Genomic DNA, 46,959 nt, shown 5'->3' with positions numbered 1-46,959 from the left:
GGGGCGGGCCCAGCCGCCGCCCCCCCGGCGGGGGGGGGGCGCCCGCCGCTCGGCTTGTCCGGGTCAGCTGTTCTCGGTGCCCTCCTGCGACGCGTCGTCGGTCTTCGACTCGCCCTGCGCACGCTCCTGCATCTTGCGTACGAGGTCCTGCTTGAGCTCCTCGGCCGTCTTGCGGTCGTTCGCGCGCGAGGTCGCGGATCCGGCGTCGTTCCTACGGGACAGCTTCTTGCGCTGCCCGCCCACGCCGAGCAGGTTGTTCCGGCTCTTGGCCACGGGTGATTCCCATCAGGTGAGAGAGATGAAGGTTTTCGGGGGACGGGCTCGTGCCCGCCTGATCTCACTCGTAGATCGGGAGGTGAAAGTACATGGGGGCGACGGTACCGGAGGGCGAGTGGCGGTTGCACCGGAATTGCCGGGTGACTGACAGATGACAGCTGACAGATGTTGAAATCTGTCAGCCGGTGGGTCATGCTGGTCACAGCACCGCCCGAGGCGTCCGGCGCCCGCGGCGCACGACATCCGAAGGAGCCCCCTCATGCGCACCACCACTCTCGGCACCACCGGTCCCCGGACCTCCGCCCTCGGCCTCGGCTGCATGGGAATGTCCGCCCTGTACGGGGACGCCGACCGCGCCGAGTCCCTGGCCACGATCCACGCCGCGCTCGAAGCGGGCGTCACGCTGCTCGACACCGGCGACTTCTACGGCATGGGCCACAACGAACTGCTGATCGACGAGGCACTGCGCACCGCACCCGCCGCCCACCGCGAACAGGCGCTCACCAGCGTCAAGTTCGGTGCCCTGCGTACCGTCGAGGGCGGTTTCACCGGATACGACGGCCGTCCGAACGCGGTCAAGAACTTCGCCGCGTACTCGCTCCAGCGCCTGGGCACCGACCACATCGACATCTACCGGATCGCCCGCGTCGACCCCGACGTGCCGATCGAGGAGACGGTCGGCGCGATCGCCGAGCTGGTCGAGGCCGGGCACGTACGGCATATCGGCCTCTCCGAGGTCGGCGCCGAGACCCTGCGCCGGGCGGCGGCCGTCGCGCCGATCTCCGACCTGCAGATCGAGTACTCCCTCATCTCCCGCGGCATCGAGGCGGACATCCTGCCGACGGCCCGCGAGCTGGGCATCGGCATCACCGCGTACGGAGTCCTGTCCCGCGGTCTGATCTCCGGCCACTTCACGCGCGACCGCACACTCGCCGCGAACGACTTCCGCGGGATGAGCCCCCGTTTCCAGGGCGAGAACCTGGACCGCAACCTCGATCTGGTCGACGCCCTGCGCAAGATCGCCGAACAGAAGGGCGTCACGGTCGCGCAGACCGCGATCGCCTGGGTCTCGGCCCAGGGCGAGGACATCGTCCCGCTCGTCGGCGCCCGCACCCGCGCCCGTCTCCAGGAGTCCCTCGGCTCGCTCGGCATCACCCTGGACGCCGCCGATCTCGCGGCGATCGAGCAGGCCGTCCCGGCCGACGCGGCCGCGGGCGAGCGCTACCCGGCCAACCAGATGGCACACCTCGACAGCGAGCGCTGACGGATCCCCGGGTACGGTTTGCGACCATGGCCACCGAAGCACTGACCGCCGAGCGCATCCTCGCCGCGACCGAGGACGTGCTGCGCCTGTACGGACCCGCCAAGGCGACCGTGGTCGACGTGGCCCGCGCGCTCGGCGTCAGCCACGGCAGCGTGTACCGCCATTTCCGTACGAAGGCGGCGCTGCGCGAGGCGGTGACGAAGCGGTGGCTCGACCGGACCACACAGGAGCTGAGCCGGATCGTCGCCGACAGCTCGCGCGGCGCCGAGGACCGGCTGGCGTTGTGGAACGTGGCGCTGTTCACCGCCAAGCGGAAGAAGGCGGGGGCCGACCCGCAGCTGTTCGCCACGTACGAGGTGCTGCTGCGCGAGAACAGCGGGGTGGTGGACGAGCACATCACCGAACTGGTCGGCCAGTTGGTGCAGATCGTCCAGGACGGCGTGGCCGCGGGCGAGTTCACGGCGGTCGAGGAGAACGTCGAGGCCACGGCCCGCGCGGTGTTCGACGCGACGATCCGCTTCCACGACCCCGTATACGCGGATGAGTGGTCGAAGCCCGGGATCGAGGCCGAGATGGATGCCGTCCTGGACCTCCTTGCGAACGGCCTCAAGCGCCGCCCATAGGCGGACCCGCGCACCTCGACGGGCGGTACGCGACGGTGCCGTGGACCGCTCCCGCACCGGCCGGACTCCAAGAGGGGACCGACGCCGTGCACGGCCACGGCAACGTGCAGGGCGCCGCGGTCTTCCCGCACAACGTCGGCCTGGGCGCCACCCGCGACCCGCGCCTGGTGGAGCGGGTCAACCGCGCGACCGCCGAGGAGGTACGGGCCACCGGCATCCCTTGGAACTTCGCCCCGTGCCTGTGCGTCTCGCGCGACGCGCGCTGGGGCCGCGCTTACGAGAGCTGCGGAGCTCATCGCCGGCGCCGAGCAGGCCCGTCTCGCCGGCGACGCGTCAAAGGCGCGGAACCTGCTCGCGAAGGTCGCGCGCTGACGTTCCGGTCCGTATGCGGGTGTGCAACGCGCTGACGTTCCGGTCCGTACGGGTGCGGGCGGGGCGGTCAAGCCTGGCCGCCCCGCCCGTAAAGCCGCGGACCTCAGCTGTCCGAGGGGCCCACCGTCGCCTGATGCTCCTCGGCCAGGTGCTCCTCGGCCTTGAGCCAGGGCAGGAACTGGGCGCTGCGACGCCAGCCGCAGGTGCCGCACACGAGGACGCGCTGCACCCCCGACTTGCTGACCTGGACGGTGTGTTCACGGCCGTGCTGGTCCCAGCGGCTGACCTTGCTGGTGGTCATGGACGGCATCCGTGCCTCCTGGCACATCCGGCACTGAGGGCATGAGCGCGCCCAGTGTGCAGCATCCACAACATCAACAGGGCCTGCCGCGAGGGATGTTCACCAGTCGTTGCCTACCGGCCCAGCGGGAGTGCCAGGTCGACGACCTGCCGGGAGCCCGGCAGACTTCCCAGTGAACTCGCCTGTCCCGTCAGCAGGTTGACGCGGAACACCTGGTTCCGGGTGACGGCGTACCCGGCGTTGGGTCCCGAGCCCCGCGAGCCGAGGATGTCGAAGCCCGAGACCGCGGCCGCGTCCGTGCCGAGCTTGCCGGTCGGCGCCAGGCTGCCGTTGTTGGCCGGGGACTGGATCGCGATCTGGTCGGCGGTGGTGTCCAGACCGAAGAGGGTCGTCCCGGTCGCCGCGTCCAGGTCGTTGTTGGTGTACGCCGCCGCGGTCACCCCAAGTGCCGTGCCACCGGGCGGAGTCGGGTTGGTGAGCGTCCCGTCGACGGCGGTGGTCCCGGCGGCGGGCGCGCCGGCCGGGTCGTCGAGGTTGTGCCGCAGGTTCTGGCCGGTGTCGCTGATGACCCGGAGCCGGTTGGCGGCCGGGTTGAAGTCGACGCCGAAGTTCTCACCTTGCAGCGCGACGGTGAGCCGGGAGACCTTCTGGGCCTTCGCGCCGATCTCGCGCAGGGTGTAGATCCCGCCGCGGTCACCGACGCCGTAGAGCTTCTTGTCCTGGACGCGGTAGTCGATGCCGATCAGGGCCGTGTCGCCCTCGAGCCCGTCGAGCTTCCCGAGCGGGACGGCCTTGCCGGGCCGGTCCGTACGGAAGGTGACCAGGCGCTGGTCGGCGGTGAGCCCGACGGCCCGCGGGCCCGCGGAGCCGAAGGCCTGGACGGCGCTCTGCTTGCCGACGGCCGCACCGTCCGACGAGGACGGTGAGCCTCCGACCGCGCCCGCCCCGACCGCTCCGACGGTTCCGAGCGCGAGCCCGATGGTCATGATCCCGATGATGGTCCGCTTGCGCATGTACGCCCCCGTGGTCGAAGTACCCGATGCCACGGACCGCGCCCTGCGGTCCGCATACGGGTGCTTCGGAGCCGTACTCCCAAGGGATTGGCGTCAGTTGGGCCCGGAGACACGGATACCCCCGGCCTCCTCGAAAGGGCGCCGGGGGTATCCGTATACGAGCGAAAGGGTCAGCAGCCGACCAGACGCTGGGCCAGGTAGCCCTCGATCTGGTCGAGCGAGACGCGCTCCTGCTTCATCGAGTCGCGCTCGCGCACGGTGACCGCGTTGTCGTCGAGGGTGTCGAAGTCGACGGTGACGCAGTACGGCGTGCCGATCTCGTCCTGACGGCGGTAGCGGCGGCCGATGGCGCCGGCGTCGTCGAAGTCGATGTTCCAGTTGGCGCGCAGCGCCTGGGCCAGGCCCTTGGCCTTGGGCGAGAGCTCCGGGTTGCGGGACAGCGGGAGCACCGCGACCTTCACCGGGGCGAGGCGGTGGTCGAAGCGCATGACCGTGCGCTTCTCCATCTTGCCCTTGGCGTTGGGCGCCTCGTCCTCGAAGTACGAGTCGAGCATGAAGGCGAGCATGGTGCGGCCGACACCGGCCGCGGGCTCGATGACGTACGGGGTGTACTTCTCGCCGGCCTCCTGGTCGAAGTAGACCAGGTCCTGGCCGGAGGCCTTGGAGTGCGCCGAGAGGTCGAAGTCGGTGCGGTTGGCGACACCCTCGAGCTCGCCCCACTCGGAGCCGCCGAACTGGAAGCGGTACTCGATGTCAGCGGTGCGCTTGGAGTAGTGGGAGAGCTTCTCCTGCGGGTGCTCGTACCACCGCATGTTCTCCTCGCGCAGGCCGAGACCGGTGTACCAGTTCCAGCGCTGCTCCATCCAGTACTCCTGCCACTTCTCGTCCTCGCCCGGCTTGACGAAGAACTCCATCTCCATCTGCTCGAACTCGCGGGTGCGGAAGATGAAGTTGCCGGGCGTGATCTCGTTGCGGAAGGACTTGCCCTGCTGCGCGATACCGAACGGCGGCTTCTTGCGCGCGGTCGTCTGCACCTGGGCGAAGTTGGTGAAGATGCCCTGGGCGGTCTCGGGACGCAGGTACGCGATGGAGCCGCTGTCCTGGGTCGGGCCGAGGTGCGTGGAGAGCAGACCCGAGAACTGCTTGGGCTCGGTGAACTGGCCCTTGGTGCCGCAGTTGGGGCAGTTGATGTCCGCGAGACCGTTCTCGGGCGCGCGGCCCTTCTTCTCCTCGTACGCCTCTTCGAGGTGGTCCGCGCGGTAGCGCTTGTGGCAGGAGGTGCATTCGGTGAGCGGGTCGGAGAAGGTGGCGACGTGACCGGAGGCCTCCCAGACCTCGCTCGCCAGGATCACCGAGGAGTCGATACCGACCACGTCCTCGCGGGAGGTGACCATGTAGCGCCACCACTGGCGCTTGATGTTCTCCTTGAGCTCGACGCCCAGGTGCCCGTAGTCCCAGGCGGCCCGCTGACCGCCGTAGATCTCACTGCAGGGGAAAACGAAGCCACGGCGCTTGCTCAGGCTGACGATGGTGTCGATCTTGTCGGCGGCCACGGTGCTCTCTTCAGTACGACGGCGAAGAGCGCGCTGGATACGCGCTCCGGGAGCGAATGCCTCAGGTTACCGGCGGCGCCCACCCCCGGATCAAATCGGTTCGGGGGGGCATTTCCGCACGCAAGGGACCTTCGGCTTGTTGACAATCGTTTCCAATTTTGTTGAAAATGAGTGTCATGAACGTACGACGCCCCCGTAGCCGCAACCGCCGTCTGATATCCACCGCCGTGATCGCCGGTGCCACCAGCGCCGCTCTGCTCGCGCTCTCCGCGTGCGGCAGCTCGAACGCGGCCGACGGCAAGAGCGACGGAAAGCTCGACGTGGTGGCGTCGTTCTACCCGATGCAGTACCTCGCCGAGCAGATCGGCGGCGAGCACGTGAACGTGGACACCCTGACCAAGCCGGGCGTCGAGCCGCACGACCTCGAGCTCAGCCCGAAGCAGACCGTCGAGCTCGGCAACGCCGACATGATCCTCTACCTGAAGGATCTGCAGCCCGCCGTCGACAAGGCCATCGGCCAGTCCGGCGTGAAGACGGTCGTCGACGCCGCCACCCTCACCAAGCTGGAGAAGCACGGCTCCTCCGAGGACCACGAGGGCCACGACCACGGCAGCGAAGAGGGCCACGAGGGCGAGGAAGCCCACGCGGAAGAGGGCCACTCGCACGAGACCGAGGCCGGCAAGGACCCGCACATCTGGCTCGACCCGGTGAAGTACGCCGAGGTCGCCGACGGCGTCGGCGACGCGCTCGCGAAGGCCGACCCGGACCACGCGGCCGACTACAAGAAGAACACCGAAGAGCTGGTCGGCAAGCTCGAAGCCCTGAACAAGGACTTCGCGGACGGTCTGCGGAACACCGGGACCAAGACCTTCATCACCACACACGCCGCCTTCGGCTACCTCGCCGAGCGCTACGGCCTGGACCAGGAGGCCATCTCCGGTCTGAGCCCCGAGGCCGAGCCCAGCCCGGCGCGGATCAAGGAGCTGCAGGAGACCGCCGAGCACGACAAGGTGTCGACGATCTTCTTCGAGACGCTCGCCAGCGACAAGACGGCGAAGACCCTCGCGAAGGACACCGGTCTGAAGACCGACGTCCTCGACCCGCTCGAGGGAATTACCGACAAGTCCAAGGGCGCTGACTACCTCGAGGTCATGCAGTCCAACCTCGCCGCGCTGAAGAAGGCGCTCGGCGCCAAGTAGGCCGGAGAACCAGTGACCACCCGCAGTACCGCAGCATCGGAGGCGCGAGCAGCCATGGATCCCGTCATATCCCTGCGCGAGGCCCGGGCCACGCTCGGCTCGCGCCCCGTGCTGCGCGGGATCGACCTCACCGTGCACCGCGGTGAGGTCGTCGCGCTGCTCGGTGCCAACGGTTCGGGCAAGTCCACGGCCGTACGCTCCGTCATCGGCCAGGTGCCGTTGACGGGCGGCTCGGTCGAACTGTTCGGCAAACCGCTCAAGCGCTTCAAGGACTGGGGCCGGGTCGGCTACGTGCCGCAGCGCACCACCGCCTCTTCGGGCGTGCCGGCCACGGTGCGCGAGGTCGTGGCGTCGGGCCGTCTCTCCCGTACGAAGTTCCGGCCGGCCTCGAAGGCGGACCGGGCCGCGGTCGACGGGGCCATCGAGCTCGTCGGGCTCGCCGACCGCGCCAGGGACTCGGTGAACGCGCTCTCCGGCGGCCAGCACCAGCGCGTCCTGATCGCCCGGGCGCTCGCCGCCGACCCCGAGCTGCTGATCATGGACGAGCCGATGGCCGGGGTGGACATCGCCAGCCAGGAGATCCTCGCGACGACCCTGCGCGCGCAGGTCGAGCGCGGTGCGACCGTACTGCTCGTCCTGCATGAACTCGGCCCCCTGGAGCCGCTGATCGACCGCGCGGTGGTGCTGCGCGACGGCTGCTGCGTCCACGACGGGCCGCCCCCGAAGGCCGTCGGCCAGCATGCGCTGCCCGGCCATGACCACGTACATCCGCACTCGGCGAACGAGCCGATCCGCACGGGACTGCTGACCTGATGATGGAACTCCTCCAGAACCCCTTCATGCAGCGCGCGCTGATCGCCGCGGTGCTCGTCGGCATCACCGCGCCCGCGATCGGCATCTACCTGGTGCAGCGCCGTCAGGCCCTGATGGGCGACGGCATCGGCCATGTCGCGATGACCGGCGTCGGTCTCGGCTTCCTGCTCTCCACCAACCCGATCTGGATGGCGACGCTGGTCTCCATCGTCGGCGCCGTCGTCATGGAGCTCATCCGCTGGTACGGCAAGACGCGCGGCGACATCGCCCTGGCCATGCTGTTCTACGGCGGTATGGCGGGCGGTGTGATGCTGATCAACCTGTCCGACGCGGGCTCCAACGCGAACCTCACGTCATTCCTCTTCGGCTCGCTCTCCTCCGTGTCGGACGCGGATGTGACAGCGATCGTGCTGCTCGCCGCGTTCGTCGTCCTGGTGACGGTCGGTCTGCGGCGGCAGCTGTTCGCGATCAGCCAGGACGAGGAGTTCGCCCGGGTCACGGGTCTTCCCGTACGCGTCCTGAACCTGCTGATCGCGGTGACCGCGGCGGTGACCGTGACGGTCGCGATGCGCGTCGTCGGGCTGCTCCTGGTGAGCGCCCTGATGGTGGTGCCGGTCGCGGCGGCGCAGCAGATCACCCGCTCGTTCAAGGTGACCTTCGTGCTTGCGGTGGCCATCGGTACGGCCGTGACGCTCTCCGGCACCGTCACGTCCTACTACCAGGACGTACCGCCGGGCGCGACGATCGTTCTGATGGCGATCGGTGTCTTCGTCGTCCTGACGGCGCTCGCGACACCGCTCGCGCGGCGCCGGGCCCGTGCGCTGCAGGCCGCGGAGGAGGCGGAGGCCGCGTGCACGCTGCGGGTGCCCGAGGCCCGTGCGGGCGCCGAGGTGAAGGTCTGAAACGGGCCGTGCGCCGCCCCCCGCCCCCTAAGGCTTGCCTTAGGTGACGGCACAACCTGGCACAATGGCCCGGAGCATTCTGAGGAGGCCTCTGTGACAGCGCCCGTACGCGGCCGGTCGACCCGGCAGCGCGCCGCCGTGGCGGCGGCTCTCGACGAGGTGGACGAGTTCCGCAGCGCGCAGGACCCCCACGACATGCTGAAGCATCGTGGTGAGCCCGGGGGCCTGACCACGGCCTATCGCCCGCTGCAGTCCCCCGCCGACGCCGGCGAGGTGGACGTCCTGCGCACCGGCGACGGCGAGTCCGTCTACCGCCGCTGCTCGACCGGCGACCACCACCACCACTTGGTCTGCCGCGTCTGCGGCAAGGCGGTCGAGGTCGAGGGCCCCGCGGTCGAGAAGTGGGCCGAGGCGATCGCCTCGGAGCACGGCTTCGTGAACGTGGCCCACACGGTGGAGATCTTCGGCACATGCGCGGAGTGCGCGGCGTCGGCCAAGGGCTGACGCCCGGCGCCGGTTCGGGTGGGCTCCGGTTACACGCGGGTGCTGTGCCGGTCGAGCAGCGCGCGCAGGGTGTCCGTATCGCCGGGTGCTTGGACGGCACGCTTGGGCAGCACAACCAAGCACGTCGCGTTCAGGTCGCCGCTGAGCAGGACGAACACATCGCGGCTCTCGGCGAAACGCGGGGTGGCTCGCCAAGTGGTGTGGCCGGAGGCGACGTCGTGGGTGATGGTGCAGCCGGTGGCGTCGACCGCCACGCGGTACTCGCCGTGCTGAGCGGCCAGTTTGTGGGACTGCCGACCCAGCACCACCGGGAAGCCGTACGCCATGAAGCCCAGGACGCAGGCGATGCCCAGCATGCCGAGGTCGAGCCCTTCGCCTCGGACCAGGTCCGCCACGAAAACGACGGCGGCCAGCGCCAAGAACGCCGGCGCCAACTTGCGCAACCAGCGCTCCACGGACACCTTCGCGCGTTCCTTGAACGCCTGCGTCAGGTCGTCACGCGTCGGCGTATACACCAGCTCTACGCGCTCCCCCACCGGCGTCTCCACCTGCTCTTCCATGGATCCCTCCCCAGGACCTCGGCCATGATCGAGGAGAGGGTATCCGAGCGCGGAAGCTCAGGTCGGCGCGGCTAGTTACCCTCCAGCGACAGCAGGACCTCGTTGGGGGTCGCGCCGCCGAAGCGGCGGTCGCGGGAGGCGTATTCGACGCAGGCGCGCCACAGGTCGCGGCGGTCGAAGTCGGGCCACAGGACGTCCTGGAAGACCATCTCCGCGTACGCGGACTGCCAGAGCAGGTAGTTGGACGTGCGCTGCTCGCCGCTCGGGCGCAGGAAGAGGTCCACGTCCGGCATGTCCGGGTAGTAGAGGTACTTCGCGAAGGTCTTCTCGTTGACCTTCGACGGGTCGAGGCGGCCCGAGCGGATGTCCTCGGCCAGCGCCTGCGCCGCGTCCGCGATCTCCGCGCGGCCGCCGTAGTTCATGCAGAAGTAGAGCGTCAGCTTGTCGTTGTCGACCGTCTGCTCCTGGGAGATCTCCAGCTCCCTGGCGACCGACTTCCACAGCTTGGGCATCCGGCCGACCCACCGCACCCGTACGCCCAACTCGTCGAGCTGGTCGCGGGTCTTGCGGATGAAGTCGCGGTTGAAGTTCATCAGGAAGCGGACCTCGTCGGGCGAGCGCTTCCAGTTCTCGGTCGAGAAGGCGTACAGGGAGATGCTGCCGACACCCACTTCGATCGCGCCCTGGAGCACGTCCAGCACACGCTCCGCACCGACCTTGTGGCCCTCGGTGCGCGGCAGCCCGCGCTCCTTGGCCCAGCGGCCGTTGCCGTCCATGACGATCGCCACATGGTTCGGGACCAGCTCACCGGGGAGCTTCGGCGGCCGCGCGCCCGACGGGTGCGGCTCGGGCTTGACGTACTCGCGGCGGTTACGGCCCAGGATCCCGCGTCGTGCCATGTGCTTCTCGCTCCCCTAGCTCTTCTCTACGTAACGCAGCGAGCGCAGCCCGCGCTCCATGTGCCAGTGCAGATAGGCCGACACCAGGCCGCTGCCCTCCCTGACATGCCTCGCCTCGCTGGCCTCCGCTGCCTCCCAGTCTGCGGTGAGCAGCGCGCCGAGCAGGGCGTTGCCCTCCGCAGACGGTACGACCCTTCCCGGTACGCGGCACTCCGCGCAGACGACTCCGCCGGCGCCGACGGAGAAGAAGCGGTTGGGTCCCGGCATGCCGCACTTCGCGCAGCTGTCGAAGCTCGGCGCATAGCCGTTGACGGCGAGGGAGCGGAGCAGGAACGCGTCGAGGATCAGGTTCGGCGCGTGCTCGCCCGCCGCGAGCGTGCGCAGCCCGCCGACCAGGAGCAGATACTGCTGGACGGCCGGTTCGCCCTCGTGGTCCGTGAACCGTTCCGCCGTCTCCAGCATCGCGGTGCCCGCGGTGTAGCGGGCGTAGTCGGTGACGATTCCGCCACCGTACGGAGCGATGGTCTCACTCTGTGTGCACAACGGCAGTCCGCGGCCGATGAGTTCGCTGCCGCGCGCGAAGAACTGCACGTCGACATGCGAGAACGGTTCGAGCCGGGCGCCGAACTTGGACTTGGTGCGGCGGACTCCGCGGGCCACGGCCCGTACGCGTCCGTGCCCGCGGGTGAGCAGCGTGATGATGCGGTCGGCCTCACCCAGCTTCTGGGTGCGCAGCACGACGCCGTCATCACGGAACAGACTCATGGGTCCATTGTCGCCTACGAGCCCGGCGCTCAGGGTGCCACCTGGTCAGATGGAGCGCTCCACGTGTACGGAACCCGCCTCGTGGTCGAGTACGACGTGCAGCCGCGTCCCGTCCGCCGCGATCCGGGTGCGGGCCTGCACCCCCGGAGCCAGGCCGGGCAGCACCGGCTCCACACCCGCCTCCGTACGGATGCGGTCGAGGAGCGAGCCCAGTGTCGCCGCGTCCGGGGTCGTCGCCAGGTACCACGCCGCGCCCGAGCCGTACGCGTGGCGGGTCACGGCGGGCCGGCCGTCCGTGAAGGTCTCGACGGCCTGGGCTCCTTCCAGGATCACGTCCTCCGACCACAACTCGCCGGTGCCCGTGGACAGTTCGGCCCGCTCGCCCTCCGCGAGCGGGTCGAACTCGTCCACGCGCAGGCCGAGGACCTCCCGCAACGGGGCCGGGTAGCCGCCGAGATACACGCGGTCGTGCTCGTCGGTGATGCCCGAGAAGTACGTGACGACGGCCGTGCCTCCGCCCCGTACGAAGGAGGTGATCCGGTCGGCGGTCTCGGCCGACAGGGAGTACAGGTGCGGGACGAGCAGCAGCTTGTACGGGGAGAAGTCGCCGTCCGCCGGGACCACGTCGCAGGCCACCGAGGCGTCGTAGAGGGGTTTGTGCAGGGCTCGGGCGCCCTCCAGGAGGCGGACGTCCGCGCTCGGGTGCGCCTCCTGTTCCAGGGCCCACCAGTTCGGCCAGTCGAAGAGGAGGGCGGCATGGGCGCGTTCCGGTCGGGAGCCCAACAGGGAAGGGTGCTCGGCCAGTTCGGCGCCCAGCGCGCCGACCTCGCGGAAGATCCGGGTGTCGCGCCCGCCGTGCGGCACCATCGCCGAGTGGAACTTCTCGGCGCCGCCGCGCGAGGCGCGCCACTGGAAGAAGAGGACGGAATCCGCGCCGTGCGCGACCGCCTGCCAGGAGTCCAGGCGCATCCGGCCGGCCTGCTTGCGGCCGTTGCGGCGGCGCCAGTTGACCGCCGAGGGGGCCTGCTCCATGAGCAGCCAGGGGTCGCCGTTCTTCAGGCCGCGCATCACGTCGTAGTTGAAGGCCGTCTCGTGGGCGGCGTCCGCCTCGTGCGGGTCCGGATACGAGTCGTACGAGACCACGTCCATCTCGCGGGCCCAGCGGAAGAGGTCGAGGGCGGGCGCGAGGGGGACGAAGTTGGTGGTGACGGGGACGTCCGGGGTGAGGCGGTCGAGGACGCCCTTCTCGGCGAGGTAGCAGGCGAGCAGCTCGTCACTGGAGAAGCGGCGGTAGTCGAGCTGCTGTGCCGGGTTGCGGAAGGAAGGGGCGGTGCGCGGGGTGTGGATCTCGTCGAAGGATGAGTAGCGCTGGGACCAGAAGGTCGTGGACCAGGCCTCGTTGAGCGCGTCCACGGTCCGGTAGCGCTCGCGCAGCCACGTACGGAAGGCGGCCGTGGAGACCTCGCAGTGGCAGTGGCGGGAGATGTGGCAGCCGTATTCGTTGCCGATGTGCCACAGGGCGAGGGCCGGGTGGTGCGCGTACCGCTTGGCGAGCTGTTCGACCAGGCGGACCGCGTACGTGCGGAAGACCGGGCTCGACGGGCACCAGTGCTGGCGGGAGCCGGGGTACAGACGCGTGCCGTCCTCGATGACGGGGAGGGTCTCCGGGTGCAGGCGGGCAAGCCAGGGCGGCGGGGACGCGGTCATCGTGGCGAGGCAGACGGCGACGCCGTCCTCGGCCAGCCGGTCGAGATGGCCGTCGAGCCAGTCGAAGTCGTAGTGGCCTGGCTCGGGTTCGACCCGGGCCCAGGAGAAGATCCCGACGGTCGCGAGGTTCACCCCGGCCTCGCGCATCAACTCGCTGTCCTCGGCGTGCACTTCGGGGCCCCACTGCTCGGGGTTGTAGTCGCCTCCGTACGCGAGCGAGCCGAGCTTGCCGTGGAAGTGGGATATGCGGTCCGCGCCGGTTGCGCGGTCCATGTCGGCCATGCGGTCCGTCACCAGGACTCCAAGTCTTCGATGTGCGGCATTACTTGACCCCGAGCGTCCCCTGCCACGCCCGCGCCTCGATCCCGCGGAAGTGGTCCGCCATTGCGCGCTGGGCGTGGGTCACGTCCCGTGCCCGCAGCGCCGTGAGGATCTCGCGGTGGCGGCGGGCCGTGACGGCGGGTGCGGGGTCGCGGGCCCAGCCGCGCACGCGTGCGACGCGGTGGAAGACGTTCCAGAAGGCGGCGAGCAGCTGGGGCACCAGCTCGTTGCCGAGGGAGATGTAGAGCGCTTCGTGGAACTCGCGGTCGATCTCGGGAAAGGCCTCGCCCGCACGGCCCTTCTCCTCCATCCGCACGATGATCGCTTCGAGGCTGTCGAGTTCGGCGTCGCTGAGGGTCTCCGCGACACGGCGGATGAGGCCCTCCTCGAGCACCTCCCTGACCTGGAGGATCTCCCCCAGCGCATGGGTGTCGTCATCGATCTGCGCGAGCGTGCGGAAGGTGAGGCCGTCGACGAGCGGGGTCAGCGAGGCCTGGCCGACATAGGTGCCGTAGCCGTGCCTGATCTCCACGATGTCCAGGGCCTGCAGCGCCTTGAGCGCCTCGCGTACGGAGTTGCGGCTCACGCCGAGCGAATCCATCAGCTCGGACTCGGTCGGCAGCGGCGACCCCGGGCGCAGCCGGCGGTCGAGTATCAACTGCATGATCTCGCGCCGGATCTGGCCCCCGACATGGCGGCGGCCCACAAGGTCCTCGGACATGGCGGACAGGTTAGACCCGTAAGACATCCCACGTCCCACCTCAAGCGCGAACTTTCTTGAGAATCAATGAAATTGCAGGTCAGAGGCCATGCACCCCCCATCGGTACATGTCTAGACCTCTGAACAATGCCGGAATCATCCCGGCGATCCGGCCGATCTGTGCGCGAGCACTTGACCGCCCCGTACGGCGCTCCTATGGTCACGCCAGTCCGATGACGTAGGACGTCCGATCTCCCCTCTCCTTCCATCGAGTTCGACTCGATCTCCCGACCCCGCCGGAGGAACCGTGAGCGACGTGACCCAGGGATCGGCCTTGCAGCGCCGCTCCTTCCTGAAGTACACCGGCGCCCTTGGCCTGGCCGCCACCATCACCACGACCCTCTCCGCCTGCTCCGGCGGCCCGAAGTCCACCAACGAGACGGGCGGCGGCGGCAAGGGCGGCGACACCACGCTCACCGCGGTCATCGGCTACGGCAACGACGGCAGTTGGGACCCGACGCAGACCGCGTCCGCGTTCGCGATGGCGGGCAACCACCACGTGTACGAGGGTCTGCTCGACACCGACCCGATCACCCGCGAGCCGTACGCGGCGCTCGCCACCGAGGTGCCGGCCGATCTGAACGCCACCACCTGGAAGTTCACGCTGCGCGAGGGCGCCAAGTGGCATGACGGCAAACCCGTCACCGCCGACGACGTGGTCTTCGTCTTCGACCGCATCCTCGACCCGGACACCGCGACGCTGGCCAAGGGCTTCTTCGCGAGCTGGCTGAAGGAGGTCAGGAAGGTCGACGAGAAGAGCGTCGAACTGCACCTCAAGTTCCCCTTCCCGGACGGCGCCGCGCGGCTCACGCTCGCGAAGATCATGCCGAAGCACGTGTTCGGCGAGGCGGGCGCCTGGGACGAGGCGATGAAGGGCACGAAGGTCGTCGGCTCGGGTCCGTACAGGATGACCTCGCACCAGCCGAAGACGAACACCACCTTCGAGGCGTTCGCCGACTACAACGGTCCGCGCAAGGCCGCCTTCAAGAAGATGAACTGGCTGACCATCGTGGACGCCGCCGCCCGCGTCGCCAAGATCTCGGGTGCGAGCGCCGGAGCGCAGATCGCCGACAACATCCCGTACGCCAACATCGACCAGCTCGGCAAGGGCGGGCTCACCGTCGAGGGCGGGGCGGGGATGAACAACCTGTTCCTGATGTTCAACACCAAGCACAAGCCCTTCGACGACGTACGGGTGCGCCAGGCGCTGCACTACGCGATCGACAAGGAGAAGATGGTCGAGGTCGCGCTGCGCGGACACGGCAAGCCGGCCACGTCCTTCCTCAACGAGGACAACCCCTCGCACCGCCCGGCCAAGACGGTCTACGCGTACGACCCGGAGAAGGCCAAGAAGCTCCTGAAGGACGCGGGCGTCTCGGGTCTCAAGATCGACCTGATGGCGGTCAACGTCAGCTGGCTCGTGGACTGTCTGCCCACCATCAAGGAGGGCTGGGACGCGATCGGTGTCGAGACCACACTCGAACCGCAGGAGACCACCGCGGTCTTCACCAAGCTGGACCAGAAGCGGGACTTCCAGGTGGTCGCTGCCGCGTCCAACCCCAACCAGTTCGGGCTCGACGCCGACCTGATCATGCATTACAACTACGGGCCGCAGAACCTGTGGTCCACCACGTACTCGAAGTGGGCGTCCAGCTCCGAGGCCAAGAACCTCTTCAAGCTGATGGACCGGGCCACCGAGGAAGCGGATCCCGCGAAGAAGAAGCAGATGACGCAGGACTACATCGACATCGTGGCCGAGAACGCGGTCCTGTACCCGGTCGTGCACACCGAGCTGATGACGGCCTGGGATCCGAAGAAGCTGACGGGCGTCGTCGCGCAGCCGTATCCGGGGATCAATCTGCTCAAGGCCAAGTGGGCCAGCTGACCGGCCGGTGAAAGCAACTCTTCGGAAAGCAACTTGAGGAGCAATACGTGGCCGCGATCGCCAGGGTTCTGGCCCGCCGCATCACCCTGCTCGTGCCCCTGCTGCTCGGCGTGATCCTGTTCGTCTTCCTGGTCATGCAGTTCTCGGACGCCGATCCGGCCTCCGCGTTCTTCCAGGGCGCGAACCCCACGCAGGAGCAACTGGCGCAGTTCCGCGAGGAGAACGGGCTGCTCGATCCGCTCCCGGTGCGCTACATGGCGTTCGTCGGGGATCTGCTGCAGGGCGACATGGGCACCAGCGCCCTGCGGCAGACCCCGGTGCTCGACGAGATCGGCACCGCGCTGCCGCTGACCCTGCAGCTGACCTTCATGGGTCTGGCGATCGCGATCGTCGTGGGCCTGGTCCTCGGCGTCACCGCCGCGATCTACCGCGACCGCATGCCCGACCAGGCGATCCGCGTGATCTCCCTGGTCGGGGTCGCGGCTCCCGGGTTCTGGCTGGCGCTCTTGATGATCCAGTACCTGGCCAACGGGTTCGGCTGGTTCCCGTCCGGCGGCTATGTGAATCCGGCGGACTCCTTCAGCGGCTGGCTCAAGACCATGGTCCTGCCCGCCTTCTCCCTCTCCCTGCCGATCGCCGCGCAGCTCACCCGTATCGTCCGTACGGCCGTGGTCGAGGAACTCGACAAGGACTACGTCCGTACGGCGATCGGCAGCGGACTGCCCCCGGTCGTCGTGGTCGGGCGCAACGTGCTGCGCAACGCGCTGATCAATCCGCTGACCGTGCTCGGTCTGCGCGTCGGGTATCTGCTCGGCGGCGCGGTGGTCACCGAGCAGATCTTCCAGCTGCCCGGCATGGGCACCTTGATGATCGACGCGGTCAAGAACGGTGATCCGGCCGTCGTGCAGGGAGCCGTCCTCACCGCCGCGATCGGATTCCTGGTGATCAACCTCGTGATCGACATCCTCTATCTCCTGGTGAACCCCCGCCTGAGGAGCGCCGCCTGATGCCGACCACTCAGCAAGCCCCGCACGGCGACGCCCCGCACGGGGAGAAGAGCCCGCTCGGTCCGACCCGGCGCAAGAGCCTGGCAACTGCCCTGTCGCGGCCGGGAATCCGGCTGCGCGGCTTCCGGCGGATGCCGCTCAGGTCACGGATCGCGATCGGCATCCTGGCCGCGGTCGTCCTGATGGCGGTGTTCGCGCCGCTGCTCGCCCCGCACGACCCGCTCGACCAGGCACCACGGGTCGGCGGTGACGGCGCACCGTCCGGTGAGCACTGGCTCGGCCAGGACCATCTCGGCCGCGACATCCTCAGCCGGCTGATGTACGGCGCGCGGATGTCGCTGCTGATCGGGCTCGGGGCCACCTTGCTCGGCCTGATCGCGGGCGCCGTGATCGGGGCCATCGCGGCGACCTCCCGCAAGGCGGTCGACGAGTTCCTGATGCGCTGCCTCGACGTGGTGATGGCCTTCCCCGGCATCGCGCTCGCGGCCGTGCTCATCGCGGTCTTCGAGGGCGGTGTGCCGGTCCTCATCTGCACGATCGCGTTCCTCTACACCCCGCCGATCGCCCGGGTCGTGCGCGCCAATGTGATGGACCAGTACGGCGAGGACTACGTCACCGCCGAACGCGTCATCGGCGCCCGCACCTGGCATATCGTCGCCAAGCACGTGGCCGTCAACTGTGCCGCACCGGTCCTGGTGTTCTGCACGGTGCAGGTCGCGGACGCGATGGTCTTCGAGGCGTCCCTGTCCTTCATCGGGGCGGGCGTCCGGCCCCCGGACCCCTCGTGGGGCAACGTCATCGCGGACGGCAAGGCCCTGGTCCTGATCGACGGCTGGTGGGCGACCTGGTTCCCCGGCCTCCTGATGGTGATCACCGTCCTGGCCCTGAACATCCTGTCCGAGGGCGTCTCCGACGCCTGGGCGGCTCCGGTGGCCCGTGACGTATCGGCCAAGAAGGCGCTGGCAGAGGACAAGCTGGAGGCTCCTGAGCCCGGCACCGGCGAGGTGCTCGAACTCCCCGGTCTGGCGGAGGCCGCGGCGCGGCTCCGCGAACGCGCCCGGCCGCTGCCGGCCGGCGAACCCGTCCTGTCCGTAAGGGACTTGGCGATCGGCTTCGAGCAGCGGCACAGCGGCATCGACATCGTCGACGGGATCAGCTTCGAGGTGCGCCCCGGTGAAGTCCTAGGGCTCGTCGGCGAGTCGGGCTGCGGCAAGTCCCTGACCGCGCTGACCGTGATGGGTCTCGAGCCCAAGGGCGCGCGGATCCGCGGCTCGGTGAGCTTCGACGGGCAGGAGCTGATCGGGCTCCCGATGCGGTCGCGCCGGCGGCTGCTCGGGCACGACATGGCGATGATCTACCAGGACGCGCTGTCCTCCCTGAATCCGGCCATGACGATCCGCGCCCAGCTCAAGCAGGTCGTACGGCGAGGAGGAGCCCGTACGTCGGAGGAACTCCTCGAGCTGGCGGGCCTCGACCCGGAGCGCACCCTGCGCAGTTACCCGCACGAGCTCTCCGGCGGTCAGCGCCAGCGCGTCCTGATCGCGATGGCCCTGTCCCGCAACCCGAAGCTGATCGTCGCCGACGAGCCGACCACCGCGCTCGACGTCACCGTGCAGGCGCAGGTCATCCAGCTCCTCCTGCGGCTGCGCGAGGAGCTGGGCTTCGCCCTCATCCTCGTCTCGCACGACCTGGCGCTCGTCGCCGATGTCACGGACCGGGTGGTGGTGATGTACGGCGGGCAGATCGTGGAGTCCGGAATCACCGCCGATCTCGTCGAGCAGCCCTCGCACCATTACACGCGCGGACTGCTCGGGTCGGTGCTCTCGCTCGAAGCCTCGGCCATCGGGGTCTCTCCTGGTGGAGCGGAGTCGGGAGCTCGGGGAAGGCTCACCCAGATCAAGGGCGTGGTGCCCTCACCCGCCGACTTCCCGGCCGGCTGCCGCTTCGCGGACCGCTGCCCGCTCGCGAGCGAGATCTGCCGTACGACCGCGCCCGCGCTCACCGGTGCGAGCCGGGCGCACGAAGCCGCCTGCCACCATCCGGCGGTGCCGCTCACCGTGCCGGTCCCCCGCAGCAGCGAAGAGAGCGAGGCCGTCAAGTGACCGGCTCCACCGACCAGTTGAGCCAGACGGCGACATCGCTGATCTCGCTGACCGACGCCCACGTCGTCCACAAGGCACGCTCCGGCGGTCTCTTCTCGCGCGATCGCGTGTACGCCCTGACCGGCGCCGACCTCGCCATCGCACCCGGCGAGACGGTGGGCGTCGTGGGCGAGTCGGGCTGCGGCAAGTCCACCCTGGCGAAGGTGCTCGTCGGCGTGCAGCAGCCGACCTCGGGCACGGTCGCCTTCCGGGACAAGGACCTGTGGACGATGAAGCCGGCCGAGCGCAGAGCCGCGATCGGTACGCATACGGGGATGATCTTCCAGGATCCGTCCACGGCCCTGAACCGCCGCCTCACCATCCGCCAGATCCTGCGCGACCCGCTGGACGTCCACCGCCGCGGCACACCGGCCCAACGCGAGGAGCGCGTACGGGAGTTGATGGCCCTGGTCGGCCTGCCCAAGATCCTCGCGGACGGGCTGCCCGGACAGCTCTCCGGCGGCCAGCGCCAGCGCGTGGCCATCGCCCGCGCCCTGGCGCTCGAGCCGGACCTGGTGGTCGCGGACGAACCGACCAGCGCGCTCGACGTCTCGGTCCGCGCCCAGATCCTCAACCTGCTCCTCGATCTGAAGGAACGCCTGGGCCTGGCCCTGGTGTTCGTCTCGCACGACATCCAGACCGTGCGCAGGATGAGCGACCGCGTGATCACCATGTATCTCGGCCGGATCGTGGAGGAGTCCCCGGCCGACGAGGTGCTCGACGCCGCCCGCCATCCGTACACCCGGGCCCTGTTCTCGGCCACGCCCGGCCTGCTCGCGCCGATCGACCCGATCCCGCTGGTGGGCCCGGTGCCCTCGGCCACCCGTCCGCCGTCCGGCTGCCCGTTCCGTACGCGCTGCTGGAAGGCCGACGACCGGTGCGCCGAGACCATGCCGGAGGTCACCGAGTCCACGGCCACCGGGCATCGCTTCCGCTGCCACCACCCCGTGGACGGCTCCCAGTCGACCCACGACCTCGTACACCAGGCCGCCGCCACGGCCGCACTCGACCCGGCCGCCGCCACGGCCGTGAAGGAGACCCGATGACGCTCCCCGCCCCGCTGACCGGTGTCGTACCGCCCGTCTGCACTCCCCTGACACCGGACAACGAGGTGGACACGGCCTCGCTCACCCGTCTCGTGGACCATCTGGTGTCGGCCGGCGTCGACGCCCTGTTCGTGCTCGGCTCGTCCTCCGAAGCCGCGTATCTCCCCGACCGCCACCGCCGTCTCGTCGTCGACACGGTCGTCCGCCATGTCGCGGGCCAACTGCCGGTCCTCGCGGGCGCGATCGACATGACGACCCTGCGCGTCCACGACCATGTGGACGCGGTCACGGCGGCGGGCGCGGACGCGGTCGTGGTGACGGCGCCGTTCTACACCCGTACGCATCCGGTCGAGATCTCCCGCCACTTCCGCGCGGTCGCGGCCCACTCCCCCGTGCCGGTCTTCGCCTACGACCAGCCCGTCTCCGTGCCGTTGAAGCTCGGCACCGACCTGGTGGCCGAGCTGGCGTCGGACGGGGTGATCGCGGGCCTCAAGGATTCCAGCGGCGACGAGGGCGCGTTCCGCGCCTCCCTGATCGCCACGCGGGGGATCCCCGGCTTCAGCGTCCTGACCGGCTCGGAGCTGACCGTCGACTCCGCCCTCGCGATGGGCGCGCACGGCGTGGTCCCTGGCCTGGGCAATGTGGATCCCGAGGGCTACGTCCGCCTGTACCGGTACGCGAAGGAGGGCGACTGGGACCGCGCCCGCACCGAACAGGAGCGCCTGTGCGCCCTGTTCGGCATGGTCGGCGTCGGTGACGCCGCCCGGATGGGCGGCTCCTCCTCGGCGCTCGGCGCCTTCAAGGCGGCGCTCCACCTGCGCGGGGTCATCGACTGCGCGGCGACAGCGGTCCCGCAGGTACCGCTGTCGCCTTCGGAGGTGGAGCGGGTGGGCAAGTACCTGGCGACGGCCGGTCTGCTCTGAATCTCGCGTCGGGACAGGGGACTTGAACGCCGGATGATCCCTCGGGGGCACGTGCCCTGTCCGCACGATCATCCTGGGGGCTCACGGAAGCGGAGACGCTCTCGCCCACCGTGCTGATCCGGGTTCAGTCCGGTGGGCGACATCCCGGGCGTGGACGGCTGTGACAGTTGATACCGCTCAAGCAAGCGACAGCTGTTGGCCCGAGGAGCACGCGTGACTGTCACCGCCGACCATGCCCCCGCCGCCGCGCCCGCCTCACCCGCCGCACCGGCCCGGACCGGGCGACTGCGCGCGGCCTGGAAGCGCGCGCACACCCCGGTGCCCGGTGTCCCGCGCTGGGCGCTGGTCGCGGCCTACGCCATCCCCTTCGCCGTGCTTCCTTCCGGCGCCTGGCGGATCATGACCGTCATCTTCCACATCGGCGACGAGGCCACGCACGGTGTGGGGCAGCCTTCACCGCAATCGGGCTGATCCTGACCGTCATGTGGACCGCCGCCTTCGCCACCGAGCTGGCCGGGGTCACCCTGCAAGGCGAGCAGCTCCCCAGCGACCACCCCACGAAGGCGCTGCACGGCTGGGAACTCGCCTTCTTCCACCTCACCTACGCCCCCCTCCTGCTGTGGGGACCGCTGCTGGCGGCCGTCTGCATCGCGTACTGGCGCAGGCGCAGCGTCCGGTAGGCGCAGCGCCCGGCAGGGGCAGCGCCCGGCAGATGCTCGGCCGCCGGGCCCCTGCCCACAGCCCGCGCTACGGAGCGATCACGTCCGTCGGGATCCGCCGGAACGTGATCGTCTCGTACGTTCCGGCCACCCCGGTCTCGTACAGCAGCCCCACCGTACGGCGGTCGACCTGCACCAGGTCGGAGTAGGCCGCCTTGTCCTGGGAGAGGGTGAGGACCTTGGTGAACGTGGCGCCCCGGTCCTCGCTCGCCCAGACGGCCATCGACTGCCGCGCGGTCGGCACGGACGGCCCCGAGAACACCAACGGGGCGTTCCTGCCCGCCAGTTGTAGCACACTGGCCTGCACCACGGGCACGTCGTTCAGCGTGGGCTGGACCGCGTACGGCCGGGTCAGCGTCCTCCCGCCGTCGCGCGAGTAGCTGTCGAGACGGTTGCCGGGACTCGTGCCGTTCTGGTCGCGGGAGCTGAAGTAGACGCTTCCGTCGGGGAGTTCGGCGGCGATCGACTCGTTGGAGTTGGTCACGCCGTCGTACGAGTCGTCGACGAAGCCGATCCGCCAGGTCCGCCCGCCGTCGTCGCTGTAGAGCGAGTGCGCGCCGTAGTACTTGGCCTCCGCTCCCGTGTCCGCGGACCCTGCGGGCGGCGCGATGGAGTGGTTGGCCGGGACGACCAGCCGTCCGGCGTGCTTGCCGTGGGTGAGAGCGACGGCATGCCCCGGCCCGGTGGCGTACCAGCGCCAGTCGGCGTGCTTGGTCGTGGCGGTGATGTCGCGGGGCGCGCTGAAGCTGCGGCCGTCGTCGCGGCTGGTCTGCACGAAGACCCGGCGGCTCTGTTCGGCCGTCGCCTCGCCGCGCATGATCTGGGCTTCGGTGACATCGCCGCTGTTGTACGAGGTGAGCAGCACGATCCTGCCGGTGCGCGGGTCGACCCGGGGCGCCGGGTGGCCCCGGGCGCCCCCGCCGCCGGCCGCGCCGCCGGCCGACCCGCCCCAGGTGCAGCCGCCGTCGCGGGACCGCTTGACGACGACGTCGATGTTGCCGGTGTCGCCGGCCCCGCCGACCCGGCCTTCCGCGAAGGCCAGCAGGGTGCCCGCGCGGGTCTCGATCACCGCGGGGGCGGGTCCCCACCCCCGCGGGGATGCGGTACGTGTCGTACCCGCCCTCCCCCGAGGTGTACGGGACGGAACCGGCGCAGGGGCCCGCCGCCGCGGGTGCGCCCGGCAGCAGCAGTGCGGCGAGGGCGGCGGCGGTGAGACCGCCGGCCGCCAGGGATCTCTTGCGCTTCCACGGTGAGAGCATCGTTCTCCTTCGCACAAGACATTGGACGTAGGACGTAGGACGTCTTGCGTGAACGTAGTGGGCCGCAAGGGGGACGGCAATACTTCTGCACGCCCCGGGACGGAAGCCGTCAGGAGCCGGTGTCCCCGGGCGCCACCAGGCCCGACTCGTAGGCACAGATGACCAGTTGGGCCCGGTCGCGGACGCCGAGCTTGCCCATGATGCGGCTGACGTGGGTCTTCGCGGTGAGCGGGCTGAGGCCGAGCGACTCGGCGATCTCGGTGTTGTTGAGGCCGCGGGCGACCAGCGTGAGCACCTCGCGTTCGCGTGCCGAGAGACCCTCGGGTCCGCCGGACCGCGGGGCCTCGGGGGCGCGCAGGACGCGGGCGATCAGCCGGGACGTCGGACCGGGTGACAGGAGCGATTCGCCGGCCGCCACCGTCCGTATGGCATCGAGGAGTTCGGCGGGCTTGGTGTCCTTGACCAGGAAGCCGGACGCGCCCGCGCGCAGCGCCTCGAGCACATGCTCGTCCGTGTCGTACGTGGTGAGGACCAGGACCTTGACGCCCGCGAGGTCCTCGTCCGCGGCGATCAGACGGGTCGCCTCGATGCCGTCGAGATCGGGCATCCGGATGTCCATGACGACCAGGTCGGCGCGTTCGCTGCGGGCCAGTTCGACGGCCTCGCGTCCGGTGCCCGCCTGACCGACGACCTCCATGTCCATGGCCGATTCGACCAGCATCGCGAACGCCGCGCGCACCAGGCGCTGATCGTCCGCGAGCAGCACTCGGATGGTCATCCCTCGCTCCTCTCCCCCGCGGCCGCGAGCCCCAGCGGCAGCACCGCCGTCACCGCGAAACCGCCCGTCTCGCGCGGAGCCGCGTCCAAGGTGCCGCCCACGCTGCGGACCCGTTCCCGCATCCCGACGAGACCGTATCCCGGGGTGCCGGTGCGGGCGGGCGCGGCCCCTTCGGGACCGTCGTCCTCGACGCTCAGGCGCAGCCCCCAGGCGCCTTCGGGCACCACGCGCACCGCGACCTTCACGCCCGGCCCCGCATGCCGTACGGCATTGGTGAGCGCCTCCTGTACGAGGCGGTAGACGGCCGCGCCCACCGCGGCCTGGGCATCCGCCACCTGGACGTCCAAGGTCACATGGGCGCCTGCCGTACGGGCGGAGTCCGCGAGATCGGACAGCCCGTCCAGGCCCGGCAACGGCCCGCGCCCGTCGGGGAGTTCGGCCTCCCGCAGCACTTCGAGCGTGGAGCGCAGTTCGCCGCGGGCCGTGCGGCAGGTCTCGGAGATCTCGTCGAGCGCCTTGGATATCGCCGCGCGGTCGAGGCGGTCCGGGTCGACGGTGAGGACGTGGGAGGCGACGGAGGTCTGCACGCCGATCAACGTGATGGAGTGCGCGAGGAGATCGTGCAGGTCGCGGGCGATCCGCAGCCGTTCTTCGGCGACGCGGCGCGCGGCCTCCTCCTCGCGGGTGCGTTCGGCGCGTTCGGCGCGCTCCACGATGGCGCCGATGTAGTTGCGGTGCACGCGGACCGCCTCTCCCGTGAGTGCGCAGGCCATGATCCAGCCGGAGATCCGCAGCAACTCCACGCCCTGGTGCGGGTTGACGCTGAGAAGCATGATCACGCTGAGGCCGAGCAGCGTGGGCAGCACGGTCAGGGTCCGTCGCCTGGGCCCGGCCACCGCGAGCGAGTAGATGGCGACCATCGTCACCGGGATCAGCGCCGAGTGGGCGTTGTTCAGGCGGTGGTAGGTGCCCTCGAGCACGATGAGCGCGACCAGGACGCCCATCGGGAAGTACCGCCGCCAGGCCAGCGTCAGCGCCGACAGGGCGAACAGTGTCCAGCCGAGCACGTCCGGCGTATGGGCGTTGTCGCCCTGCGCCACGAACGCCAGCGGGATCGACGCCACGCCGACCCCGGCCGCGAGCAGCCAGTCGCGCGGCGTGGGCCGCCTCTCGTCGTTCCGGGACGGCAGCTTGATCCTCAACACATCCCCCATCCTTGCCGATCGGGCCGCGGGTGCCTCACACGGTCGCCGCGGGCTGCTCGGCCCGCTCGGGCGCCACGGTCCGCGCCGGCATCTTCGACAGCGGGCCCGGCCACCACACCTTGCTGCCGAGCACCATGCTCGCCGAGGTCACCAGATAGGTGCGGACGAGGAAGGTGTCGAGCAGCACGCCGACCGAGACCACGAAGCCCATCTCGACGAGCTGGACGAGCGGCATGTTCATCAGAACCCCGAAGGTCGCCGCGAGCACCAGGCCCGCCGACGCGATCACGCCTCCGGTGGTGCGCAGTGCGGTGAGCGCCGCGGCCGGGGTGCCGAGGCCGCCGAGGACCTCTTCGCGCATCCGGTGCATCAGGAAGATGCCGTAGTCGACGCCCAGGGCGACGAGGAACACGAAGGAGATCAGCGGGAGTCCGGGGTCGGAGCCCTCGAAGCCGAAGACCGAATCGAAGACCAGTCCGCCGATACCGAGCGAAGCGCCCCACACCGCGACCACGGCCGCGGTCAGGAGAAGCGGGGCGACCAGCGAGCGCAGGAGCACGATCAGGATGAGCAGGACGGACAGCAGCACGATCGGTACGACGACCATCGTGTCGCGCGAGCTGGTGTCCTGAAGGTCGAGCTGCTGAGCGCTGGGCCCGCCGACCAGGCTGGTGTCGAGCGTGTCCCTGAGCTTCTCGATGGTCGCGGTCTCGGCCGCGGACTGCGGCGGGGCTTCGGCGATCACGGAGATCTCGGTCCAGGTGTCGCCGCTGCGCCCCTGTTCGGCGGCGGACACCCCCTTGGTGTCCCGTGCGGCGCCGAGGACCTGGGCGGCTTCACCGTTCGGCGCGAGGATGGTGATCGGCTGGCTGGAGCGCTCCGGGTACGCGTCGGAGAGCGTTGTCATCGCCCGTACGGCCTCGGGGGTCTTGGTGAAGGAGTCCTCCTGCTTCACGCTCCCGGAGAGGTTGAACGCGCCGAGCGCAAGGGCACCGAGCACCACCGCCGAGGAGACGAGCACGGCGAGCGGACGGCGCTGCACCGAGGCGCCCATGGCCCCGAAGATGCTCCGGCGCTGCTTGGGCTCGGAGCCGAAGGCGGGGATCAGCGGCCAGAACACCCGGCGGCCGAGCAGCACGAGCAGCGCGGGCAGCAGCGTGGTCATCGCGACAAGGGCGCACAGCACGCCGACGGCGGCCGTCGGGCCCATGCCGCTGCTGGAGTTGAGGTCGGCGGCGAGCAGGCACAGCATGCCCGCGGCGACCGTTCCGGAGGAGGCGAGGATCGCGGGGCCGCAGCCGCGCAGGGCGGTGGCCATGGCGTCCAACGGGCGTTCCTGGCGGCGCAGTTCCTCGCGGTAGCGGGCGATCAGGAGCAGTGCGTAGTCCGTCCCCGCACCGAAGACGAGCACCGTCATGATGCCGGTGGACTGCCCGCTGACCGTGATGTCGAAGGCCTGGTGCAGCCCGTACGTCACGGCGAGGGACAGCATGTCGGCGATGCCGGCGACGATCAGCGGGACCAGCCACAGGAGCGGGCTGCGGTAGATGATGATGAGCAGGATCGCGACGACGGCGACGGTCGTGTAGAGCAGCGGTCCGTCGAGCGCGTTGTAGACCTCGGAGGCATCGGTCGCGAGCGCACCGGGTCCGCCGACGTCGACGCTCAACCCGCCGCTGCCTTCGGCGACTTCCCGTACCTCGTTGACGAACGCGTCCCGCAGCTTCTCGTCCGAACCGGGCTCATTGCTCGCCACCGGGTAGAACAGGGTGTCCCCGCCCTTCGCCGGTACGGCCTCGGGGGTGCCCACGAGCTTGTGCTGCCCGGCGATCTCGTCGATCTGCGCCTGAGCGGTGGTCTTGTCCTGCGCGGTCAGCCCGCCGTCACGGTGGTAGACGAGCACCAGCTCGGTGGACTCGCCGCCCGGCAGCTGCTCCTGGATCTTGGCCACCCGGGTGGAGTCGGCACTGGCCGGCAGATAGTCGACGGCCCTGTCCTGCTGCACATCCCCGGTCTTGCCCGCGAACGGCATGGCGAGCGCGAGAATCGCCACCCACAGCCCGAGCATCACCCACGGAATCGCCCGCCTGCGGGTCCTGCCCTGCGTCTTCGCCGTCATGGCGAATCCCTCCCTCGTCCCGTTGTCCGGTCGTCACCAGACTCCCGGCGGGCAGGGCGGCTTTCGTCGGACGTGCGGGCGAGTTGGGGGGTACTCCCCGGGGTGGCCCGGGGGTGGAGTTACTCCCTGGGGAGTAACGGCCGCTGCTCGTACGGGATCACGACGGCGTACGGGCGGCCGCCAGGAGCCGTTCGACGTCCTCGGCCCCCATGGTCAGCGCGGCTCCCACCGTGGCGAGCACCTCGCGCTCGGCGGGGGTGTACGGACCGTCCGCGAGAGCGATCCGCGCGGCCTGCAGCAGGATCGCCTCCCGCCCGGGCGGGGCCAGATGCGGGGCCAACGGGTCGAGCGCCTCGTGGAGTTCGATCGCGAGGGTGACCCCCGAGGGGTCGCAGGGGCCGCCGGGCAGCCGCCCCGTGTCCTCGGCGAGCGCGGCGACCAGCGTGGTCAGCTGGTCCTCCGTGCAGTCGTCGAAGCCCGCGGAGCGCACCGCCCCGACGGCACGCGAGAGCACCGTACGAGAAGAGGTGCCGCCGGCCGCGAGGACCGCGAGGGCGACCGTGTGCACGGCGTCGCGCAGCATCGCGGAGAACCGGTGCGTGGTCGGGTGGTCGAGGACGTCGGTCCCGAAGTGGTCGCGGCACGAGGCGCATTCGACGACCGGGCCCGCGGTGCCGCGCGAAAGCAGCGGCACACCGAGCAGCGTGAAGCGCCTGCGGCCGGTCCTGCGCCGGTAGTTGCGGTCCCCGCCGCAGCCCGGGCAGAAGAACTCTCCGTCGCCGATGGTGTTCCACGCGGTACGGACACCGCAGATGCGTCCCAGTACGCCGGGGTTTCGACCAACTCGTCCACTGGTCCGCACGCCACACCTCCGTAACGCTTCGGCAACGCTGCCGCGTTGGCGTGATGTTAGCCACATCAGTGATTGCCCGTCAGCACCTGTGCCGCCAGATTGGCCAAGACCGTACGTACACACGTACAGAAAAAGGTCGGTGCCCCCTCGGCCCAACTCCGGGGTGGCGGCGGGGGCGGGCGGCGGTCGGGGCTCCGGTCGGCGGATGCCGAAAAGGATCAGCGGGGGCCGGAACGGGTCAGCGCGAGGCGCGGTTGACCGCCGAGACGACCGCCTTCAGCGAGGCGCGCGTGGTGTTGGCGTCGATGCCGATGCCCCACAGGACCTTGTCGCCGATCGCGCACTCGATGTACGAGGCGGCCTGCGCGGAGGCGCCCTCGCTCATCGTGTGCTCCTGGTAGTCCAGCAGGCGTGCGTCGATACCGACGCCCTGCAGCGCGTGGAAGAACGCCGAGATCGGACCGTTGCCCGTGCCGACCAGGGTGGTCTCCACGCCGTCCACCTCGGCCTCGACGGTCAGCGTGTCGATGCCGTCGCGGTCGGTCGTGGACTGGCCGTTGCGCACCTGGATCCGGCCCCAGGCGTTGCGCGGATTGGGCAGGTACTCGTCCTGGAACGTGGCCCAGATGTCGGCAGGCGTGACCTCGCCGCCCTCGGCGTCCGTCTTGGCCTGAATCAGCTTCGAGAACTCGATCTGCATACGGCGCGGCAGATCCAGCTTGTGGTCGTTCTTCAGGACGTACGCGATACCGCCCTTGCCGGACTGCGAGTTGACCCGGATGACCGCCTCGTAGGAGCGGCCCACGTCCTTCGGGTCGATGGGCAGATACGGCACGGCCCACTCGATGTCGTCGACGGTGACGCCCTTGGCCTTGGCGTCGGCCTCCATCGCGTCGAAGCCCTTCTTGATGGCGTCCTGGTGGGAGCCGGAGAAGGACGTGTAGACCAGGTCGCCCACGTACGGGTGGCGCGGGTGGACCTCCATCTGGTTGCAGTACTCCCACGTGCGACGGATCTCGTCGATGTCGGAGAAGTCGATCTCGGGGTCGACGCCCTGCGAGAACAGGTTCATGCCCAGCGTGACCAAGTCGACGTTGCCGGTGCGCTCGCCCTGGCCGAACAGGCAGCCCTCGATACGGTCGGCGCCGGCCATCAGGGCCAGTTCCGCGGCGGCCACCGCGGTGCCGCGGTCGTTGTGCGGGTGCACCGACAGGCAGACGTACTCACGGCGGGTCAGGTTGCGGCCCATCCACTCGAAGCGGTCCGCGTGCGTCGACGGGGTCGAACGCTCCACCGTGGCGGGCAGGTTGAGGATGATCTCGCGGCCCGGACCCGGCTGCCATACGTCGCATACGGCCTCGCAGACCTCCAGGGCGAAGTCCAGCTCGGTGTCGGTGAAGATCTCGGGGCTGTACTGGTAGCCGAAGGTGGTGCGCTCGTCCAGCAGCTTCTCGGCGTACTCCATCACCAGCCGCGTACCGTCCACGGCGATCTGCTTGATGTCTTCCTTGGAGCCGCGGAAGACGACCCGGCGGAAGACCGGCGCGGTCGCGTTGTACAGGTGCAGCGTCGCGCGCTTTGCGCCCTTCAGGGACTCCACGGTCCGCTCGATCAGGTCCTCACGGGCCTGGGTCAGTACGGAGATGGTGACGTCGTCCGGGATGGCACCCGGCTCCTCGATGATCGACCGTACGAAGTCGAAGTCGGTCTGGCCGGAGGCCGGGAAGCCGACCTCGATCTCCTTGTAGCCCATCTTGACCAGCTGGTCGAACATCCGGCGCTTGCGCTCGGGCGACATCGGGTCGATCAGGGCCTGGTTGCCGTCCCGCAGATCCGTGGACAGCCAGCGAGGCGCCTTGGTGATGCGCCGCGAGGGCCAGATGCGGTCGGCGATGTCCACGTCCTCGTACCCGCGGTACTTGTGGACCGGCATGCCCGAGGGCTTCTGGTCGTGCGTGGCGTTGGTGATGGGCGTCTCGTTGCCTGCGACTGCGGCATTTTGAAACGTAGTCATGATGCGTAGGGCTCCTCATTGGTCCGCTCGTGGGCGGCCGACGGGTCGTAGCGCAACACCAAACTCCGCGGGGAGGGGGTCGGCCTACGTCTTACAGGCCCTCGCCGCGGCAGCTAAGGAGAAGCAGCCCGTAACGCATGATGCCGAGCAGCGTAGCCGAGGCGGGCGCCGGGCGCGGGACCGTTTCAGTATGCGGGACCGGCAGTACTTATCGGGCCAGTGGTGACGAATCACTCGTAATGGCCGGTCTTCCCCCGATCTCGCGAATCCCGTTCACCGATCATGGTTGCACCTAGTGACAGGACGGTGACTCAGTGCCACTGTGCCGCCATGACCGCCAACCGCCCAGGCTTCGAGCCTGTCTTCTGCACCATCGTGCCGCCCCACGTCCTCGACAAGCTCGCCAGGTCCGGGGACCCCCAGCTGTCCGCAGCCGCCCGTAAGACCCTCGTCGCGGACGCCGCCCAGCGCACCGCGCGCCGGCTGACCACGGTCGTCGGCGCCCCCTCCGTGGCTCCCGCGGCCGAGCCGGAGAAGCCGCAGCGCACCATCCACGACGCGAAGAGGAAGCAGGACCTGCCGGGCAAGAAGGTCCGCGGCGAGGGCGACAAGCCCGGCAAGGACGCGACGGTCAACCGTGCGTACGCGGGGCTCGGCGCGACCTTCGAGCTGTTCCTGAAGGCCTTCTCGCGCAACTCCATCGACGGCCAGGGCCTCCCCCTCATCGCCACCGTGCACTTCGGCGAGGACTACGGGAACGCCTTCTGGAACGGCGAGCAGATGGTGTTCGGCGACGGGGACGGGGAGATCTTCCTCGACTTCACGATCCCCGTGGACGTCATCGGCCACGAACTGGCCCACGGTGTCACGCAGTACACCGCGAACTTCTCGTACTTCGGGCAGCCGGGCGCGCTCAACGAGTCGATCTCGGACGTCTTCGGTTCGCTCATCAAGCAGTACACGCTCGGCCAGAACGCCGAACAGGCCGACTGGCTGATCGGCGCGGGGCTGCTCGCGCCGCGCGTCACGGGCAAGGCGCTGCGCTCGATGAAGGAGCCGGGTTCGGCGTACGACGACGACGTGCTCGGCAAGGACCCGCAGCCGGCCACGATGGACGGCTATGTGCGCACCGGCCGCGACAACGGCGGCGTGCACATCAACTCCGGTATCCCCAACCACGCGTTCTACCTGGCGGCGGAGGCCCTCGGCGGTAACGCGTGGGAGCGGGCCGGGCAGATCTGGTACGACACGCTGACGGCCGGCGGGCTCGAAGTCGACGCGGACTTCGAGGACTTCGCCAAGGCGACGGTGGCGGCCGCGGCCTCCCGTTACGGGGAGGGCGAGGAGCATCAGGCGGTGGTCAAGGCCTGGTCCCAGGTGGGCGTCGCGTCCTCCTGATCCGAGTCCGGGGCGGGTTCCGCACCGGCCCGCCCCGTACTAGACAGGAAGACATGCGTATCCAAGTCAGGCGTACCGGAGGATTCGGCGGTCTCGATCACCACCGCTCGGTCGATACGAAAGGCCGCCTGGACGCGGCGGACTGGCAGGCGCTCGCCGAGGAGGCGGTCGCGCAGGGCCGGCCCTCGCCCCCGGTCGGGGTGCCGGACGGCTTCACGTACCAGATCACCGTCGACGGACGGACCGTGTACTGCGCGGATCCACGGCTCACCGAGCCGCAGCGGAAGTTGATCTCGCGGGTGCTCAAAGAGGGCGCCTAGGACGGGTGCTCGAAGAAGGCACCCAGGAGGCGATCGAGTCGCCCCACGTGCCCCAATCCCCCCAGCCGTAACGTGACTTAGGTCACTTGAAGCGGTTCGGCAGTGACAGTTCCCTCTCCCACCCCGCTGTCCAAGCGTGGCCGCACCTGTGACGGGTGCGCCTCCAGTGACTTCTTTCTTTGGTCCTCGGACCTTTCAGGGGTGGGAATCCGTGAGTCGACGCATGTCGCATGCATACAGACCGCTCAGCATGAAGCGCCGAGCCTGGCTGACGCTGAGTGCGGTGCTGGTGGGAGGCGGCGGCATCATCACCTACGCCGTCGCGAGCCCCTCCGGCGGAGCGTCGGACACGGGCCGGGCCAAGCGTCCGGTGAAGGTCTACGACCTGACGCTCAAGAGCGCGGAGAACGGCCGGCGTGAGCTGCCGCGTACGGAGACCGAGCAGTTCTCGATGCTCGGTGTCTCCTGGACGGACGCGGAGAAGCGGCTGCAGGGCACGGCCCAGGTGCGCACCCGCGGCATCGGGACCGGCGCGTGGTCCGGGTGGCAGGACCTCGAGGCGAACGTCGACCCGCTGGAGGACCCCGAGGCCCGGGACGAGGCGCGCGGCGCCACCGAGCCGATCTGGGTGGGCCCCTCCGACGGTGTCCAGGTCCAGGTCGTCCACAAGGACGGCTCCACCTCCGCGCTCCCCAAGGGCCTCGAGGTCAGCCTGATCGACCCGGGCGTGGTGACCAAGGCCGAGACGCAGGCCGAGCCCGCGGCGTACGAGCCGGCGGCGTACGCGGCCGAGACGACGCCCGGCGCGACGACGCCCGGCGTGACGCCGAGCGGGAGCACGAGCGCCTCGCCCTCGGACAGCCCGTCGGCATCGGCTTCTGCTGATGCCTCTGCTTCGGCCTCTGCTTCTACCCCTGCTTCGGCTTCGGCTTCGGCTTCTGCTTCTGCTTCGCCGTCCACCAGCCCCTCGCCCACGACGCCCACCGCACCGCCGTCGTCCGTGCCCCAGCCGCCGGTCACCTCGCGTGCCGGCTGGGGCGCCGACGAGAAGCTGAGCCCCGACCCCTCGGAGTACAACGCCGACGTCAAGGCCGTCTTCGTGCACCACACGGACGGCACCAACACCTACTCCTGCACCGACTCGGCGGCCGTCGTCCGGGGCCTCCACGCGTACCACACGCGGACGAACGGCTGGAACGACATCGGCTACAACTTCCTGGTCGACAAGTGCGGCACGGTCTTCGAAGGCCGAAAGGGCGGCATCGACCTGCCGGTGCTCGGCGCGCACACCTACGGCTGGAACCGTGAGTCGACCGGCATCGCGGTCCTCGGCAACTACACGACCACCGGCGCCGCCTCGGCCGCACAGACTTCGGTCGCCCGGATCGCCGCCTGGAAGCTCGGCCAGTACAACGCCGACCCGTCGGGCACCGTCCAGCTCACCGCGGGCGCCACACAGAAGAACTACTTCGGCACCGGTTTCACCGCGGGCAGCACGTACACGTTCAACCGGGTCTCCGCCCACCGCGACGGCTACAACACGCAGTGCCCGGGCAACTCCCTGTACGCCCAGCTGCCGGCCATCCGCACCATGGCGTCCGGACCGGTGCAGGGCCTGAAGGTCACCTCGGTCTCCGGTGCGGTCGTATCCGGTACGACGTCTTACACGAAGGGCGCGATCACCGCGAAGTGGTCGGCCACGACGCCCGGAACGCTCATCAAGCGATTCGAGCTCCTCGTGGACGGCAAGGTCGCCGCCACCGCCTCCGGTACGGCCACCTCGGTCGCCGCCACCCTCGCCCTGGGCAACCACACCGTCGCCGTACGGGCCGTGCACCAGTCCGGCAGGACCGTGACCACCACCGCGCAGAACTTCGTGGCGGAGACGACCGCGCCGACCTTCTCGACCGCTCCGAACCTGGCCCTGGCCACCGGCACCGTCAACACCACCTCGGTCCCGGTGAGCCTGCGCTGGAAGGCCGTCGACAACGCGGCCCTGCAGAGCGTCAAGCAGCTCGTTCCCACCGCCGCCACATTCGGCCCGACCACCACCTCGGTCGCCCGCACGGCCAAGCCCGGCACCGCGACCACCTGGTCGATGGCGGCGTACGACGTCGCGGGCAACTCCCGTACGGCGTCCGCGGCCTTCACGCCGGTCATCCTGCAGGAGACCTCCGCGGTCAAGTCCGGCAGCTGGACGAGCCGATCGTCCACCAGCTACCTGGGCGGCAAGTCGTACTCGAGCGGTTCCAAGGGCGCGAGCCTGACCTGGACGTTCACCGGCCGCTCCGCCTCGTGGGTGGTCAGCCGGGCGTCGACCTCGGGTCAGGCGTACGTCTACGTGGACGGCGTCAAGGTCAGCACCGTCGACCTGAAGTCCTCCACCGTGAAGTACCGCCAGGCGATCTGGACGAAGACCTGGGCCGGCAGCGCCAAGCACACCGTGAAGATCGTCGTGGTCGGCACCAGCGGCCGTCCGACGATCACGACGGACGGTCTCGTCCACCTCAAGTAGGGCACGCTGCCGAACGCATGAGTCCGGCTAGAACCCCAGCTTCCGCAGCTGCTTCGGGTCCCGCTGCCAGTCCTTGGCGACCTTCACATGCAGGTCGAGGAAGACCGGCGTACCGAGCAGCGCCTCGATCTGCTTGCGGGACTTCGTCCCGACGTCCTTCAGCCGCTTGCCCTTCGGGCCGATGATGATGCCCTTCTGGCTGGAGCGCTCGATGTAGACGTTCGCGTGGATGTCGAGCAGCGGCTTGTCCGCCGGACGGTCCTCGCGCGGCAGCATCTCCTCGACGACCACCGCGATCGAGTGCGGCAGCTCGTCCCGTACGCCTTCGAGCGCGGCCTCGCGGATCAGCTCCGCGACCATCACCATCTCCGGCTCGTCCGTGAGGTCGCCCTCCGGGTAGAGCGGCGGGCTCTCGGGCAGCAGCGGCGCGAGGAGGTCGGCGAGCAGGTCGACCTGATCGCCCTTGACCGCGGAGACCGGGATGATCTCGGCCCACTCGAAGCCCAGCTCCTGCGCGAGCCGGTCGATGGCGATCAGCTGCTCGGCGAGCGCCTTGGAGTCGACCAGGTCCGTCTTGGTCACGATCGCGATCTTCGGGGTCTTCTTGATCCCCGCGAGCTCCTTGGCGATGAAACGGTCGCCCGGACCGAGCTTCTCGTTCGCCGGCAGACAGAAACCGATGACGTCGACCTCGGCCCACGTCGTACGCACGACGTCGTTGAGCCGCTCGCCGAGGAGGGTGCGCGGCTTGTGGAGCCCCGGGGTGTCCACCAGGATCAGCTGCGCGTCCTCGCGGTGCACGATGCCGCGCACCGTGTGCCGCGTGGTCTGCGGCCGGTTCGACGTGATGGCGACCTTCTGGCCCACGAGTGCGTTGGTCAGGGTGGACTTGCCCGCGTTGGGCCGGCCCACGAAGCAGGCAAAACCTGCGCGGTGCGGTGCCTGCGACTCGGAGGAAGGTGCGCTCATGCGGCCCATTGTCCCTGATACCTGGAGGGCTGCCTGCCACGGTGCCCCTTAAAACAACGGCCCGGGGCGCCAACCGTCCGCCGGGCGCCGTAAAACCCCTCGGTCCTGTCAGTCCCCCGACGTACCCTTGGAGTGCAAGGTCCGCCGCCTCAGGCGGAGCCCCGTACGAGGAGGACGACCTCAGGCCACAGCGCCGGCCCATGACTCAGACACCGACAGCTCAGCCCTCCGCGCAGGGCCCCGCACGAGCCCGGTTCACCGTGCCTGCCAAGCACCCCATGGTGACGGTGCTCGGCTCCGGAGACTCCCTGCTGCGTGTGATCGAGAAGGCCTTCCCGGCGGCCGACATTCATGTCCGGGGCAATGAGATCAGCGCCGTCGGCGACCGCGAAGAAGTCGCTCTCGTACAGCGCCTGTTCGACGAGATGATGCTGGTGCTCCGCACGGGGCAGCCGATGACGGAGGACGCAGTGGAACGCTCGATCGCCATGCTCAGGGCGAGCGAGAACGGGGAAGGGCCGGAGGAGACCCCGGCCGAAGTGCTCACGCAGAACATCCTGTCCTCGCGGGGCCGCACGATCCGGCCCAAGACGCTCAACCAGAAGCTGTACGTCGATGCCATCGACAAGCACACGATCGTCTTCGGCATCGGCCCCGCCGGTACGGGCAAGACCTATCTCGCCATGGCGAAGGCGGTGCAGGCCCTGCAGTCCAAGCAGGTCAACCGCATCATCCTGACCCGTCCCGCGGTCGAGGCCGGCGAGCGCCTGGGATTCCTGCCGGGCACGCTCTACGAGAAGATCGACCCGTATCTGCGCCCGCTCTACGACGCGCTGCACGACATGCTCGACCCCGACTCGATCCCGCGCCTGATGGCCGCCGGGACGATCGAGGTGGCGCCGCTGGCGTACATGCGTGGCCGCACCCTCAATGACGCCTTCATCATTCTCGACGAGGCCCAGAACACCTCGCCCGAGCAGATGAAGATGTTCCTGACCCGGCTCGGCTTCGAATCGAAGATCGTCATCACCGGTGACGTCACCCAGGTCGACCTGCCGAGCGGCACGAAGAGCGGTCTGCGCCAGGTCCAGGAGATCCTGGAGGGCGTGGACGATGTGCACTTCTCGCGGCTCACGTCGCACGATGTCGTACGGCACAAGCTCGTCGGCCGTATCGTCGACGCCTACGAGAAGTACGACAGCGAGCACGGCACGGAGAACGGCACCCACAAGGGCGGCCGCACCAAGCGGCCGTGACATTTTAAATACGGAGCAACAGCGCACCATGGCGATCGACGTCAACAACGAGTCCGGAACCGAGGTCGACGAGCAGGCGATCCTCGACATCGCCCGCTATGCGCTCGCGCGGATGCGGATCCACCCGCTCTCCGAGCTGTCGGTGATCGTCGTGGACACCGACGCCATGGAGCAGCTGCACATCCAGTGGATGGACCTGCCGGGCCCGACGGATGTCATGTCGTTCCCGATGGACGAGCTGCGGCCGCCCATGAAGGACGACGAGGAGCCGCCGCAGGGTCTGCTCGGCGACATCGTGCTCTGCCCGGAGGTCGCCGAGAAGCAGGGCAAGGACGCCGAGACCGAGCACTCCATGGACGAGGAGCTGCAGCTGCTCACCGTGCACGGGGTGCTGCACCTGCTCGGGTACGACCATGAGGAGCCGGACGAGAAGGCCGAGATGTTCGGCCTGCAGGCCGCGATCGTCGACGGCTGGCGCGAAGAGCGCGGCATGACCGGTCCGTCGCCGGCGCCCACGGTCTCGTGAGTACCGCACTGATCCTCGGCGTCATCGCGCTGGTGATCGTCGCCTGGCTCGCCTCCTGTGCGGAGGCGGGCCTCGCGCGCGTTTCCAGCTTCCGTGCGGCCGAGGCGGTACGCCAGGGCCGCCGGGGCAGCGCCAAGCTGGAGCAGGTCGCTGCCGATCCGACGCGCTATCTGAATGTGGCACTGCTCGTCCGCGTCGCCTGCGAGATGGCCGCCGCCTCGCTCGTCACGTACGCCTGTCTGCGGGAGTTCGACGCGACCTGGCAGGCCCTCGCGGTCGCCATCGGTGTGATGGTGCTCGTCAGCTATGTGGCGGTCGGTGTCTCGCCGCGCACCATCGGACGTCAGCATCCGCTCAATACGGCGACGGCCTCCGCGTACGTTCTGCTGCCGCTGGCCCGGATCATGGGCCCGATCCCCCGCCTCCTGATCCTGATCGGTAACGCGCTGACCCCCGGCAAGGGGTTTCGCCGGGGACCGTTCGCGTCCGAGGCCGAGCTGCGCGCGATGGTGGACCTGGCCGAGCAGGAGTCGCTGATCGAGGACGACGAGCGCCGGATGGTGCACTCGGTCTTCGAGCTCGGCGACACCCTCGTACGCGAAGTGATGGTGCCGCGTACGGACCTGATCGTCATCGAGCGGTACAAGACCATCCGGCAGGCGCTCACGCTCGCGCTCAGGTCCGGGTTCTCGCGGATCCCGGTGACGGGTGAGAGCGAGGACGACGTGGTCGGGATGGTCTATCTCAAGGACCTGGCCCGCAAGACCCATATCAACCGGGACGCCGAGTCCGAGCTGGTCTCCACCGCGATGCGGCCCGCGTCCTTCGTACCGGACACCAAGAACGCCGGTGATCTGCTGCGCGAGATGCAGCAGGACCGCAACCATGTCGCGGTCGTGATCGACGAGTACGGCGGCACGGCCGGCATCGTCACCATCGAGGACATCCTCGAGGAGATCGTCGGCGAGATCACCGACGAGTACGACCGCGAGATCGACCCCGTCGAGGAGCTCGGTGAGGACCGTTTCCGGGTCACCGCGCGGCTCGATGTGGAGGACCTCGGCGAGCTGTACGGGCTCGAGGAGTTCGACGACGACGATGTGGAGACGGTCGGCGGTCTGCTCGCGAAGGCGCTCGGCAGGGTCCCGATCGCGGGTGCCGAGGCCCTGGTCGAGCTGCCCGACGGACGCTCCCTGAAGCTCACCGCGGAATCGGCTGCGGGCCGGCGCAACAAGATCATGACGGTGCTCGTGGAGCCGGTGGCGGTACCGGACCTGGAGGACACCAAGGATGAAACCCGCTGACCTGCGCGCGTTCTGCCTGTCGTTCAACGCGGCGGTGGAGGAGTTCCCCTTCTCGCGCCATCAGGAGCTCTCCACCTTCAAGGTGCTCGGCAAGATCTTCGCGTTCGGCGCGCTCGACGAGCAGCCGCTGACGCTCACGCTCAAGGCCGAGCCCGAGAACGCGGTCCTGCAGCGCGAGCGGCATCCGGCGATCGTGCCCGGCTGGCACGTCAACAAGCGGCACTGGAACACCGTGACCGTGGGAGAGCTCCCGGACGCCGTTGTCCGGGAGCTCATCGAGGATTCGTACGATCTGGTGGTCGCGGGACTGCCGAAGGCGGAGCGGCTGCGGCTCGACCGGGGTTGAACTCCCCTACTGCTGCACGGACTTCTGCGGTACCGGCTTCTGGGTTGCGGACTTCTGCGGTACGGACTTCCGCAGTCCGAGCGCGATCAGCGCGGCGGCCACCAGCACGATCGCCGCGTCGAGGGCGACCACCGTGTGATAGCCGGAGGTCAGATCGTCCGCGGTGGTGGCGAGCACACCGAGCAGCGGGATGCCGATCGTCAGACCGAGCTGCTGGCTGCTGGTGACGAGGCCGGTGGCCAGGCCCTGCTGCTCGTCCGGGACGCCGGAGGTGACGGTGATGCCGTACGAGATGATCGCGCCCATGTGGAAGACGCAGGCAAGGGAGGCCACCAGGGTCGCGAGCACGACCCCGAGGGTGCCGGTGCCGGTCACCAGGAGACCGGCCGTGAACACCGCTTGTCCGGTGAGGCCGACCACCAGGACCTTGCGGGAGCCGACGCGGCCGACGACACGCGGCGTCAGGGTGCCGGAGACGAGGGCGGCCAGGCCCTGGACCCCGAAGACGATGCCCGTCTGGAGGGGCGAGAGGCCGAGGGTCTCCTGCAGGTAGAGGGTCAGGACGAAGACGATCGTCGTCATCATGGAGAACGTGATCAGGCCGCCGATATTGCCCCAGGCGACGCTCGGGCGGCGCAGCATCGGCAGCGAGACGAGCGGCTGGGCGGTGCGGGACTCGATCCGGACGAACGCGGCGAGCAGCAACAGACCGGCGGTCAGCGTGAGTTGGACGTCAAGGGTGCCGAAGCCGTGCTCGGCGGCCGTGGTCAGGGCGTAGATCAGGGCGAGCAGTCCGCCGGTGACGGTGATCGCGCCGGGTACGTCGAGCCGCGGACGCTCGGGGTTGCGGGACTCCGTGAGCAGCGCGGGGGCGAGGGGCAGCACGATCACGGCGAACAGGGCGAGCAGTCCCATCGTCGAGCGCCAGCCGAGGGTGTCGGTGAGGATGCCGCCGAGCACCATGCCGACCGTGAAGCCGAGGGACATCAGGGTGCCGGACAGGCCGAGCGCCCTGTCGCGCTGCGGGCCTTCGCGGAAGGTGGTGGTCAGGAGCGCCATGCCGGTGGGCACGATCGCGGCCGCGCCGATGCCCTGCAGCGCACGCGCGGCGAGGAACGACGGGGCGTCCCAGGCGAAGGTCGCGAGCACCGAGGCGGCGCCGAACAGGGCGAGTCCGGACAGGAAGAGCCGGCGCCTGCCGTACAGGTCACCGAGCCGCCCGGACAGGAGCAGGAATCCGCCGGACGGCAGCGCGAAGGCGGTCACGGCCCACTGCAGCGCGGCGTCGCTCATGTTGAGGTCAGCGCCGAGGACGGGCAGTGCCACGTTCAGTACGGAGAAGTCGAGCGCGACCATGAACTGGGCGGCGCAGAGCACGAAGAGGACGAGCTTGTCGCGGGCGGAGAGGCGGGCGGCGGGCTGGACAGAGGTGGGGGCGGGGGCGGGGGCGTTTTCGGCGATACGTACGGAACTATCCGTATCCGCTGAGGGATTGGCCGAGGGGGCGGAGGTGTCGAGTGCCATGACCAAGAGCCTCGGGCCATCGGAATATCCGTGGAGAGTGGGAACTTATCCTGGTGGCCGCACCACCAGCCATGCCGCCAGTTCGCGCGAGCAGTGCGCACGACCAGTGAAGCTCCGGGGGGAGAGCGAGTGACCGAGACCGCCGCCATGAAGAACCACCGCCTGTCGGAGCTGCGCGACTCCGTGGTGAGCGGGGGGGCGGGCGTGACGCCGGCGGGGGGGGGGCTGCCCGCGGCCGCCCCCCGGCGCACCCCCGGGCTGCGGCGCGAGGAGGTGGCGGTGCTCGCGGGGGTCGGGGCGTCCTGGTACCAGTGGCTGGAGCAGGGCCGCGACATCTCCGTATCGCCGCAGGTACTCGACTCGGTGGCCCGGGTGCTGCGGATGTCCAGCGCGGAGCGGCGGCATCTGTACGTGCTGTCGGGGCTCAATCCGCCGGCGCTCCAGGTCGAGGGGTGCGACGACACGATGTGCGACGGTCTGAAGCGGCTCATCGACGCGTGGATGCCGTATCCGGCGCACATCATGGACCAGTACTGGAACTGCGTCACGTACAACGACGCGGCCGCCATGATCCTCGGGATGCGGCCCGAGACCCGGCAGAACTGCCTGATCGACTTCTTCACCGACGCTCTCTACCGCTCGCGGGCCACGCACTGGGAGGCCAACGCGGAGATCCTGGTGGCCCAGTTCCGCTCCGCCTGTTCCGAGTCGCCCGACGACGAGGGCTTCCGGGCCCTGGTCGAGGAGGCCAAGGAGGCGAGCGCCGAGTTCGCGGCGCTGTGGGAGCGCCGGGACATCTCCCCCGGCGGCGTGATGAACAAACAGCTCGACCACCCCATGGTCGGCGCCCTCCACTTCGAGGCGACCCAACTGCGCGTACCGGCCCGCCCGGACCTGGTGATCGTGCTGCACACACCGCTGCAGGTCGCGGACACGGTACGCAAGGTGGAGTGGCTGGCGACGCCGGAGGGGCGGCGTGGCTCGATGTATCCGATCGCCGGCTGAGGCCCTGTGGAGGGATGAGGCGGGGTCGGGACTTTGGTCCCGGTTCAACGGGCCGATCGGCGCGCCGGGCGCCTTTACCTGACGCTTAGGTTGGTGGCATACCAAAGGTCGACAAACGGTGGGCCGACGGTTGATCACCCCCTTCAGGAGACCTTGTGCGTACCCGTAACTCCCGTGCCGTGACTGGCGTGTTGGCGGCCGTATCGCTGCTGGCCGTGGCGGGGTGCGGGGGCTCGGCGGACGCGGAGGAGCAGCCGAAGGCTTCCAAGTCGCCGTCGGCTTCTCCGTCCACGGAGCCGGTGGCCACGCCGCTGACGCAGCAGCAGGTCGAGGAGGCGTTGATCGAGGTCGCGGATCTTCCCAAGGGCTGGAAGGTCGACGCGTCCGGAAGCGAAGAGGACGACGAGTCCACCGAGGACGAATTCGACGCCGGCAAGGCCGACAAGCCTCAGTGCCAGCCCCTGCTCGACGGCTCCATGACCGGGGGATCGAGTGAGAAGCCCAAGGCCTTGGCCGCCGCCTACTTCACCAAGAGCTCCGACGCCGGCCCGTACTTGATGGTCACGGTCGAGGCGTACACGGAGAAGCAGGCCAAGGCGTTCATGAAGCCATCCGACGTGCTGACCGGCTGCGAGTCGTTCGGCGCCGAACAGGACGGCGCGCGCGTCGACTTCACCACGAGCGAGCTGTCCGTACGCCAGGTCGGCGACGAGACCGTGGGTTACCGGAGCACCACCCAGATCGGTGACGAGGAGTTCTACCTCGCGATGCAGTCGGACACCGTCGCGGCACGCGTCGGCGGCACGCTCATCACGGTCTCGCAGATGTCGATGTCCAACGCCGACCAGAACGCTCTGGACCAGGCGCTGGAGAAGCTGGTCGAGAAGACCCGCAAGGTCGCGTTGAAGGGTGCCCAGGGCACCGGCGTCTGACCCCTCCCCCTCACTTTCCCTCAGGAGAACCCTCGTGCGTACCAACCTGCGCCGCGCAGCCATCGCTGCCCTCGCATCGTCCTCGCTGCTCTTCGCGGCCGCCTGCGGAGGCTCCGCCGAAGCGGAGGACAAGCCCGCTGCGAAGAAGTCGGAATCGGCGAAGCCGACAACTCCCGCGAAGCCGCTCACCAAGGCACAGGTCGACGCGGCGCTGCTTGAGCTGAAGGACATGCCGGCGGGCTGGAGCGCGGACCGCGCGGTGGTCGACAAGTCCGTCGGCATCAACGACTTCTTCGTCGGCAACGCGGACAAGGAGCAGTGCCAGCCGCTCCTCGACCAGGTGATCGGCAAGGAGGACGGACCCAAGCCCCAGGCGTACGGGATCTCGGCCTTCGCCAAGGACGCTGACAAGGGCCCGTACGTGGCCGCCGCAATCACGGCGTACTCGATCGAGGACGCGAAGGACCTCATGGCCGGAAAGCCCTCGGCCAAGGGCTGCGAATCGTTCAAGGGTGAGGTCGTCTCGAGTGACGGGGACGAACGGGCCACCTTCCGCTTCAAGGAACTGCCCGCGCCCACCGCCGGTGACGCCGCCCGCTCGCAGCGCCTGACCGTGAAGTGGGACTCCGACGAATGGCAGCCGGTGCAGTACGACCTCGCCGTCGCCCGGGTCGAAGGCGCGATCGTGATCGCCCGGGCGACCACACCGTTCGACGCCGACGACGCAGCCTTCCAGGCCGCCTTCAAGAAGGCGGTCGAGAAGGTCGAGGCCGCCACCGAGGCGGCCAAGTAACACCTGCCCCCACAGCAGGGGGACACGGGAGGGGAAGCGGGGGAACCCCGGGGGTTCAGGGAGGGATCTGGAGGGGAGAGCACCCCGGGGGGGGGGGGGGGGGGGGGGGGGGGGGCGCCCGCGGGGGGGGGCCGGGGGGGGGCCCCCCCCCCCGCGGGTGCCCCTGCGCGCGGGCGGCCGTACCGCGGCACACGGAGACGACGCCGCACGAGCCCCGCCCGGCGCGCCCCCGGCCCCCTTCGTATGCTCGACGCATGACCGAAAGCACCCCCCTCGACCCCGAGGACCGCAAGATCGTCACGCTGGCGCGCAGCGCCCGTGCCCGCAACGAGGTGCCCGAGGGTGCCGCCGTACGCGACGAGACCGGGCGCACCTACGTGGCCGGCACCGTGGCGCTCGACTCGCTCAAGCTGAGTGCGCTGCGTACGGCCGTCGCGATGGCCGTCGCGAGCGGTGCGCAGTCACTCGAGGCGGCCGCTGTCGTCAGCTCCGTGGAAGCGCTTGCGGCAGAGGACCTCGCGGCCGTACGCGATCTCGGCGGAGCCGGGACTCCGGTTCTGCTCGCGGGGCCCGACGGAACCGTGCGCTCCACCACACCCGCTGGCTGAATCCCACCCTCAACTCCCGCCCTGAGCAGGGATGTTGACTGACGAGTCAGTAACCGGAATCGGCGCGGAAGTAGAAGAATCAAGGAAACTCCCCTTGCCTTCTCGCGCCGATTCGGTCTCAATGGGCAGCGCTTACTTATCCGACGGACCGTCAGATCTACTGGGACGGCTGGGTACGGGGAGTAGAGCCGCTCCCCCGTACCGCCCTCGGCCTTCCCGCGTTCCGTGTGGCACCCGCACCCAGTCACGGACGGTCTTCGCGCACCCTTTCACGCACCCCTGCAGCGCCGTGCCCGCACATGGGCGTGCCCGCACACCGGGCGAACGGTGGGACTCCACCGCGTGGATCACGTGCGTCCTCATGCGGCATACGGCAACTCCCTTACATGGAGGGGAACCGAATGAGAGGCACCAGGATCGGGATAGGCACGATGGCGGCGGGCGCGCTCGCCGCGGGAGCGCTGGCCTTCGCGCCGGCCGCGATGGCGGTGGCACCGGCGCAGGCCACCGCCACGTATGACTGCGGATCGTGGGGCGGCGGCACCGCCCAGCTCAACGCCACGCAGTCCGGCAGCAGCATCACCATCCAGGTGAAGACCGCGGTCACCACGCCCCTCGCGATCGGCGCGGGCGATGTGACCACCAGTCTGAACCTGACCCACAACGGCTCGGGCACGGCTGTCTTCGGCGGAAGCAGCAACCCGGCCATCCCCGCCGGCGGCGCCTTCGACAGCGGCCCGCTGACCAGTGCGACCAGCTTCGCCACCGGCGACACGCTGGACTCGTTCATCGGCGCGACCCCGTCCCTGACGCTCACGGTCTTCGGCGTCACGGTCGAGTGCTTCGCGGGTGGCAACCAGGCCCCCGGCCCGTTCGTGGCCGACTGATCAGCGCATACGCAAGTGAGGACCGGTGCCGTTCACGGGCGGCATCGGTTCTTGCGCGCCCCGGGTGATGCGGGATCTTGACAGAACCTGATGGGTCATCAGTCGAAGTCTTCGCATTCCATTGACTTCTCACACAACCCGCACATCATTACTCCCTTGTCGGCGCAGACGAGCCGCTGCGCCGACGCACTCGAGGAGGGGGCGATATGCCTTCAGGGAAACAGAGTTCCGGCGGTCGAAGACGCCGCTGGGTGGCCGCATTAGGGGCGGCCGCGCTGGGGATCGTAGGAGGCGGGGCTTTCGCTTGCCCTGCCGCCGCGGTTCCCGCCAACGTCGAATTCATCACGATATGCACACCGCCGCCGATCGCGGGCATCCCGAATATCGAGGGCCCGACCACCGCGAAGATCTCGGTCGACAATGCGGCGCCCAAGGTGGGCGACACGGTCAACGTGACCTATGAGGTGGTCAAGCCGGCCGCCGGCAACCCGGTCGACATCGATCTGCCGGCCAACATCATGAAGCCGTCCGGCAAGGTGGTGCTCGGCGGAGCGCAGACCGGTGAGATCGCGGTCGAGGGACCGCGCGAGAACGCACCGGTGGGAGGCCTCGAACCGTTCCCGGGCTTCAAGATGACGGGTTCGTTCACCGTCACCAAGGCCGGTGACATCACGCTCTCCCCCGGCAACTACAACATCAACACGAACTACATCATGTCGCTCGACACCCCCTGCGTCGTGAAGACGCCGCCCGCCCCGGTCTCCGAGACCGTCACGGCGACCGGGGGCGAGGACCCGGGCAATCCGCGCACGCTCGCCCTGAGCGCGGCCACCGGCGAGCCCAACGCGTTCGTGACCGGCACCCTCACCGGCTTCACCCCCGGCGCGCCCGTCACGCTCGCGGGCTGGAACGGGACGTCGGTCACCGCCGACAAGCTCACCACCACTGCGACGGCGGCCGGCACCCAGACCATGCGGGTGCGGATCAAGGACCCGGCCACGGTCGGCGTCGTGGCCTTCGAGGGTGACACCTGGGACCCGGCGAAGGGCGCGGGCCCCCAGCCGTACACGCTCACCACGGGCGGCGGCGGCACGACCCTGGACCAGAACCTCAAGTCCTCGGTGAAGGCCGGGCAGTTGACCATGACGCAGGCGGGCAGCACCGTCCAGATGTCGGGTGTCGACTTCGGCCAGGGCGGCGCGTCCACCGGCGCGCTGCAGCAGGTGACGGTCAAGGACTTCCGCGGTGGCCCCGCAGGCTGGTCCCTGACCGGCAAGGTCACCAAGTTCACCGGCCCTGGCGGTGCGTACATCGACGCGGACAAGCTGAGCTGGACGCCGAAGTGTGCCACCAAGGCGGGCAGCCCGAGCGTGTGCGCGGCGGGCTCCGCGGGTCCGGTCGGCGGTCAGGGCGCGACGCTCGCGCAGACGCCCAATGCCGCACTGACCGGCGGTGAGTTCACGGTCGACGCCGGACTGTCCCTGAACGTACCGGAGTTCACGGCACCTGGTGAGTACTCAGCTGTCCTCACGCTCACCCTGACCTGACGGTCCCCCTCAGAGCCTGCGAACAATCCCCCGCCTGCGCGGCGACGCCTGGCACGCAGGCTCTCCCGTCGGGCATCCGCACCCATCTCGAAACCGGCGGGCCGGCCCCCTCACGGGCCGGTCCGCCACCCAACGTTCACCGGGGGTCACGCTCCATGTCCGCACCGAGAACCTTCCATCCGTACGCGGCACTTGTCGCCGCGTGCTCGCTCCTGGCCGCACTGCTGCTCACCGTCGGCGTACCCGCGCCGGCGCATGCCGCCGACAACGGCCGCTGGTCCGTCTATCCCACGTCCGCACAGCCCGGTGGGCGGCCCTACTTCTATCTCACGGCAGACCCCGGTACGACGCTGAACGACAAGGTCACCGTCACCAACAAGGCCTCGGAACCGCTGACGTTCAAGCTGTACGCGGCCGACGCCTACAACACCGCGCGCGACGGCGGGTTCGCGGTGCGCTCGCCCGGCGAGAAGCAGCGAGGGGTCGGCGCCTGGGCCAAGCCGGAGAAGTCCCGGGTGACGGTGCCGCCGGGCAGCTCGCTCGACATCCCGGTCACGATCAAGGTGCCGGAGGGCGCCGAGCCCGGTGACCACCCCGGGGCCCTGGTCGCCCTGGACGAGAAGATCGATCCGGCCGAGGGCTCCGTCGAGGTCGGGGTGCAGCGGGCGGTCGGGGCGCGGATCTATCTGCGGGTGGGCGGGCCGACGGTGCCGGCGCTGTCCGTCGAGAACGTGACGATGCGGCATGACCGGCCGCTCGTGCCGGGCTTCGGCAAGAGCACCGCGACGATCACGTACACGCTGCACAACCGCGGCAATGTGACCCTGAACCCGAAGGTCGAGCTCAGCGCGAACGGCCTGTTCGGCCGCGAGCTCCTCGACCGCGACCTGAAGAAGGTCCCCTCGGAGCTGCTGCCCCGCCAGAAGGTCGAGCTGACCGAACGCTGGAGCGGTGCGCCTCAACTGGACTGGGGCGATGTGCAGTTGACGGCCACCAGCGAGGAGATCAGGACGACGGGCTCGACCTCGTTCTTCGCGTTGCCGTGGCTCGTGGCGGCGGTGCTCTTCGGGGTGCTGCTCGGTGGGGGCGGGACCTGGTTCGCGAAGCGACGGAAGGCACGGCGGGAGCCCTGACCCACGCGGGGCGCGGACCTGGACCCCGCGGGCCCGGCCCGATCCACAGGACAGGCCCTAGCGCTGTCCGAACCCGATCGTCGGCACGGCCCGCCGCAACGGCCAGGGCCGTGCC

At 69.6% G+C, this 46,959-nt stretch carries 43 protein-coding genes and 2 pseudogenes; 28 read left to right on the top strand and 17 right to left on the bottom strand.

The window, feature by feature from the left end; translation table 11 throughout:
• Positions 1-63: 63 nt before the first annotated feature.
• Positions 64-273 (bottom strand): DUF6243 family protein, encoded by a 210-nt coding sequence (locus JAO81_RS14655; RefSeq protein ID WP_199548280.1) that lies wholly within the window; start codon positions 271-273, stop codon positions 64-66.
• Between the two features lie 262 nt (positions 274-535).
• Between JAO81_RS14655 and JAO81_RS14650 the strand changes: the two genes are divergently transcribed.
• From JAO81_RS14650 to JAO81_RS42445, 3 genes and pseudogenes are all read left to right on the top strand, one after another.
• On the top strand, positions 536-1,540 hold the full coding sequence (locus JAO81_RS14650) for an aldo/keto reductase (protein ID WP_199548279.1): 1,005 nt from the start codon (positions 536-538) through the stop codon (positions 1,538-1,540).
• A gap of 26 nt (positions 1,541-1,566) precedes the next feature.
• Complete coding sequence (locus tag JAO81_RS14645; RefSeq protein ID WP_199548278.1) at positions 1,567-2,163, top strand: TetR family transcriptional regulator; 597 nt, start codon at positions 1,567-1,569, stop codon at positions 2,161-2,163.
• A gap of 74 nt (positions 2,164-2,237) precedes the next feature.
• Positions 2,238-2,453 (top strand): annotated as a pseudogene (locus JAO81_RS42445) (glycoside hydrolase family 3 N-terminal domain-containing protein); the annotation flags it as partial.
• A gap of 185 nt (positions 2,454-2,638) precedes the next feature.
• On the opposite strand, the gene JAO81_RS14635 reads toward JAO81_RS42445, so the two are convergent.
• The 3 genes from JAO81_RS14635 to JAO81_RS14625 all read right to left on the bottom strand — a co-directional run bounded on the left by JAO81_RS14635 (position 2,639) and on the right by JAO81_RS14625 (position 5,402).
• Positions 2,639-2,845 (bottom strand): hypothetical protein, encoded by a 207-nt coding sequence (locus tag JAO81_RS14635; protein WP_199548276.1) that lies wholly within the window; start codon positions 2,843-2,845, stop codon positions 2,639-2,641.
• A gap of 104 nt (positions 2,846-2,949) precedes the next feature.
• Positions 2,950-3,849 (bottom strand): DUF4394 domain-containing protein, encoded by a 900-nt coding sequence (locus JAO81_RS14630; RefSeq protein ID WP_199548275.1) that lies wholly within the window; start codon positions 3,847-3,849, stop codon positions 2,950-2,952.
• A gap of 170 nt (positions 3,850-4,019) precedes the next feature.
• On the bottom strand, positions 4,020-5,402 hold the full coding sequence (locus JAO81_RS14625; protein ID WP_199548274.1) for a glycine--tRNA ligase: 1,383 nt from the start codon (positions 5,400-5,402) through the stop codon (positions 4,020-4,022).
• Positions 5,403-5,569: 167 nt separating this feature from the next.
• Here JAO81_RS14625 and JAO81_RS14620 point away from each other — a divergent pair, with 167 nt between their 5' ends.
• The 4 genes from JAO81_RS14620 to JAO81_RS14605 all read left to right on the top strand — a co-directional run bounded on the left by JAO81_RS14620 (position 5,570) and on the right by JAO81_RS14605 (position 8,820).
• Positions 5,570-6,601 (top strand): metal ABC transporter substrate-binding protein, encoded by a 1,032-nt coding sequence (locus JAO81_RS14620; protein ID WP_199548273.1) that lies wholly within the window; start codon positions 5,570-5,572, stop codon positions 6,599-6,601.
• A gap of 54 nt (positions 6,602-6,655) precedes the next feature.
• Positions 6,656-7,414 (top strand): metal ABC transporter ATP-binding protein, encoded by a 759-nt coding sequence (locus tag JAO81_RS14615; protein ID WP_199548272.1) that lies wholly within the window; start codon positions 6,656-6,658, stop codon positions 7,412-7,414.
• 2 nt (positions 7,415-7,416) lie between these two features.
• Positions 7,417-8,316, top strand: a complete 900-nt coding sequence (locus JAO81_RS14610; RefSeq protein WP_199548318.1) for a metal ABC transporter permease — start codon at positions 7,417-7,419, stop codon at positions 8,314-8,316.
• 93 nt (positions 8,317-8,409) lie between these two features.
• Positions 8,410-8,820 (top strand): Fur family transcriptional regulator, encoded by a 411-nt coding sequence (locus tag JAO81_RS14605; protein ID WP_199548271.1) that lies wholly within the window; start codon positions 8,410-8,412, stop codon positions 8,818-8,820.
• Between the two features lie 29 nt (positions 8,821-8,849).
• Here JAO81_RS14605 and JAO81_RS14600 read toward each other — a convergent pair whose 3' ends face one another.
• The 5 genes from JAO81_RS14600 to JAO81_RS14580 form a co-directional block, all read right to left on the bottom strand.
• Positions 8,850-9,380, bottom strand: a complete 531-nt coding sequence (locus JAO81_RS14600) for a hypothetical protein (protein WP_199548270.1) — start codon at positions 9,378-9,380, stop codon at positions 8,850-8,852.
• 71 nt (positions 9,381-9,451) lie between these two features.
• Positions 9,452-10,279, bottom strand: coding sequence for an isoprenyl transferase (locus JAO81_RS14595; protein WP_199548269.1), 828 nt, complete (start codon positions 10,277-10,279; stop codon positions 9,452-9,454).
• A 15-nt stretch (positions 10,280-10,294) separates the two neighbouring features.
• The gene (recO, locus tag JAO81_RS14590) at positions 10,295-11,044 is read right to left on the bottom strand and encodes a DNA repair protein RecO (protein WP_199548268.1); all 750 of its coding nucleotides are present in this window, start codon (positions 11,042-11,044) and stop codon (positions 10,295-10,297) included.
• 45 nt (positions 11,045-11,089) lie between these two features.
• Complete coding sequence (locus tag JAO81_RS14585; RefSeq protein WP_374194292.1) at positions 11,090-13,045, bottom strand: beta-galactosidase; 1,956 nt, start codon at positions 13,043-13,045, stop codon at positions 11,090-11,092.
• Positions 13,046-13,073: 28 nt separating this feature from the next.
• Positions 13,074-13,793, bottom strand: a complete 720-nt coding sequence (locus tag JAO81_RS14580; RefSeq protein ID WP_199548267.1) for a FadR/GntR family transcriptional regulator — start codon at positions 13,791-13,793, stop codon at positions 13,074-13,076.
• 286 nt (positions 13,794-14,079) lie between these two features.
• Here JAO81_RS14580 and JAO81_RS14575 point away from each other — a divergent pair, with 286 nt between their 5' ends.
• The 7 genes from JAO81_RS14575 (at position 14,080) to JAO81_RS43675 (ending at position 21,514) form a co-directional block, all read left to right on the top strand.
• Positions 14,080-15,717, top strand: coding sequence for an ABC transporter substrate-binding protein (locus JAO81_RS14575; RefSeq protein WP_199548266.1), 1,638 nt, complete (start codon positions 14,080-14,082; stop codon positions 15,715-15,717).
• Positions 15,718-15,764: 47 nt separating this feature from the next.
• Complete coding sequence (locus JAO81_RS14570; RefSeq protein WP_199548265.1) at positions 15,765-16,724, top strand: ABC transporter permease; 960 nt, start codon at positions 15,765-15,767, stop codon at positions 16,722-16,724.
• On the top strand, positions 16,724-18,826 hold the full coding sequence (locus JAO81_RS14565; protein ID WP_199548264.1) for a dipeptide/oligopeptide/nickel ABC transporter permease/ATP-binding protein: 2,103 nt from the start codon (positions 16,724-16,726) through the stop codon (positions 18,824-18,826). The genes JAO81_RS14570 and JAO81_RS14565 overlap by 1 nt, the downstream gene beginning before the upstream one ends.
• Positions 18,823-19,911, top strand: a complete 1,089-nt coding sequence (locus tag JAO81_RS14560) for an ABC transporter ATP-binding protein (RefSeq protein WP_307813367.1) — start codon at positions 18,823-18,825, stop codon at positions 19,909-19,911. Before JAO81_RS14565 ends, JAO81_RS14560 begins: the two co-directional genes overlap by 4 nt.
• On the top strand, positions 19,908-20,834 hold the full coding sequence (locus tag JAO81_RS14555; protein ID WP_199548263.1) for a dihydrodipicolinate synthase family protein: 927 nt from the start codon (positions 19,908-19,910) through the stop codon (positions 20,832-20,834). Before JAO81_RS14560 ends, JAO81_RS14555 begins: the two co-directional genes overlap by 4 nt.
• Before the next feature lie 213 nt (positions 20,835-21,047).
• Positions 21,048-21,305, top strand: coding sequence for a hypothetical protein (locus JAO81_RS43680; RefSeq protein ID WP_307813366.1), 258 nt, complete (start codon positions 21,048-21,050; stop codon positions 21,303-21,305).
• 11 nt (positions 21,306-21,316) lie between these two features.
• Positions 21,317-21,514: a hypothetical protein gene (locus JAO81_RS43675; RefSeq protein ID WP_307813365.1), complete on the top strand. Its 198-nt coding sequence runs from the start codon at positions 21,317-21,319 to the stop codon at positions 21,512-21,514.
• Between the two features lie 67 nt (positions 21,515-21,581).
• Here JAO81_RS43675 and JAO81_RS14545 read toward each other — a convergent pair.
• The 6 genes and pseudogenes from JAO81_RS14545 to leuA form a co-directional block, all read right to left on the bottom strand.
• Positions 21,582-22,812 (bottom strand): annotated as a pseudogene (locus tag JAO81_RS14545) (exo-alpha-sialidase).
• Between the two features lie 109 nt (positions 22,813-22,921).
• Entirely contained in the window at positions 22,922-23,590 is a 669-nt protein-coding gene (locus JAO81_RS14540; RefSeq protein ID WP_199548262.1) for a response regulator transcription factor, read from the bottom strand.
• Positions 23,587-24,804: a histidine kinase gene (locus JAO81_RS14535; protein ID WP_199548261.1), complete on the bottom strand. Its 1,218-nt coding sequence runs from the start codon at positions 24,802-24,804 to the stop codon at positions 23,587-23,589. The genes JAO81_RS14540 and JAO81_RS14535 overlap by 4 nt, the downstream gene beginning before the upstream one ends.
• A 25-nt stretch (positions 24,805-24,829) precedes the next feature.
• Positions 24,830-26,914 carry an MMPL family transporter gene (locus JAO81_RS14530; protein ID WP_199548260.1) on the bottom strand — a complete coding sequence of 695 codons (2,085 nt, stop codon included), beginning with the start codon at positions 26,912-26,914 and terminating at the stop codon, positions 24,830-24,832.
• A 157-nt stretch (positions 26,915-27,071) separates the two neighbouring features.
• A complete protein-coding gene (locus tag JAO81_RS14525; RefSeq protein WP_199548259.1) occupies positions 27,072-27,833 on the bottom strand; it encodes a TerB family tellurite resistance protein in 762 nt (253 codons plus the stop codon).
• Between the two features lie 172 nt (positions 27,834-28,005).
• A complete protein-coding gene (gene leuA, locus JAO81_RS14520; protein WP_374194293.1) occupies positions 28,006-29,700 on the bottom strand; it encodes a 2-isopropylmalate synthase in 1,695 nt (564 codons plus the stop codon).
• Positions 29,701-30,111: 411 nt separating this feature from the next.
• On the opposite strand from leuA, the gene JAO81_RS14515 reads away from it, so the two are divergent.
• The 3 genes from JAO81_RS14515 to JAO81_RS14505 all read left to right on the top strand — a co-directional run bounded on the left by JAO81_RS14515 (position 30,112) and on the right by JAO81_RS14505 (position 34,014).
• Positions 30,112-31,179, top strand: a complete 1,068-nt coding sequence (locus JAO81_RS14515) for a M4 family metallopeptidase (protein ID WP_199548257.1) — start codon at positions 30,112-30,114, stop codon at positions 31,177-31,179.
• A gap of 53 nt (positions 31,180-31,232) precedes the next feature.
• On the top strand, positions 31,233-31,499 hold the full coding sequence (locus JAO81_RS14510) for a protealysin inhibitor emfourin (RefSeq protein ID WP_199548256.1): 267 nt from the start codon (positions 31,233-31,235) through the stop codon (positions 31,497-31,499).
• A gap of 250 nt (positions 31,500-31,749) precedes the next feature.
• Positions 31,750-34,014: a peptidoglycan recognition protein gene (locus JAO81_RS14505; protein ID WP_199548255.1), complete on the top strand. Its 2,265-nt coding sequence runs from the start codon at positions 31,750-31,752 to the stop codon at positions 34,012-34,014.
• Between the two features lie 27 nt (positions 34,015-34,041).
• On the opposite strand, the gene era is transcribed toward JAO81_RS14505, so the two are convergent.
• Positions 34,042-34,992: a GTPase Era gene (era, locus tag JAO81_RS14500; RefSeq protein ID WP_374194291.1), complete on the bottom strand. Its 951-nt coding sequence runs from the start codon at positions 34,990-34,992 to the stop codon at positions 34,042-34,044.
• 191 nt (positions 34,993-35,183) lie between these two features.
• On the opposite strand from era, the gene JAO81_RS14495 reads away from it, so the two are divergent.
• Genes JAO81_RS14495 through JAO81_RS14480 form a run of 4 tightly spaced genes read left to right on the top strand, consistent with a single transcriptional unit; the run spans position 35,184 to position 38,415 of the window.
• A complete protein-coding gene (locus JAO81_RS14495) occupies positions 35,184-36,239 on the top strand; it encodes a PhoH family protein (protein ID WP_199548253.1) in 1,056 nt (351 codons plus the stop codon).
• Between the two features lie 28 nt (positions 36,240-36,267).
• On the top strand, positions 36,268-36,765 hold the full coding sequence (gene ybeY / locus JAO81_RS14490) for an rRNA maturation RNase YbeY (RefSeq protein ID WP_199548252.1): 498 nt from the start codon (positions 36,268-36,270) through the stop codon (positions 36,763-36,765).
• Positions 36,762-38,069, top strand: a complete 1,308-nt coding sequence (locus JAO81_RS14485) for a hemolysin family protein (RefSeq protein ID WP_199548251.1) — start codon at positions 36,762-36,764, stop codon at positions 38,067-38,069. The genes ybeY and JAO81_RS14485 overlap by 4 nt, the downstream gene beginning before the upstream one ends.
• On the top strand, positions 38,056-38,415 hold the full coding sequence (locus JAO81_RS14480) for an MmcQ/YjbR family DNA-binding protein (protein ID WP_199548250.1): 360 nt from the start codon (positions 38,056-38,058) through the stop codon (positions 38,413-38,415). Before JAO81_RS14485 ends, JAO81_RS14480 begins: the two co-directional genes overlap by 14 nt.
• A gap of 6 nt (positions 38,416-38,421) precedes the next feature.
• On the opposite strand, the gene JAO81_RS14475 is transcribed toward JAO81_RS14480, so the two are convergent.
• On the bottom strand, positions 38,422-39,939 hold the full coding sequence (locus tag JAO81_RS14475; protein WP_199548249.1) for an MFS transporter: 1,518 nt from the start codon (positions 39,937-39,939) through the stop codon (positions 38,422-38,424).
• 147 nt (positions 39,940-40,086) lie between these two features.
• On the opposite strand from JAO81_RS14475, the gene JAO81_RS14470 reads away from it, so the two are divergent.
• The 7 genes from JAO81_RS14470 (at position 40,087) to JAO81_RS14440 (ending at position 46,844) form a co-directional block, all read left to right on the top strand.
• Positions 40,087-40,944 carry a helix-turn-helix transcriptional regulator gene (locus tag JAO81_RS14470; protein ID WP_199548315.1) on the top strand — a complete coding sequence of 286 codons (858 nt, stop codon included), beginning with the start codon at positions 40,087-40,089 and terminating at the stop codon, positions 40,942-40,944.
• Between the two features lie 179 nt (positions 40,945-41,123).
• On the top strand, positions 41,124-41,876 hold the full coding sequence (locus tag JAO81_RS14465; RefSeq protein WP_199548248.1) for a hypothetical protein: 753 nt from the start codon (positions 41,124-41,126) through the stop codon (positions 41,874-41,876).
• A 34-nt stretch (positions 41,877-41,910) separates the two neighbouring features.
• The gene (locus JAO81_RS14460) at positions 41,911-42,669 is read left to right on the top strand and encodes a hypothetical protein (protein ID WP_199548247.1); all 759 of its coding nucleotides are present in this window, start codon (positions 41,911-41,913) and stop codon (positions 42,667-42,669) included.
• 254 nt (positions 42,670-42,923) lie between these two features.
• Positions 42,924-43,277: a cytidine deaminase gene (locus JAO81_RS14455; protein ID WP_165336931.1), complete on the top strand. Its 354-nt coding sequence runs from the start codon at positions 42,924-42,926 to the stop codon at positions 43,275-43,277.
• Positions 43,278-43,678: 401 nt separating this feature from the next.
• On the top strand, positions 43,679-44,164 hold the full coding sequence (locus tag JAO81_RS14450; protein ID WP_199548246.1) for a hypothetical protein: 486 nt from the start codon (positions 43,679-43,681) through the stop codon (positions 44,162-44,164).
• A 206-nt stretch (positions 44,165-44,370) separates the two neighbouring features.
• On the top strand, positions 44,371-45,711 hold the full coding sequence (locus JAO81_RS14445; protein WP_199548245.1) for a beta-xylosidase: 1,341 nt from the start codon (positions 44,371-44,373) through the stop codon (positions 45,709-45,711).
• 155 nt (positions 45,712-45,866) lie between these two features.
• Positions 45,867-46,844 carry a WxL protein peptidoglycan domain-containing protein gene (locus JAO81_RS14440; protein WP_199548244.1) on the top strand — a complete coding sequence of 326 codons (978 nt, stop codon included), beginning with the start codon at positions 45,867-45,869 and terminating at the stop codon, positions 46,842-46,844.
• Positions 46,845-46,959 lie beyond the last annotated feature (115 nt).

This window comes from Streptomyces sp. N35 (assembly GCF_016464295.1).
GTDB lineage: Bacteria > Actinomycetota > Actinomycetes > Streptomycetales > Streptomycetaceae > Streptomyces.
This window is presented reverse-complemented; position numbering and strand designations above follow the sequence as displayed.

Coding starts and splice junctions, on each gene's coding strand:
- JAO81_RS14480 (WP_199548250.1), top strand. CDS start 38,056: ATGAAACCCGCTGACCTGCGCGCGTTCTGCCTGTCGTTCAACGCGGCG.
- JAO81_RS14580 (WP_199548267.1), bottom strand. CDS start 13,793: ATGTCCGAGGACCTTGTGGGCCGCCGCCATGTCGGGGGCCAGATCCGG.
- JAO81_RS14495 (WP_199548253.1), top strand. CDS start 35,184: ATGACTCAGACACCGACAGCTCAGCCCTCCGCGCAGGGCCCCGCACGA.
- JAO81_RS14540 (WP_199548262.1), bottom strand. CDS start 23,590: ATGACCATCCGAGTGCTGCTCGCGGACGATCAGCGCCTGGTGCGCGCG.
- JAO81_RS14645 (WP_199548278.1), top strand. CDS start 1,567: ATGGCCACCGAAGCACTGACCGCCGAGCGCATCCTCGCCGCGACCGAG.
- JAO81_RS14565 (WP_199548264.1), top strand. CDS start 16,724: ATGCCGACCACTCAGCAAGCCCCGCACGGCGACGCCCCGCACGGGGAG.
- era (WP_374194291.1), bottom strand. CDS start 34,992: ATGGGCCGCATGAGCGCACCTTCCTCCGAGTCGCAGGCACCGCACCGC.
- JAO81_RS14475 (WP_199548249.1), bottom strand. CDS start 39,939: ATGGCACTCGACACCTCCGCCCCCTCGGCCAATCCCTCAGCGGATACG.
- JAO81_RS14650 (WP_199548279.1), top strand. CDS start 536: ATGCGCACCACCACTCTCGGCACCACCGGTCCCCGGACCTCCGCCCTC.
- JAO81_RS14510 (WP_199548256.1), top strand. CDS start 31,233: ATGCGTATCCAAGTCAGGCGTACCGGAGGATTCGGCGGTCTCGATCAC.
- JAO81_RS14620 (WP_199548273.1), top strand. CDS start 5,570: ATGAGTGTCATGAACGTACGACGCCCCCGTAGCCGCAACCGCCGTCTG.
- JAO81_RS43675 (WP_307813365.1), top strand. CDS start 21,317: ATGTGGACCGCCGCCTTCGCCACCGAGCTGGCCGGGGTCACCCTGCAA.
- JAO81_RS14515 (WP_199548257.1), top strand. CDS start 30,112: ATGACCGCCAACCGCCCAGGCTTCGAGCCTGTCTTCTGCACCATCGTG.
- JAO81_RS14445 (WP_199548245.1), top strand. CDS start 44,371: ATGCCTTCAGGGAAACAGAGTTCCGGCGGTCGAAGACGCCGCTGGGTG.
- JAO81_RS14600 (WP_199548270.1), bottom strand. CDS start 9,380: ATGGAAGAGCAGGTGGAGACGCCGGTGGGGGAGCGCGTAGAGCTGGTG.
- JAO81_RS14610 (WP_199548318.1), top strand. CDS start 7,417: ATGGAACTCCTCCAGAACCCCTTCATGCAGCGCGCGCTGATCGCCGCG.
- JAO81_RS14615 (WP_199548272.1), top strand. CDS start 6,656: ATGGATCCCGTCATATCCCTGCGCGAGGCCCGGGCCACGCTCGGCTCG.
- JAO81_RS14440 (WP_199548244.1), top strand. CDS start 45,867: ATGTCCGCACCGAGAACCTTCCATCCGTACGCGGCACTTGTCGCCGCG.
- JAO81_RS14595 (WP_199548269.1), bottom strand. CDS start 10,279: ATGGCACGACGCGGGATCCTGGGCCGTAACCGCCGCGAGTACGTCAAG.
- JAO81_RS14455 (WP_165336931.1), top strand. CDS start 42,924: ATGACCGAAAGCACCCCCCTCGACCCCGAGGACCGCAAGATCGTCACG.
- JAO81_RS14635 (WP_199548276.1), bottom strand. CDS start 2,845: ATGCCGTCCATGACCACCAGCAAGGTCAGCCGCTGGGACCAGCACGGC.
- JAO81_RS14555 (WP_199548263.1), top strand. CDS start 19,908: ATGACGCTCCCCGCCCCGCTGACCGGTGTCGTACCGCCCGTCTGCACT.
- leuA (WP_374194293.1), bottom strand. CDS start 29,700: ATGCCGGTCCACAAGTACCGCGGGTACGAGGACGTGGACATCGCCGAC.
- JAO81_RS14505 (WP_199548255.1), top strand. CDS start 31,750: ATGAAGCGCCGAGCCTGGCTGACGCTGAGTGCGGTGCTGGTGGGAGGC.
- JAO81_RS14470 (WP_199548315.1), top strand. CDS start 40,087: ATGAAGAACCACCGCCTGTCGGAGCTGCGCGACTCCGTGGTGAGCGGG.
- ybeY (WP_199548252.1), top strand. CDS start 36,268: ATGGCGATCGACGTCAACAACGAGTCCGGAACCGAGGTCGACGAGCAG.
- JAO81_RS14450 (WP_199548246.1), top strand. CDS start 43,679: ATGAGAGGCACCAGGATCGGGATAGGCACGATGGCGGCGGGCGCGCTC.
- JAO81_RS14535 (WP_199548261.1), bottom strand. CDS start 24,804: ATGGGGGATGTGTTGAGGATCAAGCTGCCGTCCCGGAACGACGAGAGG.
- JAO81_RS14525 (WP_199548259.1), bottom strand. CDS start 27,833: ATGTGGCTAACATCACGCCAACGCGGCAGCGTTGCCGAAGCGTTACGG.
- JAO81_RS14630 (WP_199548275.1), bottom strand. CDS start 3,849: ATGCGCAAGCGGACCATCATCGGGATCATGACCATCGGGCTCGCGCTC.
- recO (WP_199548268.1), bottom strand. CDS start 11,044: ATGAGTCTGTTCCGTGATGACGGCGTCGTGCTGCGCACCCAGAAGCTG.
- JAO81_RS14530 (WP_199548260.1), bottom strand. CDS start 26,914: ATGACGGCGAAGACGCAGGGCAGGACCCGCAGGCGGGCGATTCCGTGG.